Annotated in this window: 59 protein-coding genes, 2 pseudogenes and 1 riboswitch (2 of these 62 cut by a window edge); of the genes and pseudogenes, 40 read left to right on the top strand and 21 right to left on the bottom strand. The window is 73.6% G+C overall.

Annotated features, from left to right (window positions below; all coding sequences use genetic code 11):
• Positions 1–1,788 carry the 5' portion of a BTAD domain-containing putative transcriptional regulator gene (locus OG617_RS07055; protein WP_405099771.1) on the bottom strand. It extends 1,092 nt beyond the left edge of the window, so the window shows 1,788 of its 2,880 coding nt (coding positions 1–1,788); the start codon lies at positions 1,786–1,788; its stop codon lies off the left edge, out of view.
• Between the two features lie 158 nt (positions 1,789–1,946).
• Here OG617_RS07055 and OG617_RS07050 point away from each other — a divergent pair, with 158 nt between their 5' ends.
• Together OG617_RS07050 and OG617_RS07045 are read left to right on the top strand one after the other, a co-directional pair.
• Positions 1,947–2,360, top strand: a complete 414-nt coding sequence (locus OG617_RS07050) for a peptidase inhibitor family I36 protein (RefSeq protein WP_405099769.1) — start codon at positions 1,947–1,949, stop codon at positions 2,358–2,360.
• Positions 2,354–3,286: a hypothetical protein gene (locus OG617_RS07045; protein ID WP_405099767.1), complete on the top strand. Its 933-nt coding sequence runs from the start codon at positions 2,354–2,356 to the stop codon at positions 3,284–3,286. Before OG617_RS07050 ends, OG617_RS07045 begins: the two co-directional genes overlap by 7 nt.
• A 793-nt stretch (positions 3,287–4,079) precedes the next feature.
• On the opposite strand, the pseudogene OG617_RS07040 reads toward OG617_RS07045, so the two are convergent.
• Positions 4,080–4,622: pseudogene (locus OG617_RS07040) on the bottom strand (SPFH domain-containing protein); the annotation flags it as partial.
• 87 nt (positions 4,623–4,709) lie between these two features.
• Positions 4,710–4,988 (bottom strand): hypothetical protein, encoded by a 279-nt coding sequence (locus OG617_RS07035; RefSeq protein WP_405099765.1) that lies wholly within the window; start codon positions 4,986–4,988, stop codon positions 4,710–4,712.
• A 414-nt stretch (positions 4,989–5,402) separates the two neighbouring features.
• Here OG617_RS07035 and OG617_RS07030 point away from each other — a divergent pair, with 414 nt between their 5' ends.
• From OG617_RS07030 to OG617_RS07015, 4 genes and pseudogenes are all read left to right on the top strand, one after another.
• Positions 5,403–6,266, top strand: coding sequence for a helix-hairpin-helix domain-containing protein (locus tag OG617_RS07030; protein WP_405103519.1), 864 nt, complete (start codon positions 5,403–5,405; stop codon positions 6,264–6,266).
• A complete protein-coding gene (locus tag OG617_RS07025) occupies positions 6,263–8,698 on the top strand; it encodes a ComEC/Rec2 family competence protein (protein WP_405099763.1) in 2,436 nt (811 codons plus the stop codon). Before OG617_RS07030 ends, OG617_RS07025 begins: the two co-directional genes overlap by 4 nt.
• Before the next feature lie 124 nt (positions 8,699–8,822).
• Complete coding sequence (holA, locus tag OG617_RS07020) at positions 8,823–9,803, top strand: DNA polymerase III subunit delta (RefSeq protein ID WP_405099761.1); 981 nt, start codon at positions 8,823–8,825, stop codon at positions 9,801–9,803.
• Positions 9,800–10,222, top strand: a pseudogene (locus OG617_RS07015) (hypothetical protein); the annotation flags it as partial. The gene holA and the pseudogene OG617_RS07015, both read left to right, overlap by 4 nt.
• Positions 10,223–10,780: 558 nt before the next feature.
• Here OG617_RS07015 and rpsT read toward each other — a convergent pair.
• Both rpsT and OG617_RS07005 read right to left on the bottom strand, forming a co-directional pair.
• Positions 10,781–11,047, bottom strand: coding sequence for a 30S ribosomal protein S20 (gene rpsT, locus OG617_RS07010; protein WP_161691838.1), 267 nt, complete (start codon positions 11,045–11,047; stop codon positions 10,781–10,783).
• 113 nt (positions 11,048–11,160) lie between these two features.
• Positions 11,161–12,189, bottom strand: a complete 1,029-nt coding sequence (locus OG617_RS07005; protein WP_405099758.1) for a phosphotransferase family protein — start codon at positions 12,187–12,189, stop codon at positions 11,161–11,163.
• A gap of 92 nt (positions 12,190–12,281) precedes the next feature.
• Here OG617_RS07005 and OG617_RS07000 point away from each other — a divergent pair, with 92 nt between their 5' ends.
• From OG617_RS07000 to OG617_RS06960, 9 genes are all read left to right on the top strand, one after another.
• Positions 12,282–12,860 carry a DUF4240 domain-containing protein gene (locus OG617_RS07000; RefSeq protein ID WP_405099756.1) on the top strand — a complete coding sequence of 193 codons (579 nt, stop codon included), beginning with the start codon at positions 12,282–12,284 and terminating at the stop codon, positions 12,858–12,860.
• A 71-nt stretch (positions 12,861–12,931) separates the two neighbouring features.
• Positions 12,932–13,465 (top strand): DUF4240 domain-containing protein, encoded by a 534-nt coding sequence (locus OG617_RS06995; protein WP_396684561.1) that lies wholly within the window; start codon positions 12,932–12,934, stop codon positions 13,463–13,465.
• A gap of 122 nt (positions 13,466–13,587) precedes the next feature.
• A complete protein-coding gene (lepA, locus tag OG617_RS06990; protein ID WP_405099753.1) occupies positions 13,588–15,465 on the top strand; it encodes a translation elongation factor 4 in 1,878 nt (625 codons plus the stop codon).
• A 317-nt stretch (positions 15,466–15,782) separates the two neighbouring features.
• Positions 15,783–16,070 carry a GlsB/YeaQ/YmgE family stress response membrane protein gene (locus OG617_RS06985; RefSeq protein WP_396684565.1) on the top strand — a complete coding sequence of 96 codons (288 nt, stop codon included), beginning with the start codon at positions 15,783–15,785 and terminating at the stop codon, positions 16,068–16,070.
• Positions 16,071–16,423: 353 nt separating this feature from the next.
• Entirely contained in the window at positions 16,424–16,705 is a 282-nt protein-coding gene (locus OG617_RS06980; protein ID WP_405099750.1) for a GlsB/YeaQ/YmgE family stress response membrane protein, read from the top strand.
• Positions 16,706–16,915: 210 nt separating this feature from the next.
• Positions 16,916–18,205, top strand: coding sequence for a sugar ABC transporter substrate-binding protein (locus OG617_RS06975; RefSeq protein WP_405099748.1), 1,290 nt, complete (start codon positions 16,916–16,918; stop codon positions 18,203–18,205).
• A complete protein-coding gene (locus OG617_RS06970) occupies positions 18,202–19,188 on the top strand; it encodes a carbohydrate ABC transporter permease (RefSeq protein ID WP_405099746.1) in 987 nt (328 codons plus the stop codon). Before OG617_RS06975 ends, OG617_RS06970 begins: the two co-directional genes overlap by 4 nt.
• Positions 19,189–19,199: 11 nt before the next feature.
• On the top strand, positions 19,200–20,033 hold the full coding sequence (locus tag OG617_RS06965; RefSeq protein ID WP_396684655.1) for a carbohydrate ABC transporter permease: 834 nt from the start codon (positions 19,200–19,202) through the stop codon (positions 20,031–20,033).
• 204 nt (positions 20,034–20,237) lie between these two features.
• A complete protein-coding gene (locus tag OG617_RS06960) occupies positions 20,238–20,897 on the top strand; it encodes an MOSC domain-containing protein (protein WP_405099744.1) in 660 nt (219 codons plus the stop codon).
• Between the two features lie 56 nt (positions 20,898–20,953).
• On the opposite strand, the gene OG617_RS06955 is transcribed toward OG617_RS06960, so the two are convergent.
• The 3 genes from OG617_RS06955 to OG617_RS06945 form a co-directional block, all read right to left on the bottom strand.
• A complete protein-coding gene (locus OG617_RS06955) occupies positions 20,954–21,856 on the bottom strand; it encodes a phytanoyl-CoA dioxygenase family protein (RefSeq protein ID WP_405099742.1) in 903 nt (300 codons plus the stop codon).
• A 219-nt stretch (positions 21,857–22,075) separates the two neighbouring features.
• Positions 22,076–22,939: a hypothetical protein gene (locus tag OG617_RS06950; protein ID WP_405099740.1), complete on the bottom strand. Its 864-nt coding sequence runs from the start codon at positions 22,937–22,939 to the stop codon at positions 22,076–22,078.
• A 214-nt stretch (positions 22,940–23,153) separates the two neighbouring features.
• Positions 23,154–23,936 (bottom strand): enoyl-CoA hydratase-related protein, encoded by a 783-nt coding sequence (locus OG617_RS06945; protein WP_405099738.1) that lies wholly within the window; start codon positions 23,934–23,936, stop codon positions 23,154–23,156.
• Between the two features lie 18 nt (positions 23,937–23,954).
• On the opposite strand from OG617_RS06945, the gene hemW reads away from it, so the two are divergent.
• Positions 23,955–25,178: a radical SAM family heme chaperone HemW gene (hemW, locus tag OG617_RS06940; RefSeq protein ID WP_405099736.1), complete on the top strand. Its 1,224-nt coding sequence runs from the start codon at positions 23,955–23,957 to the stop codon at positions 25,176–25,178.
• A 39-nt stretch (positions 25,179–25,217) separates the two neighbouring features.
• Here the strand turns inward: hemW and OG617_RS06935 are convergent, their stop codons facing one another.
• Positions 25,218–25,844, bottom strand: coding sequence for a DUF4870 domain-containing protein (locus tag OG617_RS06935; protein ID WP_405099733.1), 627 nt, complete (start codon positions 25,842–25,844; stop codon positions 25,218–25,220).
• A 258-nt stretch (positions 25,845–26,102) separates the two neighbouring features.
• Between OG617_RS06935 and hrcA the strand changes: the two genes are divergently transcribed.
• The 3 genes from hrcA (at position 26,103) to OG617_RS06920 (ending at position 29,134) form a co-directional block, all read left to right on the top strand.
• A complete protein-coding gene (gene hrcA / locus OG617_RS06930) occupies positions 26,103–27,125 on the top strand; it encodes a heat-inducible transcriptional repressor HrcA (RefSeq protein WP_405099731.1) in 1,023 nt (340 codons plus the stop codon).
• A gap of 73 nt (positions 27,126–27,198) precedes the next feature.
• Positions 27,199–28,341 carry a molecular chaperone DnaJ gene (gene dnaJ, locus OG617_RS06925; protein WP_396684657.1) on the top strand — a complete coding sequence of 381 codons (1,143 nt, stop codon included), beginning with the start codon at positions 27,199–27,201 and terminating at the stop codon, positions 28,339–28,341.
• Between the two features lie 58 nt (positions 28,342–28,399).
• Positions 28,400–29,134, top strand: coding sequence for a 16S rRNA (uracil(1498)-N(3))-methyltransferase (locus tag OG617_RS06920; RefSeq protein ID WP_405099729.1), 735 nt, complete (start codon positions 28,400–28,402; stop codon positions 29,132–29,134).
• 111 nt (positions 29,135–29,245) lie between these two features.
• Here OG617_RS06920 and OG617_RS06915 read toward each other — a convergent pair whose 3' ends face one another.
• Entirely contained in the window at positions 29,246–30,007 is a 762-nt protein-coding gene (locus tag OG617_RS06915; protein WP_405099727.1) for an SDR family NAD(P)-dependent oxidoreductase, read from the bottom strand.
• 45 nt (positions 30,008–30,052) lie between these two features.
• Here OG617_RS06915 and OG617_RS06910 point away from each other — a divergent pair, with 45 nt between their 5' ends.
• The 9 genes from OG617_RS06910 (at position 30,053) to OG617_RS06870 (ending at position 37,804) form a co-directional block, all read left to right on the top strand.
• Complete coding sequence (locus OG617_RS06910) at positions 30,053–30,403, top strand: histidine triad nucleotide-binding protein (RefSeq protein WP_350887224.1); 351 nt, start codon at positions 30,053–30,055, stop codon at positions 30,401–30,403.
• A gap of 40 nt (positions 30,404–30,443) precedes the next feature.
• Positions 30,444–31,784 carry a serine hydrolase domain-containing protein gene (locus OG617_RS06905; RefSeq protein ID WP_405103516.1) on the top strand — a complete coding sequence of 447 codons (1,341 nt, stop codon included), beginning with the start codon at positions 30,444–30,446 and terminating at the stop codon, positions 31,782–31,784.
• 219 nt (positions 31,785–32,003) lie between these two features.
• Positions 32,004–33,068 carry a PhoH family protein gene (locus OG617_RS06900; RefSeq protein WP_405099725.1) on the top strand — a complete coding sequence of 355 codons (1,065 nt, stop codon included), beginning with the start codon at positions 32,004–32,006 and terminating at the stop codon, positions 33,066–33,068.
• Between the two features lie 9 nt (positions 33,069–33,077).
• On the top strand, positions 33,078–33,551 hold the full coding sequence (ybeY, locus tag OG617_RS06895; protein ID WP_405099723.1) for an rRNA maturation RNase YbeY: 474 nt from the start codon (positions 33,078–33,080) through the stop codon (positions 33,549–33,551).
• Positions 33,527–34,945 (top strand): hemolysin family protein, encoded by a 1,419-nt coding sequence (locus OG617_RS06890; RefSeq protein ID WP_396684661.1) that lies wholly within the window; start codon positions 33,527–33,529, stop codon positions 34,943–34,945. The genes ybeY and OG617_RS06890 overlap by 25 nt, the downstream gene beginning before the upstream one ends.
• Entirely contained in the window at positions 34,938–35,324 is a 387-nt protein-coding gene (locus OG617_RS06885) for a cytidine deaminase (protein WP_161691860.1), read from the top strand. Before OG617_RS06890 ends, OG617_RS06885 begins: the two co-directional genes overlap by 8 nt.
• The gene (gene era, locus OG617_RS06880) at positions 35,321–36,328 is read left to right on the top strand and encodes a GTPase Era (protein ID WP_405099721.1); all 1,008 of its coding nucleotides are present in this window, start codon (positions 35,321–35,323) and stop codon (positions 36,326–36,328) included. The genes OG617_RS06885 and era overlap by 4 nt, the downstream gene beginning before the upstream one ends.
• Positions 36,329–36,371: 43 nt before the next feature.
• Complete coding sequence (locus OG617_RS06875; RefSeq protein WP_405103514.1) at positions 36,372–36,530, top strand: Scr1 family TA system antitoxin-like transcriptional regulator; 159 nt, start codon at positions 36,372–36,374, stop codon at positions 36,528–36,530.
• A 137-nt stretch (positions 36,531–36,667) separates the two neighbouring features.
• Entirely contained in the window at positions 36,668–37,804 is a 1,137-nt protein-coding gene (locus OG617_RS06870; RefSeq protein WP_405099718.1) for an acyltransferase, read from the top strand.
• Here OG617_RS06870 and OG617_RS06865 read toward each other — a convergent pair.
• Positions 37,791–38,636 carry a DUF4097 family beta strand repeat-containing protein gene (locus OG617_RS06865; protein ID WP_405099716.1) on the bottom strand — a complete coding sequence of 282 codons (846 nt, stop codon included), beginning with the start codon at positions 38,634–38,636 and terminating at the stop codon, positions 37,791–37,793. The genes OG617_RS06870 and OG617_RS06865 overlap by 14 nt on opposite strands.
• Positions 38,637–38,735: 99 nt before the next feature.
• Here OG617_RS06865 and recO point away from each other — a divergent pair, with 99 nt between their 5' ends.
• From recO to OG617_RS06845, 4 genes are all read left to right on the top strand, one after another.
• Positions 38,736–39,551, top strand: a complete 816-nt coding sequence (gene recO / locus OG617_RS06860) for a DNA repair protein RecO (RefSeq protein WP_405099714.1) — start codon at positions 38,736–38,738, stop codon at positions 39,549–39,551.
• An 8-nt stretch (positions 39,552–39,559) separates the two neighbouring features.
• The gene (locus OG617_RS06855) at positions 39,560–40,360 is read left to right on the top strand and encodes an isoprenyl transferase (RefSeq protein ID WP_405103512.1); all 801 of its coding nucleotides are present in this window, start codon (positions 39,560–39,562) and stop codon (positions 40,358–40,360) included.
• A gap of 69 nt (positions 40,361–40,429) precedes the next feature.
• Positions 40,430–40,615, top strand: a complete 186-nt coding sequence (locus OG617_RS06850; RefSeq protein ID WP_350887253.1) for a hypothetical protein — start codon at positions 40,430–40,432, stop codon at positions 40,613–40,615.
• A gap of 173 nt (positions 40,616–40,788) precedes the next feature.
• Complete coding sequence (locus OG617_RS06845) at positions 40,789–41,016, top strand: thioredoxin reductase (protein WP_405099711.1); 228 nt, start codon at positions 40,789–40,791, stop codon at positions 41,014–41,016.
• A 130-nt stretch (positions 41,017–41,146) separates the two neighbouring features.
• Here the strand turns inward: OG617_RS06845 and gndA are convergent, their stop codons facing one another.
• Positions 41,147–42,589 (bottom strand): NADP-dependent phosphogluconate dehydrogenase, encoded by a 1,443-nt coding sequence (gene gndA / locus OG617_RS06840; RefSeq protein ID WP_405099709.1) that lies wholly within the window; start codon positions 42,587–42,589, stop codon positions 41,147–41,149.
• Positions 42,590–42,978: 389 nt separating this feature from the next.
• On the opposite strand from gndA, the gene OG617_RS06835 reads away from it, so the two are divergent.
• Positions 42,979–43,269: a hypothetical protein gene (locus tag OG617_RS06835; RefSeq protein WP_405099707.1), complete on the top strand. Its 291-nt coding sequence runs from the start codon at positions 42,979–42,981 to the stop codon at positions 43,267–43,269.
• Between the two features lie 152 nt (positions 43,270–43,421).
• Here the strand turns inward: OG617_RS06835 and OG617_RS06830 are convergent, their stop codons facing one another.
• The 4 genes from OG617_RS06830 to OG617_RS06815 all read right to left on the bottom strand — a co-directional run bounded on the left by OG617_RS06830 (position 43,422) and on the right by OG617_RS06815 (position 46,501).
• Positions 43,422–44,222: an energy-coupling factor transporter transmembrane component T family protein gene (locus tag OG617_RS06830; RefSeq protein WP_405099705.1), complete on the bottom strand. Its 801-nt coding sequence runs from the start codon at positions 44,220–44,222 to the stop codon at positions 43,422–43,424.
• Positions 44,219–44,356, bottom strand: a complete 138-nt coding sequence (locus tag OG617_RS06825) for a hypothetical protein (protein ID WP_405099703.1) — start codon at positions 44,354–44,356, stop codon at positions 44,219–44,221. The genes OG617_RS06830 and OG617_RS06825 overlap by 4 nt, the downstream gene beginning before the upstream one ends.
• A complete protein-coding gene (locus OG617_RS06820; RefSeq protein WP_405099701.1) occupies positions 44,353–45,786 on the bottom strand; it encodes an ABC transporter ATP-binding protein in 1,434 nt (477 codons plus the stop codon). Before OG617_RS06820 ends, OG617_RS06825 begins: the two co-directional genes overlap by 4 nt.
• 121 nt (positions 45,787–45,907) lie before the next feature.
• Entirely contained in the window at positions 45,908–46,501 is a 594-nt protein-coding gene (locus OG617_RS06815; RefSeq protein ID WP_405099699.1) for an ECF transporter S component, read from the bottom strand.
• 73 nt (positions 46,502–46,574) lie between these two features.
• A riboswitch (TPP riboswitch) is annotated at positions 46,575–46,680 on the bottom strand.
• Between the two features lie 288 nt (positions 46,681–46,968).
• Here OG617_RS06815 and OG617_RS06810 point away from each other — a divergent pair.
• The 7 genes from OG617_RS06810 to OG617_RS06780 all read left to right on the top strand — a co-directional run bounded on the left by OG617_RS06810 (position 46,969) and on the right by OG617_RS06780 (position 54,185).
• Complete coding sequence (locus tag OG617_RS06810; RefSeq protein WP_405103510.1) at positions 46,969–47,961, top strand: permease; 993 nt, start codon at positions 46,969–46,971, stop codon at positions 47,959–47,961.
• Positions 47,958–48,698, top strand: coding sequence for a TIGR03943 family putative permease subunit (locus OG617_RS06805; RefSeq protein WP_405099697.1), 741 nt, complete (start codon positions 47,958–47,960; stop codon positions 48,696–48,698). The genes OG617_RS06810 and OG617_RS06805 overlap by 4 nt, the downstream gene beginning before the upstream one ends.
• A gap of 30 nt (positions 48,699–48,728) precedes the next feature.
• Positions 48,729–49,559, top strand: coding sequence for an alpha/beta fold hydrolase (locus tag OG617_RS06800; RefSeq protein WP_405099695.1), 831 nt, complete (start codon positions 48,729–48,731; stop codon positions 49,557–49,559).
• Positions 49,556–50,452: an aminoglycoside N(3)-acetyltransferase gene (locus tag OG617_RS06795; protein ID WP_405099693.1), complete on the top strand. Its 897-nt coding sequence runs from the start codon at positions 49,556–49,558 to the stop codon at positions 50,450–50,452. Before OG617_RS06800 ends, OG617_RS06795 begins: the two co-directional genes overlap by 4 nt.
• Positions 50,449–51,198 carry a sugar isomerase domain-containing protein gene (locus OG617_RS06790; protein ID WP_405099691.1) on the top strand — a complete coding sequence of 250 codons (750 nt, stop codon included), beginning with the start codon at positions 50,449–50,451 and terminating at the stop codon, positions 51,196–51,198. The genes OG617_RS06795 and OG617_RS06790 overlap by 4 nt, the downstream gene beginning before the upstream one ends.
• Before the next feature lie 114 nt (positions 51,199–51,312).
• On the top strand, positions 51,313–51,816 hold the full coding sequence (locus OG617_RS06785; protein WP_405099689.1) for a DUF6328 family protein: 504 nt from the start codon (positions 51,313–51,315) through the stop codon (positions 51,814–51,816).
• Between the two features lie 131 nt (positions 51,817–51,947).
• A complete protein-coding gene (locus OG617_RS06780; RefSeq protein WP_405099687.1) occupies positions 51,948–54,185 on the top strand; it encodes an acyl-CoA dehydrogenase family protein in 2,238 nt (745 codons plus the stop codon).
• Between the two features lie 78 nt (positions 54,186–54,263).
• Here the strand turns inward: OG617_RS06780 and OG617_RS06775 are convergent, their stop codons facing one another.
• From OG617_RS06775 to OG617_RS06755, 5 genes are all read right to left on the bottom strand, one after another.
• On the bottom strand, positions 54,264–54,431 hold the full coding sequence (locus OG617_RS06775) for a hypothetical protein (RefSeq protein ID WP_405099685.1): 168 nt from the start codon (positions 54,429–54,431) through the stop codon (positions 54,264–54,266).
• A 9-nt stretch (positions 54,432–54,440) separates the two neighbouring features.
• Complete coding sequence (locus OG617_RS06770; RefSeq protein ID WP_405099683.1) at positions 54,441–55,046, bottom strand: hypothetical protein; 606 nt, start codon at positions 55,044–55,046, stop codon at positions 54,441–54,443.
• 93 nt (positions 55,047–55,139) lie between these two features.
• Positions 55,140–55,538 (bottom strand): Fur family transcriptional regulator, encoded by a 399-nt coding sequence (locus OG617_RS06765; RefSeq protein ID WP_396684665.1) that lies wholly within the window; start codon positions 55,536–55,538, stop codon positions 55,140–55,142.
• The gene (locus tag OG617_RS06760; RefSeq protein WP_396684634.1) at positions 55,532–55,831 is read right to left on the bottom strand and encodes an ArsR/SmtB family transcription factor; all 300 of its coding nucleotides are present in this window, start codon (positions 55,829–55,831) and stop codon (positions 55,532–55,534) included. Before OG617_RS06760 ends, OG617_RS06765 begins: the two co-directional genes overlap by 7 nt.
• 43 nt (positions 55,832–55,874) lie before the next feature.
• A protein-coding gene (locus OG617_RS06755; protein WP_405099680.1) for a metal ABC transporter permease crosses the window boundary here: on the bottom strand, positions 55,875–56,137 show its 3' portion. 604 nt of this gene lie beyond the right edge of the window; only the last 263 of its 867 coding nucleotides appear in the window; its start codon lies off the right edge, out of view; it ends in the stop codon at positions 55,875–55,877.

Genomic DNA, 56,137 nt, shown 5'->3' with positions numbered 1-56,137 from the left:
GGCGGCGTAGGCGCGGAGTAGGTCATGGGCGGCATACCGACCGGCGGTGTGCTCGGTGAGTAGGTGGTTGTTGGTCAGTTCGGTGAGTAGGGCCCGCGCCTGCCGCACCGGCACCCCGCTCATACTCGCCGCGCTCGGCACGGTGATGTCGGTGCCGGGGTGCGACCCGATCAGCCGGAAGGTCCGCGCGCCCTCGCTGCCGAGTGCCTGGTAGGAGCAGGAGAAGATACTCCGCAGGTTGATGATCGGATCGTTCCCGGCAAAGGCGTCGAGGCCGCCGCGCGCCTCACGCAGCTCGTCGGTCAGCACCGACAGGGCGACGTCGGGGCGCATCACGGCGTGGGCGGCCACGACGGACAGCGCCAGGGGAAGCCGGGCGCACAGGTCGACGATTTCGTCGGTGGCCTCGGGCTCGGCCGACAGCCGGTGCCACCCGAGACGGCTGGACAGCAGGCTCCGGGCCTCACCACGGGCCAACAGGTCCAGCCGCACCGCGGTGGCACCCTCGGCGGCGACCAGACCGACCAGCGTGTCGCGGCTGGTCACCACCACCAGGCACGCGGCCGCCCCGGGCAGCAGCGGGCGGACCTGTTCGGCATTGCGGGCATTGTCCAGCAGGACGAGCATCCGTTTGCCGGCCAGCAGCGTGCGGTACAACGCCGCTTGAGCCTCCGGCTGGGGTGGTATCCGGTCGGCGGTCACGCCGAGGGCGTCGAGGAGACCGCGGACGGCCTCCGCGGGAGCCATCGCCTCGCCGGTGGGCTCGAACCCGCGCAGGTTCACGTACAGGTTTCCGTCGGGGAACCGTGTGGAGACGCGGTGCGCCCAGTGCACGACCAGCGCCGTCTTGCCGACCCCCGCGGTGCCCGAAACCGTGACGATCCTGACCACCGTGGACGCCGCGGTGGGCTGCTGCCCCGGCAGGTGGGCGTCGAGGCAGGCGAGGTGTTCCGCTCGACCCACGAATCCCGGGGTGTCGGGAGGTAGCTGGGCCGGCGTCGGGTGCCGAACGGCCACCGACGCCGGGTTCCGGTCGTGCGGTGCGTCCAGATCATCGCGCAGGATCGCCTGGTGCAGCGTCCGCAGTTCGGGCCCCGGATCGACACCGAGTTCCTCGGCGAGCCGCCGACGGATGACCGCGTACTGCCCGAGAGCCTCGGCCCCCCGGCCCACGGCGTAGAGGGCACGCATCAGCACTGCGGTCACCGACTCCACGAGCGGATAGTCACCTACCAGTTCGGTCAGTCGACTGATAACCGGCTCCGGGTTCGCCACCCGCAACTCGGCGTAGGCCCAGGTGACGACCGCTTCCGGGTAGTGCTGCCGCCAGCTCTCCCTGGTCCGGGCGGCCCAGGATCCGGACAGTCCCGCCAACGGTTCACCCCGCCACAGCGCGAGCGCCTCCCGCAGCAACGGCGCCCGTCGCGCGTCCGGGCATTCCGGCTCCTTGGCCTCGGCGAGCAGGCTGCGAAATCGGTGCACGTCCACCCGGTCGGCGGCGACCTCGAGCACATATCCGCCGGGCCGCCACACCAGCACGGGCGGCTCACCGACGTCTACAAGGTGTAGGGCCTGTCGAATCCGAGTGACGTGTGCGTGCAGCGACTGACGCGCGCCCCGTGGCGGGCTGTCTCCCCACACCCGGTCCAACAACGTCTGCGGCGTCACCGACCGTCCGGCATCCACGAGCAACGCCGCCAGCACGGCGCGTTGCCTCGGCTGCCCGGTTGGCAGTCGCCGGTTGTTCGCCCAGATCTCGACCGGCCCCAACAAGCGAAAATCGGCCACAACTCTCCCCAAAGCGGCATCGTGATCGCCGCCCGCCTGGCCCCGTATCGATGCACAAGAATTTCACAAGCCGCCGACCCAACGCCACCGCCGACCCTGGAGCGGACAGGAAGTCGATCGCACCTGGTCGATCAATCAGCGGAGAGAAGAGGTAGAACATGGGCAGCATGCTGCGGCGCTGCGCGGCGGCGGCGGCGGGAGTGGTGCTGACACTGGTGTGCCTGGTGGAGCCCGCGTCCGCGGGGGACAGGTACGCCGGCTGTCCGCAGACTTACTTCTGCGTGTGGGCCGCCTCCGATTTCAACGACGGCCCGGGAAAGTGGCAGAACGACGAGGCCAACTACGCGGCCTGGGGTCACGGCACCTGCCCGTCGGGCACCTGGAGCAACTGCGTGTCGTCCGTGTTCAACAACGGGCAAAACTGTGCCGTCACCTTCTACGACGGCAGCAGCTACACCGGCGCCTTCTTCTACCGGCTGCAGCGTGGCGGCTACCTTGCCAACCTGGCGTACGACAAGTGGAGCGACGGGACCAGTCCGAACGACAAGATCAGTTCGCACAAGTGGTGCTGACGATCCGACACTCGACGTCCCGGATGCTGTCCGTGGCCGTCGGCCTCCTGGTGCTCGTCTGCGGGAGTGCCTGCACCCCGCAGGCGGGCACCACCGGCCGCCAGGAGTCCGCGCTCGGTGCCGACGCGCTGGATCTGCTGACCAACTCCGGCGACCACCCGGCCCGCAGCCGGGTGCTGGAGCTTGCCGAGGAGAAGCTCGTCGAGCGGTGTATGGCCGCGCGTGGGCAGGTCTACTGGCCGGTCACCCCGCCACCGGTTACCGGGTCGGACGAAGAGCGTACGGTCGACCTGCCCCGGCGACGCGCGAAGGGTTTCGGGCTGACGGACGAATCGAGGCCGCCGAGGGCGGGTCCGAACGACCGGCAGCCGGTGTTCCAACTCGCCCTGTTCGGCAACGCCCGGCGGTACGAGCAGCTGGAACTGCCCAACGGCAGCGTCCTGTCCTATCCGACGAGCGGGTGCGTGGCCGAGAGCCGGGCCGCCCTGTACGGCGACGCCCGGCGGTGGGCCCGCGTTGACTCCATTCCCCAGGTCCTGAACAACACGCTCAGGGAGCAGATCGGGGATGCACCGGAACTGGCACGGGCCCGCTCCGGGTGGCTCTCGTGCATGACCGCATCGGGCTACCCGTACCCCGATCCGGACGCCGCGGTCGATGACCTGTCGCGTGCGTACCGGCAGAACGGCGGCTCCGCCTCCCTACGCCGCCGGGAGATCGCCGTGGCCACCGCCGACGGGGAGTGCGCGTTGCGGGTCCACGTGCCGTCGACGGAACTCGCGCTACGTCGGGACAGGGCCGAGTCCTTGCCCGCCACTCGGCGGCGCGAGCTGAACGACCTGGGTGCGGCGCACTGCGCCGCCTACCGGAGGGCACAGCCAATGGTCGGGGAGATCGCGCACGCCCAGCCGTGCCGGTCGAGCTGAGAACGGGGGTTGGTTGCGCCCGAGGAACCGGCGGGCGGGGGAACGTCGCGTGGTGTGCCGGGTCGGTGCGACTTGCGTCGCGTGCGTCGGCCAATCACCGGTCGCGCAGGTCGGGACCGGTTTGTGCCGGCAAGGCCCCGACTTGGCACGATCAATGCCTAGCACACAACAGGCATGATCAGGCGGTTGTCCAAAAGGGGCTTCGTTGTCCACAGGCGAGGGCAGCGGAGCCCCACGACGCCCGTCCGCCGGCCTAGCGTCGCGCCGTGTCAGACGATGAGGAGACGGTCGTACGGCGGCGGCTGCGGTGGCTGGCGGCCAGGCCGGCGCCCACCGACGACCTGCCGTCGGTCGGGGCCGGTTCCCCGGCGCAGCCGGCCGGGGATGGGGCCGCCCCGGTGGCGCCGCCCGAGGGTCGGCGGGCATCGGCGGGTGCCCGGTCGGCCGAGTGGCCGACGGTGCTGCCACCGGAGGACCGGTGGGCCCCGGCCGGCGGTCCGGCGGCCGAGCGGCCGGTGCCATGGCCGGGTCGGGCGGGCCCCGGGCCGCGCCGTCACCGCCCGGGTTCTTTCGGCGGATCGCCGCCTGGCGACGGTTCCGAGCCCGGCGACGAGGCGACGTCCGAGAAGCGGCTGTCCCGGCTGCCGGGCCCCGGGGCGTTCGACCCCGGGCGGCGGGGGGTACGGGCGCTGGCGGCGGTCGCCGTGCTGGTGGTGCTCGGCGCGGGCCCTCTGGGCGTGGCAGTCCCGGCCGCAGGCCGAACCGGTCGGGGCCACCCCGTCCATCACTCCAGCTCGGCGCGCATCTGCTTCTCCATCGAGTCGCGGATGCTGGCCGGCGGTTCGATCGCCTTGATCTCCACCCGGGTGACCTTGATGCCCCACCGGCCGGTGGTCTCATCCAGCACGCCCGAGAGGTGCCGGTTGATCTCCTCCCGGCTGGTCAGCGCCCGCTCCAGGTCCAGCGAACCGATCACGTTACGCAGGGTGGTGACGGTGAGCTGCTCGATGGCCTGGAGGAAGTTCGAGATCTCGTACGTCGCCCGGGCCGCGTCGATGACCTTGAAGTAGAGCACCGTGTCGATCGACACCACCAGGTTGTCCGAGGTGATCACCGGCTGGGGCGGGAAGCTGACCACCTGCTCCCGCATGTCGACCTTGGTACGGACCGCGTCGATGAACGGGACCAGCAGGTTCAGGCCCGGATTCAAGGTGCGCTTGTACTTTCCGAGCCGCTCCACCACGTCCTGGCGCTGCTGCGGCACGATCCGCACCGCCTTGACCAGGGTCACCACGACGATCAACGCCACAGCGACCAACAGGCCTTGGGGCGACATGGGGCTGCCCGGATGGCTGGGCGCCTGGACCTGACCCGCGCTGACCGTCACAAATTCCATACCTTTCACCCTCTCGCTTCGGGCAGCTCACCCGAGGTCGGCCCGTTCGTGCTGTTCGTGGTAGATCAGCAGGGGGTCGGTGCACTCCCCGCGCAGACTACGGCCCTGCCGTTCGATGAAGCAGTTTGCCCGCGGCGTGCGCGTCGGGCTTTTGACCACCTCGATGTCTTCGGTGGCGAAGACCTCGTCGAACGCGGTGCTGTACTTGCCGTCGCGGTCTCGGATCAGGAACCGGAACCGGTTTGTCTGCTCGCCGAGGTCCATCACGAGGTTGCGGGCCTGTTGGGTGACCCAGGCGTGGTCCACGCACTACAGGTCCGACGGTCGCCGGGGTCTCCGGCTCTTGCCCCACCATCCTCCGACCCGTCGCCATAGCACACGGCAGACATGATCGGGTGGTTGTCCACAGTGGCTTTTGTTGTCCACAGGCACCGGTCGGAGGGCCGCAGGGTCGTCCGCGTCCAAGCCTAATCTCGCGTCGTGTCAGACGACGAGGAGACGGTCGTGCGGCGGCTGCGGTGGCTAACGACCGGCCGGGTGCCGGCCGAGGCCCCGGAGCCGCCGATCGAGCCGGCCGGGCGGGCCGTGCCACCGGGGGCGGCGGTCGAACCGCCCGGGGTCGCCGCACCACTGCTGGGGCGGGGTTCGGTGGACGGGCCGGCGGCTGGGCGGCCTGCGGTGGTGCCGCCGGAGGACCGATGGCTCCCGGCCGGCGATCCGGTGGACGAGCGGCCGGTGCCCTGGCCGGGGGAAGGGCGGCTCGGCTCGGGGCGGCGGGCTGCAAGGGCCGCCGAGTCATTCCCCGTCGGCGACCCGCTCCGGGGCGACGCTCCGGCGCATCCCGGCGAGCCCGCCCCCAGCGCCGACCCCGGACCCGAGGACGAGCCGGCGCGCTCGCCGCGACTGTCCCGGCTGCCCGGTCCCGGCGCGTTCGACCCCGGGCGGCGCGGCGTGCGGGCGCTGGCTGTGGTCGCCGTGGCGGTGGTGCTCGGTGCCGGCTTCTGGGCGTGGCGCTCCCGGCCGCAGGCCGAGCCGGTCCGGGCCGAGGCGTCCGCCGCCCCCATGGCCGAGGCGCCACCGGACGCGGGGGCACCAGCGCGCGCGGGCGTCCCGGCCGCCGGGCCGACGCCTGCCGGTGAGCTGGTGGTGGCGGTCGCCGGCAAGGTACGCCGTCCCGGGCTGGTCCGGGTGCCGGCGGGGGCCCGGGTTGCCGACGCGGTCCAGGCGGCCGGCGGTGTGCTGCCCGGCGTGGACGTGGCGCTGCTCAATCCGGCCCGCAAGGTCACCGACGGTGAGCTGATCCTGGTCGGCGTCGCCGCCCCGGCGGGCCAGCCGGGCGTCGCACCGGCTGCCCCCGGGCAGCCCGTCGGCGCGGGCGCGCCGGCCGCCGGTGGCCCGATCAACCTGAACACCGCCACCCTCGCCCAGCTCGACACGCTTCCCGGGGTGGGGCCGGTGCTCGCCCAGCGCATCCTGAACCACCGTGACCAGCACGGTGGCTTCCGCTCGGTGGGCGACCTGCGCCAGGTGGAGGGCATCGGCGACGCCCGGTACGAGCAGCTCAAGGAACTGGTGACGGTGTGAGCGGAAACGCGCGCCCGCCCGCCACCGGTTCGCCCGACCCGGACACACCGGCCGCCGCCCCGCCCGGCCCGGTCACCCCGCTCGACCTGCGGTTGGCCGGGCTGGCGGTGGCCGCCTGGCTGGCCGCGCTGGCTGGTCTGCACCTTGGTCCCCGCCCGACGGTCCTGCTCGCGGCTGGTGCCGCTGGGCTGGCCGCGTGCACCGTCGCGCACCTGCTTGGCGTGCTGGGCCGCCCGGCGCCCCTTGTTCGCCGGTACGGGTGGATCGCGGTGGCGGTACTGCTCGGTGTGGTCTGCGGCGCGGCGGCGACCGCCGCCCGGCTCGTCGTCCGGGATGCACCCGCCGTCCGAGCCCTCGTCGACGACCGGGCCACGGTCGGCGCCGAACTGGTCGTCCGAGACGATCCGCGCCCGGTCCGGGGCGTCGTCGGTCGGCCCGCCACCCTGCTGGTCCGGGCCGACCTCGTGGCCCTGACCGGCCCCGACGGCACGCGGGTCGTCGCCCCGGTGCGGGTCCTGGTGCTCGCCACCGACCCCGGGTGGCGGGGTCTGCTCCCCGGGCAGCGGCTCACCGCCGAGGGGCGGTTGGGTTCGCCGCGCGGTGGTGACCTGACCGCTGCGGTGCTCACCGTGCGTGGGCCGCCGACGCGGCAGGGCCCGCCGTCGTGGTCGCAGCGGGCCGCTGGTGTGCTCCGCGCCGGCCTGCAACGGGCCTGCGAGCCGCTCCCCGACGAGCAGGGCGGGCTGCTGCCCGGCCTCGTGGTCGGCGATACCAGCCGGCTGCCGCCGACGGTGGAGGAGGACTTCCGGGCCACCGGGATGACCCACCTCAACGCCGTGTCCGGCTCCAACGTCGCGATTGTCGTCGGGGCGGTACTGCTGCTGGCCCGCTGGTCCCGGGCCGGTCCGTGGGCGGCCGCCGGGCTGTGCGGGCTGGCCCTGGTGGGCTTCGTGATCCTGGTCCGCCCCTCGCCGAGCGTGGTGCGCGCCGCCACCATGGGCGCGATCGGCCTCGCGGCGTTGGCCGCCGGGCGGCCCCGGGCGGCCCTGCCGGCACTCGCCGCGGCGGTGGCCGGGCTGGTGCTGCTCGATCCGGACCTGGCCGGCGATCCCGGGTTCGCGCTGTCCGTGCTGGCCACCGCCGGCCTGCTGCTGCTCGCCCCCGGGTGGCGGGACGGCCTGCGGCGGCGGCGCGTGCCGCCAGGGCTCGCCGAGGCGCTGGCCGTGCCGGCCGCCGCCCAACTCGCCTGCGGCCCGGTGGTGGCCGGGATCTCCGGGACGGTGAGCCTGGTCGCCGTGCCGGCGAATCTCCTGGTGGTGCCGGCGATCGCGCCCGCCACGGTGCTCGGGGTGGCGGCGGCGGTGCTCTCCCCGGTCTGGCCAGCGGGGGCGGAGTTCGCGGCCTGGCTGGCGAGCTGGCCGGCCTGGTGGCTGGTCACGGTGGCCCGGTACGGGGCGCGGCTGCCGGCGGGCGCGCTGCCCTGGCCGGGCGGGGTCCCGGGCGCGCTGCTGCTGGCCGGGCTGACCGTGGCGTTGCTGATCGCCACCCGCAGGCCGCTGGTGCGTCGACTCGTGGCGGTGGTCGCGGTCGCCGTGATCGCCGGCACCCTGCCCGTACGCCTGGTGGCCGCCGGCTGGCCGCCGCCCGGCTGGGTGGTGGTGGCGTGCGCGGTGGGCCAGGGCGACGCGCTGGTGCTGCCGGCGGGCACCGGCCGGGCGGTGGTGGTGGACGCCGGGCCGGATCCGGCGGCCGTGGACGGCTGCCTGCGCCGGCTGGGCGTACGGGAGGTCCCGCTGCTGTTGTTCAGCCATTTCCACGTCGACCACACCGGCGGGGTGGCCGGGGTCTTCCGGGGCCGGCGGGTGGCGGCGGTGCGCACGCCGCAGTGGCCCGAGCCCGCCGCCGGGCGGGAGCTGGTGCGTGCCGCCGCCGCTGCGGGCGGGGCGGGGACGGCTGCGGCCACGGCGGGTTGGACGTGCCGGGTCGGCGGGCTGGAACTCGTCGTGCTCGGCCCGCCGTATCCGCTGCGGGGGACCCGGTCCGACCCGAACAACAACTCGCTCGTGCTGCGCGCCACGGTGGCCGGGGTGCGGATACTGCTCGCCGGGGACGCCGAGACCGAGGAGCAGCGGGCGCTGCTCGAGCGGGTGCCACCCGGCGGCGTACGCGCCGACGTGCTGAAGGTCGCCCACCACGGGTCGGCGTACCAGGAGCCGGCGTTCCTGGACGCGGTCCGGCCAAGGGTCGCGCTGGTCCCGGTGGGGGTCGGCAACTCGTACGGGCACCCGAACGCTGCCGTGCTCGCCCGGATCGCCCGGGGCGGGGCGCGGGTGCTGCGTACGGACACCGACGGTGACGTGGCGGTGGTGCTGGGGCGGGACGGGATGGCCGTGGTGAACCGGGGCGTCGCCCCAGGGCGACGGCAACGTTGAGGAGTAACGGCCATTGGCGGCATTGGCAGGGGGATTAGCGTAAATGTCTGGATTTGCGCTGAGTGCGGGCTCCGCCTTAGTCGGCCTCGACGAGCAGGCACGATCCCGGGGGTGGCGTGCGAATATGGGCGGCGTGACCGCCGCCGACCTCGCCCCCATTCTGCTCGTCCTCGGCGACGAGGAGCTGCTCGCCACGCGCGCGGTGGCCGAGACCGTGGCCAGGGCCCGTGACGTCGACCCCGAGGTCGACGTCCGGGAGTACCAGGCCGGGGTGCTGGCCGTCGGTGAGATCGCCGAGATGCTCAGCCCGTCGCTGTTCGGCGGTCGGCGGGTGCTGGTGCTGCGCTCCGGTCAGGACGCCCGCAAGGATCTGGCCGCCGCGTTGCTGGCGTACGCGAAGAACCCGGACCCGGACGTTCAGCTCGTCGTGCTGCACCTCGGGGGGGCCAAGGGCAAGGCGTTCGCGGACGGGCTGCGGGCGGCGGGCGCCACGGTGGTGCCGGCCGCGAAGCTCAAGGGGCACCGTGAGCGGGTGGCCTTCGTCCGCGACGAGATCCGCCGGGCCGGCGGCAAGTGCACCGACGACGCGGCCGAGGCGCTCATCGCGGCGGTCGGCAACGACATGCGCGAGCTGGCCGCCGCGTGTTCCCAGCTGATCGCCGACACCGACGGGCGGATCGGGGCCGACACCGTGGCCCGCTACTACAAGGGGCGGGTCGAGGTGAGCGGCTTCACCGTCGCCGACGCCACCCTGATCGGCGACGTGCCGGCGGCGCTGGAGGCGCTGCGCTGGGCGCTGCACGTCGGCGTCGACCCGGTTCCGATCGCGGACGCCCTCGCCGACGGCGTCCGCACCGTCGCCCGGGTCGCCGCAGCGGGGCGGGGCGACCCGTACCAGTTGGCGGGCGCCCTCGGCATGCCGGCCTGGAAGGTCAAGAGCGCTCAGCAGCGGGCCCGGGGCTGGACGCCGGAGGGCCTGGTGCAGGCGATGCGGGCCGCCGCCGAGTGCAACGCGGCGGTCAAGGGCGGCGCGGACGACCGCGCGTACGCGCTGGAGCGGGCGGTGTTCTCGGTGGCGGCGGCCCGGCAGGGCGGCGCCCGGTGAACCGGCCGGTCCGGGTGTCGTGGGCGACGGTCCCCTCCGCCCAGGAGCGGTATCGCCCCCTCTACGCCCGGGCCCTCGGCCTGCGCTTCGTCAACCCCGGCGGGGTGCTCTGCTTCCTCTTCTTCGAGGGGGCCGCCGCGCTGGCCGTCCTGCTCGCCCTGGCCGAGCTGGTGACCTGGTGGGCGGTGCTCGTGCTGCCCGCCGCCGTGGCGGCGATGGTCAAGCTCAACGACATGGTGGCGGAGGCGGTGGTCCGGACGGCCGCGCTCGTGCCGGAGCAGGAGCGGGATCGGTTCCGCCGGCAGATGGAGCCCGTGGTCGGGCGCGCCACGGTCCGCAGCGTCGGTGGCCGCCCCGGGGCGGTCGGCCTCGCGGCCCGGGGCGCGGCCGGTCATGCGGGCACCGGTCATGCAGGCACCGGGCGCGGAGGCACCTGGCGCGCAGGCGGGGATCACGCGGGCGGGGGAACTGGTGGCCGGGGCGCGATCGGTGTCGCCGGCTCGCCCGGGGCCGGCCCGCGCGACGCGCCGGGGACGACCTCGCGGGCCATCCCGGGCGTTCTCGTCCATCCCGAGCCGGCGGGACGTGCTGAACGGCCCCGCCACGGCCTCCGCCGTGCGGAGCCCGATCTCCCGGACCACACCATTCCGGACCACACCCCCGGCCCCCGCCCCTGATCCGGGCACGGATCGCGGTCGCGGGGCGGCGTGGGCGCGCGGAGCGCCGAGGCGAGCACGGGCACCCCGATGAAGCCGTGGTTGAGGCCGAGCCGGCTGGTCAGCCTGGCCCGGAACGCCGGGCTGCGGGCGCGGACATGGTGCAGCCAGGGGAACGGCCGCAGGCTACGTGGCGCAGCACGGAGCCGCAGCGGGCTACGCAGCGAACCGGTAGCCAGCGCGGGGGAGGCCGGCGCGGACACACAGAAAGCCGGAAGCCCTGGTTGACCCAGGGCTTCCGGTCAGGTCTGTGGACGTCAGTCAGGCAGCGAGCGAGGTCACGCGCTTGGCGATCGCCGACTTGCGGTTCGCCGCCTGGTTCGAGTGGATCACGCCCTTGCTGACAGCCTTGTCAAGCTTGCGCGAGGCGTCCTGCATGAGCACGGTGGCCTTCTCGGAGTCGCCGGCCTCCGCAGCCTCGTGGAACTTGCGGATGGCGGTCTTCAGCGACGACTTGACCGACTTGTTACGCAGCCGGCGCTTCTCGTTCTGCCGGTTGCGCTTGATCTGGGACTTGATGTTCGCCACGCGACAGCCTCGTCTTGATAGCTCGGTATGGTCTGCATTCCGCTGCGACGAGCATGCGTCATCGCTGCGCGAATGGCCAGGTTACCAGGTCCGCCCGGACGAGCCAAAACGGCTCACTTCCGCAGCCCGGGGGTGGTCGGCTCCCGACCCTCCGGTGCCGCCGCCCAGCCCTGCCGGACGGCGAGCCAGCCCAGCGCCTGCCCGCCGCTCCACCGCTGGTGTGCCCGGATGTGCGGGGACGCGGTCGTCGGCCCGGCGGCGGCCGAGGTGAGCAGGTAACCGGAGAGCGCGGCGAGGGTCACGTCCAGGGCGTCCGGGGGAGCGTCGGCCGTCGCCGGGTGCCCGGCGAAGAGCCCATCGGCGTCCAGGCCGCTGGCGTGGGCGGTGATCAGCAGGCTGACCAGGTCGAACCAGGCCGGCCCGTGGCAGATCCAGGTCCAGTCGCAGAACCACGCCCGCCCGGCCGGGTCGACGAGCACGTTGTCCAGCCGCAGGTCGCCGTGGGCCAGGCCGCCGCGCTCGGCGTACCGGGGCAGGCGCGACTCCAGCACGACCAGCTCGGGCAGCCGGTCCGGTGCCCAGGGTGGCAGCTCCGGGGCCGGCTCTCGGCCGGCGGCCACCTCGCCCCACCAGAGGATGTCCTCCCGTGCCAGGTCGGCGAGCCGGGGCAGGCCGAGCCCCACCAGCTCGGGGGGCGGGTCGGCCAGCGCGGCGGCCACCTCGGCGTACCCGGCCAGGGTGGCGTCGAGGTCCGCCGGGGTCCACGGCAGCGCGGGCGTGCGACCGTCGATCGCTTCCAGGCCGAGCGCGTACCAGCCGGCCGCCGTCACCGTCCAGTGCGGGCGGGGGACCGGCAGGCCGGCGGGGAGCCGGTCCAGGACGGCGGCCTCCCGGGCGTACCAGTCGACGAGGTGCCGCTGCTCGGTCAGCGACGCCGCCTTGACGAAGGTCTGCCGCCCGTCGGCGGTCTCCAGCACGCCGGCGAAGCCCCGGGTGAACCCGGCACCGGCCACCCGGGCCGCCGCCACCGGGCCGCCCAGCCGGGCGGTCACCGCCGCCCGCAGGCCGGCCGGCAGCTCCGCCCAGCCGGGGCGCAGCGCGGTCGCGTCGTACGGCACCGGGGGGAGTGAGATCGGGACCATCCGACCATGCTGCCCCACCCGCGCCCGGTGCGCCGTCCGCCGGGTGCCGTGAACAGGCTGGGGATGTCGTACCGCCGCGCGATGATGCCGCCGTGGACACCGAGGGATTCTGGGCGCTGGTGGAGGCGTCCGCCCGGGCCTCCGGCGGCCCGGACGAGCGGCTGACCTGGCTCACGGACCGGCTCGCCGGCCTCCCCGCGTCGGAGGTGGTCGACTTCCAGCTTCGGCTGGACGAGGCCCACGCCCGGGCCGACACCACGCGGCTCTGGGACGCCGCGCTGCGGATATGCGGTGGGCTCTGCTCCGACGACGGGTTCCGCTACTTCCAGGCGTGGCTGGTCGGGTTGGGGCGGGCGGTCTTCGACCGGGCGGTGGCGGCCCCGGACACCCTGGCGGACGTTCCCCAGGTGCGCCGGCTGGCCGGCCGCCCCACCCGCGAGTGGTCCGACGACGAGTGGCCGGACTGGGAATCCCTCGACTATGTGGCGGCCGAGGCACACGAGCGGATCACCGGCGTCGCCGAGGGTCTGGAGGACGCGGTGCTCGCGCGCGTGGGCGAGCCGGGCGACGAATCGCCGGATCTCGGCGACGAGCCGGACGATCCGGCCGAGTTCACCCGCCGCTACCCACACCTGGCGGCGATGTTCCCACCCGTGCCCGGCCGCCCGTGACCCGCGGCGCGGGAGCGCCGCGACCCGCGCGACCGCCGTGGTGGCGGCCGGCTCTGTCAGACTGCCAAGCCATGAGGACCGACGACTTCTGGCAGTTGATCGACGGGGCCCGGGCCGGCGGGGGCGGGGCGGCCGGCCCGGTCGCCGCCCGGGCCGTCGCGCTGCTGGCCGAGCGCGATGCCGCCGACATCGTCGGGTACGCGCAGCACCAGCGCCGGGTGATGGCGGCGTCCTACCGGGCCGACCTCTGGGGCGCGGCGTACCTGATCAACGGAGGCGCGTCCGACGACGGGTTCGAGTACTTCCGGGGCTGGCTGATCACCCAGGGCCGGGAGGTGTTCGCTCGCGCGGTGGCCGACCCGGACTCGCTGGCGGCGCTGCCGCAGATCCGTCAGGCGGCGCTCACCGGTGAGGAGTTCGAGGCCGAGCAGATGCTCACGGTCGCCGGGGAGGCGTACCGGAAGGCGACGGCCAGCGAGTTGCCGGCGGTGCCGGAGACGCCCTACCCGGAGCTGGGCGAGTTCTGGGACTTCGACGACGAGGAGGAGGCCCAGCGCCGGCTGCCGAAGCTCGCCGCGCTCTTCGTCGAGCCGCCCGAGGAGTGAGCCGCCGATCCCGCCCCGGGCGGCGGGAGGAGTGATCCGATCGGGCCCGGGGCGACGTGGGAGCATAGAGGGGGCCGGCGTCGCGTCGGCCCGCTCACGTCAGCCGACCAGAACGGACCGCTGTGCCACCGACGCTCGATTCCGGCGCGAACGCTCCCGGTGCCACCGACCCGGCGCGCATCCGGAACTTCTGCATCATCGCCCACATCGACCACGGGAAGTCGACCCTGGCCGACCGGATGCTGCAGCTCACGGGCGTGGTCGACCCCCGGCAGATGCGCGCGCAGTACCTCGACCGGATGGACATCGAGCGCGAGCGCGGCATCACCATCAAGAGCCAGGCCGTCCGGATGCCGTGGACGATCCGCGAGGGCGACCGGGTCGGCGAACAGGCCGTGCTCAACATGATCGACACCCCTGGTCACGTCGACTTCACCTACGAGGTGTCCCGGTCGCTCGCCGCCTGCGAGGGGGCGGTCCTGCTGGTCGACGCCGCCCAGGGCATCGAGGCGCAGACCCTGGCGAACCTCTACCTGGCGCTCGAGAACGACATGCGGATCATCCCGGTGCTCAACAAGATCGACCTGCCGGCCGCCCAGCCCGAGAAGTACGCCGAGGAACTGGCCCACCTGATCGGCTGCGAACCGTCGGACTGCATCAGGGTCTCCGGTAAGACCGGCGTCGGCGTGCCGTACCTGCTCGACGAGATCGTCCGGCAGCTCGTCGCGCCGGTCGGTGACGCCGACGCACCCGCCCGGGCGATGATCTTCGATTCGGTGTACGACGTCTACCGGGGCGTGGTCACCTACGTCCGGATGATCGACGGCCGGATCGGCGCCCGGGACCGGATCAAGATGATGTCCACCGGCGCCGTCCACGAGCTGCTGGAGATCGGCGTCATCTCGCCGGAGATGGTGAAGGCCGACGCGCTCGGCGTCGGCGAGGTGGGTTACCTGATCACCGGCGTGAAGGACGTCCGCCAGTCCCGGGTCGGCGACACGGTCACCATCAACATCAGGCCGGCGACGCAGGCTCTCGGCGGCTACAAGGACCCGAAGCCGATGGTCTACTCCGGCCTCTACCCGATCGACGGGTCCGACTACCCCAACCTGCGCGAGGCGCTGGACAAGCTCAAGCTCAACGACGCCGCGCTCGACTACGAGCCGGAGACCTCCGGCGCCCTCGGCTTCGGCTTCCGGTGCGGCTTCCTCGGCCTGCTGCACCTGGAGATCATCCGGGAGCGGCTGGAGCGGGAGTACAACCTCGACCTGATCTCCACCGCGCCGAACGTGGTCTACCGGGCCATCACGGAGGACGGCCAGGAGATCGTCGTGACCAACCCGAGCGAGTACCCCACCGGCCGGATCGCCGAGGTGTACGAGCCGGTCGTGCGGGCCACCGTGCTCACCCCGAACGACTACGTGGGCGCGGTGATGGAGCTGTGCCAGGGCCGCCGGGGCAACCTGCTCGGGATGGACTACCTCTCGGCCGACCGGGTGGAACTGCGGTACACGCTGCCCCTCGCGGAGATCATCTTCGACTTCTTCGACCAGCTCAAGAGCCGCACCAAGGGCTACGCCTCGCTGGACTACGAGCCCTCGGGCGAGCAGGCGTCCGACCTGGTCAAGGTGGACATCCTGCTGCACGGCGAGCCGGTGGACGCGTTCAGCGCCATCGTGCACAAGGACAAGGCGTACAACTACGGCGTCACCATCGCCGCGAAGCTGCGCAAGCTGATTCCCCGGCAGCAGTTCGAGGTGCCCATCCAGGCGGCGATCGGCAGCCGGGTGATCGCCCGGGAGACCATCCGGGCCATCCGCAAGGACGTGCTCGCCAAGTGCTACGGCGGTGACATCAGCCGCAAGCGCAAGCTGCTGGAGAAGCAGAAGGAGGGCAAGAAGCGGATGAAGATGGTTGGCCGGGTCGAGGTCCCCCAGGAGGCCTTCATCGCCGCCCTCTCCTCCGACGACGGCGACGGCAAGGCCGCCGGCAAGAAGTAGTCACGCCACCGCGCACCTCCGGGGGTCCGCCCACCGTGGGTGACCGCGACCGGACGCCCGCCCAGGCCGGCCAGGGGGCGGGCGTCCGGTCGTACCGGAAGGAGTTTTCCGGGGCCGGCGGCGCGTGCCGCGGGGGCGGTGGGAGCCCTTCCACCTGGCCTTTCGCCGCCTCCCGGGCGGGTGGAAGGGGGCGGCGACATCGACGTGCGGCAGCAGATCGGCGGCGAACCCGGTTTGGATTTTCGGGCCCTCGGGAACTTAGCGGTCACGACAGCAACAACACACCGTTGTGACACATCCTTAGGAGGAGGGCGACCGTGGAGCTCACCGTTTGGGGCATCATCACCGCACTCATTGTTGGTCTCATCGTCGGCGCTCTGGGCCGCCTGGTCGTCCCGGGCCGGCAGAACATGCCGATCTGGCTGCACATGCTGATCGGTGTCGGCGCCGCGCTGCTCGGCACCGTGCTCGCCCGCGCCGTGGGCATCGCCACCGAGACGGCCGGGATCGACTGGACCGAGCTGCTGGTGCAGGTCGTGCTGGCGGCCGTCGCCGTGGCCCTGGTCGCCGGTGTCGGCCGTCGCCGGAGCGTCAGCCACCGGTAACGTCACGCCGCTTTCTCCCGAAGGGCGCCCGACCATTGTGGTCGGGCGCCCTTCGCGTGCGTCGAACCCGACTGGACCGCTTCCCCGGCTGGCGCTCCGGCCTTTCCGCGCCCGCGTCGAAGGCATGGAGAACTGTGCGCGAGTGTCTCTCGTGAATGTGCGCTCCGGTGCGTGTCCCGACCGGGCGCGGGATTGCGCCGAAGGGCTGCCGTATGCGGCCTGAGCTGCCCGGACGTCCCCACTGACGGCCATCCCCCGCAATGTCTGGATGGCGGGTTTGGGTTTCCGGCGGACCGGGAACTTGGTTGTCACCACAGCGAACAACACTTTGAAGACTTCTGAGGAGAACGACCATGACCGTTACCGGAATCATCACCGCGCTCATCGTCGGTCTGATCGTGGGCGCTCTGGGCCGCCTGGTCATCCCCGGCCGGCAGAACATGCCGATCTGGCTGCACATGCTCGTCGGTGTGGGTGCCGCGCTGCTCGGCACCGTGCTGGCCAACGCCGTCGGCATCTCCACCGACACCGCCGGGGTCGACTGGGCCGAGCTGCTGGTCCAGGTCGTCGTCGCCGCCATCGCGGTCGCGATTGTGGCCGGCGTCGGTGGTCGCCGCAGCGTCAGCCACCGGTAACAGCCACCGTCCCGCGAACGGGCGCCCGACCCTCCCCGGTCGGGCGCCCGTTCGTCTGTGTCACGCCGGTTCGGCCGACGTCGGACTGCCTCCGAGCCTCCGCTGCGATACGGTCGCCTCGCTTCCGAATCGCCCCTGTCGTAAAAGAATTTTCCCTACTAAGGTGCGGCGGAGAAGGTTAGTGCCAGGACGGCGCGAGGGAGATGTGGCGTGAACAGGTGGAAACGGCTGGCCCCGGTCACCGCCGTGGTGGCGTCGGCCGCGATGGTGCTCGCCGGTTGCGGCGGCTCGGGGGACGACAAGGCCGCCGACAACAGCAAGCTGACGGTCTGGATGATGGGCGAGGGCAGCGAGGCGCAGACCGCGTTCCTCGACGGCGTCGAGACCGAGTTCAAGAAGAAGCACCCCGATACCGACGTGGTCGTGCAGTACATCCCCTGGCTCGAGGCGCCGAAGAAGTTCCAGGCGGCGCTCGCCGGCGGTGAGGGACCTGACGTCACCGAGCTCGGCAACACCGAGACCCAGGGCTGGGCCGACCAGGAGGCGCTGGCCGACGTCACCGGCAAGTTCGGTGGCTGGTCCGAGGGCAAGGACATCCTCCCCGACCTGGTCAAGAACGCCCAGCTCGACGGCAAGCAGTACGGCGTGCCGTGGTACGCCGGCGTCCGCGCGCTGTACTACCGCACCGACTGGTTCGCCGAGGCCGGCGTGAAGCCGCCGACGAACTGGGACGAGATGGTCGCCGCCGCGAAGGCGGTGCAGGCCAAGAAGCCGGGCACCTACGGCATCGCGCTGCCGGGCAACTCGGAGTTGCCTTTCTACTCCTTCCTCTGGGGCGCGGGCGGCGAGATCGCCACCAAGCAGGGTGACACCTGGAAGTCCGGCTACAACACCCCGGAGGCCCAGAAGGCGGTCAAGTTCTGGACCGACCTGGTCACCGTGCACAAGGTCGCCCCGCCCGCCGCCGCCGGCTGGAACGAGATCGACGCCCGGACCCAGTTCGCCACCGGCAAGGCCGCGATGGCCTTCGGCGGTAGCTGGCAGGCCGGCGCCATCAAGAAGGACAACCCCGAGATCGAGAAGGTCTGGGGCACCTTCCCCATCCCCGGCCCGGACGGCAAGCCGGCCCCGGCCTTCGCGGGCGGCTCGGACATCGCCCTGTGGAAGGACAGCAAGAAGCAGGACCTCGCCTGGGACTACCTGACCGTGCTGCTGAGCAAGCAGAAGGACAAGGAGTTCGCCAGCAGCCTCGGCTTCTTCCCGGTCTACTCCGACCTCGTCAGCGGCGGCGAGTACGCCAACGACAAGATCATGGCGGCGTTCGCCACGACGCTGCAGAACACGAAGCTGACCCCGCTCACCCCGAAGTGGGTCGAGGTCAGCCGTACCAAGACGGTGACCCAGGCCATGAACAGCTCGGTCATCAAGGGTCAGAAGACGGTCGAGAAGGCCACCGCCGAGGCGGCCGCCGAGATGGAAAGCATCCTCAACGCGAAGTGACCACGCTGACCAAGGCGTCGGAGACGTCCGCCGCGCGGGAGAATCCCGCGCGGCGGCGTCGCCGGGTGGACCGCCTGCCCTACCTGCTGCTCCTGCCCTGCCTGGTGGTCATCTGCGTGCTGCTGCTGTGGCCGCTCGGCCAGGTGGTGGCGATGTCCTTCTTCCGGCTGAACAACGTCCGGCAGCTGCGCGGCGACCGGGAATGGCCCTGGGTCGGGTTCGACAACTACGCCGAGATCCTCGGGGACCCGTTCTTCCTGACGGTGCTGCGCAACACGGTCCTGTTCGCCGTGGCCAACGTGGCCCTGACGATGATCCTGGGCACCCTGGTCGGGCTGCTGCTCAACCGGCTGGGCAAGCGGATGGCCACCTTCGTCGCGAGCTGCGTGATGCTGGCCTGGGCCACCCCGGCGCTGACCGGCACCATCGTGTGGAAGTGGATGTTCGACGACACCTCCGGCCTGGTGACCTGGCTGTTCAACGCCCTGCCTGACGGGCTGTCGAACGCGCTGTTCGGGCGCGCCGACTGGACCGGATACGGCTGGTTCAACTCGCCGCTGCTGTTCTTCTCGATCCTCACCCTCGTGGTGGTCTGGCACTCCTTCCCGTTCATCGCGGTCAGCGTGCTGGCCGGGCTCAAGAGCGTGCCGAGCGAGCTGCACGAGGCCGCCCGGGTCGACGGGGCCGGCCCGTGGAAGGTGTTCTGGAAGATCACCTTCCCGCTGCTGCGCCCCGTCTTCGGGATCCTGGTGGTGCTCTCCACCATCTGGGACTTCAAGGTCTTCACCCAGCAGTTCGTGCTGGCCGGCGGCACCCAGGACCGGCTGACGTTCATGCTGTCGATCTACTCGTACGCCGAGGCGTTCTCCCCGCCCCCGAAGTACGGCCTGGGCGCGGCGATCGCGGTCGTGCTGACGCTGATCCTGCTCCTGGTGACCGGGGTGTACGTGCGGATGGTGCTCAAGCAGGAGGAGGAGTCGTGAGACGCGGCGCGTTGGTGAAGCGGGTCGCCCTCAACGGCGCGGGCCTGCTGGTGGCGCTCTTCGCGGCGTTCCCCGTCTACTGGATGATCGCGACGTCGCTCAAGCCGAACCGGGAGATCTTCTCGGCCACCCCCCGGCCGGTGCCGACCAACCCGACGCTGGAGCACTACCGGGAGATCCTTACCGGGAATCTGATCCCCGGCGTGACGTTCGCGGACTTCTTCCTCAACAGCGTCCTGGTGGCGGTCTCGACCGTGCTGCTCAGCGGCCTGGTCGCGCTGCTCGCGGCGACCGCGGTGGCCCGGTTCCGGTTCAAGCTGCGGACCAGCTTCCTGATCATGCTGCTGGTGGTGCAGATGATCCCGCTGGAGGCGCTGGTCATCCCGCTGTTCCTGATGATCCAACGGCTGGGTCTCTACAACACCCTGCCCAGCCTGATCCTCACCTACCTCGGCTTCTCGCTGCCGTTCGCGGTCTGGATGCTGCGCGGCTTCGTGGCCGCGGTGCCCAAGGAACTGGAGGAGGCCGCGGCGATCGACGGGGCGAGCCGGTTGCAGATCTTCCGCCGCATCCTGTTCCCGCTGGTCGCGCCCGGCCTGGTGGCGACCAGCATCTTCTCCTTCATCACCGCCTGGAACGAGCTGATCTTCGCGCTGACGTTCATCAACGATCAGGACCGGTACACCCTGCCGGTGGCGATGACGTTCTTCTTCGGCCGGGACGACACCGCGTGGGGGCCGGTGATGGCCGCCTCGACGCTGTTCACCCTTCCGGTGATCATCTTCTTCCTGCTGGTGCAGCGCCGGATGGTCTCCGGCCTGGTGGCGGGTGCCGTCAAGGGCTGAGGCGCGGGCAGGGCCGGCCGGGCGCGTGACGTCCGGAGGGGACCCCCCGTCGCCCGGCGGCGAGGCCTCGGCCGCTCCGGGACCGGCGGTCGCCGGGGGCCGTTCTGGGGACGGCGGTCCCGGAGCGGCCGTTCCGGGGGCAGCGGTCGCAGGAGGCCGCGCCGGGGACGGTGGTCGCCGGCACCCACGCCGTAGGCTGGCGCCATGACGGGCAGGCTGGTGGCGGTGAACCTCGGCGTGGTGACCGAGGCGGAGTGGGCGGGCGACGCGAGCGGCCGCAGCGGGATCGACAAGCGACCGGTCGACGGGCCGGTGCTGCTGCGGGCCGACGGCGTCGACGGGGACTTCATCGCGGAACGGGCCCACCACGGCGGCCCCGACCAGGCGGTCTACGCGTACGCCGAGGAGGATGCGGCCTGGTGGGCGGCCGAGCTGGGCCGGGGCGTCCGGCCGGGTGGCTTCGGCGAGAACCTGACCACGTACGCCGTGGACGTGACCGGGGCGGTGATCGGGGAGCAGTGGCTGGTCGGCTCGGCCCTGCTCCAGGTGACCAAGCCGCGCACGCCGTGCACCACGTTCGCCGGGTTCTGGGGCGTGCCCGACCTGATCAAGCGGTTCACCGCGCGGGCCGCGCCCGGGGCGTACCTGCGGGTGCTGCGGGAGGGCGAGGTCGGTGCGGGCGACCCGGTCGAGGTGGTGGACCGGCCGGCGCACGGCGTCACCATCGGCGAGGTGTTCCGGGCCGGCACCCTGGAGCCGGAGCTGCTGCCCCGGCTGCTCGACGTCCCCGAGCTGCCGGAGTCGGTCCGGGAGAAGGCCCGCCGCCGCCTCGCCGCAGGGCAGGCCCGACCGCGCCAGGCGTGACGAGGGGCCTCCTGCCGTGCGCGACGCGCGCCGACGGAGGCCCCTCGCCTATCGCGTCAGCGGAGCCAGGGGATGCTGCGGTCGAGCTGGCCGCGCTCCTTGAGCTCCTTGCGCAGCGGGATCTCGTCGTCGACGTACCCGTTCCAGTTGATGCCCCAGTAGTTCGCGGTGTGGGTGCCCTCGCCGCAGAGCTGGCGCTGCACCGGCGTGCGGTTGGCCCACCACTCGCTCTCGGGGTTGATGTGCAGCTCGTCGAGGGGGCGGACCCAGCGGTAGGTGTAGCCGACGAAGAGCATCTTGCGGGTGATGGAGGACAGGTTCGTCGACCGGGAGTGCCACTGGCGGCGGTCGAAGATGAACGCGTCGCCCGGCTTGGCGGTGATTTCCACCGTGCCCTCCGGGTCCGGGTTGTGGACCGTCAGGTCGTCCGGCCGGGGCAGGGAGTTCCACAGGTGGCTGCCCGGGATGACCTTGGTCGCGCCGCGCCCGGTCTCCGACAGGTCGGAGAGCACGTACGCCACCTTCAGCGAGAACATCGGCCGGGGCAGGTTCGGGTCCATCGTCTCCGGGTCGGAGTTCTGCCGGTACCCGTCCTGGTGCCAGCCCCAGTACGGCTTCTCCGGCTCCAGGGCCGGCGGGGTGACGTCCAGGTGGTTGTGGTGGGTGTAGATGTTCCACCCGGCCAGGCCCCACATGTACGGGAAGGCGATCGGGTGGGTGAGCAGGTTGCCGAAGAGCTCGTCCCGATCAAGGAAGCCCAGCAGGTGCAGGGTGCCGTCCTTGGTGGTGTTGCCCTTGGTCTGCTCCTCCGCGTAGACGCGGTCGACGGCCTCCTCCAGGGCGGCCCGGTGCTCCTCCGTCAGCACGTTCCGTAGCAGGAGGAACCCCTGCTCGTGAAACTCCTTGCGATCGGTGTCGCTGATCGGTTCGTAGCCGGTCCGGCCGTCGTAATCGAACACCGCGTAGTACCCCTCCCCATGAGGAAACCATTTCTGGCACAGGCAGCCGATGGTACTGCGCCGGCATCGGGGCGGTCGTCGCGCCCGACCGGCACCGGACGGATGCCCGACGATCGGCAGCCGGTCAGGTGCGGAGAGTGAAAATTCGATGCCGGCTCGGGGAAATTACGCCAATATGCCGGATTGTGCGGTGACCGTCGGTGGGAAGATCCGGGGTGGTCAGGAGTCGGCGAAGACCTCCGCGACGACCCGCCGGTCGGCAGCCGGGGCGTCGGCCACCCGATCCCAGGTGCCGGCCTCGGCGGTCCACTCCAACCCGCCGAAGCGCACCCGCTTCACCCCGTGGTCGGAGGCGTGCGAGACGAACCAGTGGGCGTACCGCCAGCCGTCGCGCTGGTCGGTGGCCGGCACGGCGAGCCCGGTCAGCTCGGCCGTCGACACCGTCTCCGGCGGCCTCCAGTCGAGGCTCAGGCCCCGGGTCAGCGCCGCCGCCGCGGCCTCGCCGCGCATCACCGGCGTCGACCCCACGGTGCAGGCCACGGCCCCGGTCGCCTGACCGAGCAGCGCCCGGGTCAACACCTGCGACTCGTCGGCCCACTTCTCGTACGCCTCCGGGTAGGCCGAGCGCTGCACCCTCTGCGCTGCCTCGGTGACCCGCATCTTCTCCCAGCCGCGCACCCGCTTGAGCGCGGCGTAGAACTTGTTGGCCGCGTACCGCGGGTCGCCGATCTGCTCCTCGCTGCCCCAGCCCTGGCTCGGCCGCTGCTGGAACAGCCCCACCGAGTCGCGGTCGCCGCCGTCGAGGTTGCGCAGCCCGGACTCCTGGTACGCCGTGGCGAGGGCCACCACCACGGCGCGCTCCGGCATCTTCCGCTGGGTGCCGATCGCCGCGATGGTGGCGGCGTTGGCCATCTGGTCGGCGTCGAGGCGCACCTGGCCGTCCGCCTGCACGAGGCAGGTGCGGCTGGCCAGGGGGAGTCGCAGTCGCTCACCCACCTGGCGGACCACGAGCCAGATCCCGACGACTGCGACGACGGCGACGACGACACCGGCCGCTACGACTGCCCGACCTCGCACCCGCACCCCCCGTTCGACGGCTCCGCCAAGAGTACGTCCCCGCCGTCGCCGACCGGCTCGTCCGACCGGTTCGCTCCGTTCCGTAGCGAGTCGACCACATTTAGTGCCCTGGGGTGGCGCGTCCCGCCCGGCCCGGTGGCGCGTCCTGTCCGGCCCGGTGGCGGGGCGCGACCGGGCGCGGTGACGGCCGGTTTTCCCGCCAGCCGGGGCGGGAAACGCCTCAGGCGGTCGGCACCCAGCTCGCGTCCCGCTTCTCCCGGAACGCCAGCACCCCCTCGCGCCCCTCCTCGGAGAGGAAGTACCCGGTCGACACGGCGGCCAGCTCGGCGATCTCGGCGCGCAGGTCGGCGGCCGGCGGCCGGCGCAGCAGGGCCTTCGCCCCGGCCAGCGCGTGCGGTGCGCCCCGCACCAGCGACGCGCATACCCGCTCCACCGCCGCGTCCAGCCCGTCGGCCGGCACGGCGGTGGTGACCAGGCCGATCTCGGCGGCCCGCCGGCCGTCGAAGGTGTCGCCGGTCAGGTACAGCTCGGCGGCCGCCCGGGGGGCCAGCCGGGGAAGCACGGTCGCCGAGATCACCGCCGGGACCACCCCGATCCGCACCTCGGTGAAGGCGAACGTCGCCTCCTGCGCGCAGACCGCCAGGTCGGCCGCCGCGATCAGGCCCAACCCGCCGGCCCGCGCCGGCCCGGCCACCCGGGCCACCACCGGCTTCGGGCACTCCCACACCGCCGCGAGCACGTCGCCGAGCATCCCCGCCGGGACCGTCCCACTGGCGTACGCGGCGGCGGTCTCCTTCAGGTCGGCGCCGGAGCAGAACACCGGGCCGGTGTGGTCGAGCACGACCACCCGGACCGCGTCGTCCGCCACCACGGCGGACAGCCCGGCCAGCAGCTCGGTCATCAGCGGCGTGGAGAGCGCGTTGCGGTTGTGCGGGCTGTTCAGGGTGAGGGTGGTCACCCCGCGGGCCGTGGTGACCCGCACGAGCGCGTCGGAGGAGGTCATGCGGGCACACTAGTGGCCATGCCCGGCGTCCTTCCAGAAGGCGAAGCCGTCCCCGTCGACGGCTCGCTGCCCGCCACCGCCACCCGCGCCGTCGGCGCGCGCGGCTTCGGCGTGTACGTGCACGTGCCGTTCTGCGCCAGTCGGTGCGGCTACTGCGACTTCAACACGTACACGGCTGACGAGTTGGGCGGCGGGGCCGGCCGCGAGTCGTACGCCGACACGGTGCTGGCCGAGCTGGCCCTCGCCGGCCGGGTGCTCGGCGACACCCCGCCGCCGAGGGTCGACACCGTGTTCGTCGGCGGCGGCACACCAACCCTGCTGCCCGCCGACGACCTGGCCCGGATCCTCGGCGGCATCGACCGCACCTGGGGGCTGGCCGCCGACGCCGAGGTGACCACCGAGGCCAACCCGGAGTCGGTGACGCCGGAGTCGCTGAAGACCCTGCGGGCGGCCGGGTACACCCGGATCTCGCTGGGCATGCAGTCCGCCGCGCCGGGAGTGCTGGCCGTGCTCGACCGCCGGCACAGCGCCGGCCGGGCCACCGCCGCCGCGGCCGAGGCCCGCGACGCCGGGTTCGACCACGTCAACCTGGACCTGATCTACGGCACGCCGGGGGAGCGCGCCGAGGACTTCGCGGCCTCCCTCGACCAGGTGGTCGCCGCCGGGGTGGACCACGTCAGCGCGTACGCCCTGATCGTGGAGGACGGCACCCGGCTGGCCGCGCGGATGCGGCGCGGCGAGCTGCCGTACCCCTCCGACGACGTGGCGGCGGACCGCTACCTGGCAGCGGAGGCGGCCCTCGGCGCGGCTGGCTTCTCCTGGTACGAGGTGTCCAACTGGGCCCGTACGCCGGCCGGCCGGTGCCGGCACAACCTGCTCTACTGGACCGGCGCGGACTGGTGGGGCCTGGGCCCGGGGGCGCACAGCCACGTCGGCGGGGTGCGCTGGTGGAACGTCAAGCACCCGAGCGCGTACGCGAAGCGGCTCGCGGCGGGGGAGTCCCCCGGCCTGGCCCGGGAGGTGCTCACGCCCGGCGAGGCGCACATGGAGGACGTGATGCTGCGGCTCCGGCTCGCCTCCGGCCTGCCGCTGGACGTGCTGGACGCGCCCGGCCGGGCCGGCGCGGAGCGGGCCGTGGCCGGCGGGCTGCTCGACCCGGCCGGGTACGCGGCCGGCCGGGCCGTGCTCACCCTGCGCGGCCGGCTGCTGGCCGACGCGGTCGTCCGCGACCTGCTGCCCTGACGGGGTGATCCGACCGGCCGGGGGAGCGGCCGGCCGGGGTCACTTGATCAGGCTGACGGTCATCGGGTAGCGGTAGGGGGTGCCCTCGTTCGCCTTGATGCCGGCGATGATGCCGAAGATGATGCCGATGACCATGGCGGCGAACCCGACCAGCGCGCCCACCAGGATGCAGGTGAGGATCCAGCCGATCAGGGCGATGACCGACCAGAGGAGCTGGAAGTTCAGCGCCGCCACCGCGTGGGCGCGGACCGTCGGCGACTGGTTGCCCCGGGCGAGGAGGGCGATCAGCGGCGCGAGCCAGCCGAGCACGCCGCCGCCGAGGAACATCCCCGCCGCGCCACCGAAGTGGGCGACCAGGATCCAGGTCTTGTCCTCGTTGTTGGCGTAGCCGCCGGAGGGCGCACCGCCGGTCGGATATCCGCCACCGGGCGGGTAGCCACCGGGGGGCGGATAGCCTCCGGGGGGCGGGTAGCCGCCCGCTGAGGGCTGGTCACCGGAGGGCGGCGGATAGCCACCGGGTGGGGGATAGCCGCCCGCCCCGGGTGCGCCGGACAGTGGTGCGGTGGGGGGCTCGTACGACGAGCCGTACGGTGCTGACGGCGGGTTGCCCTCGGGCGGGTAGCCGCCCGGGTCGCCCGCTCCGGGAGGGCGAGGTGGTTCAGTCATGCACGTCACGGTAGGGGCTGCCGGCAAGGGGGCACCAGAGCGACACTGGTCGGGTCCGAGGGGATGATCGGCCAGCGGGGCCGGCACCCCGCCCCGTCGCCCGGCCGGCCGACGGTCCGTCTGTGATCTTACCGACGGAGGGGCAGCCGACGTAGACTGGCACTCATTACAGTCGAGTGCCAGGCTTCGCCGGCCGGCGCGCAGGCCCGGGGCGTCGCCGCGACGACGGGCACCGACGTGCGACAGGAGGTAAGGGGAGTGGGTCTCGACGACCGCAAGCTCGCCGTGCTCCGCGCCATCGTCGAGGACTACGTCGCCACTCAGGAGCCGGTCGGCAGCAAGGCCCTGGTCGAGCGCCACCAGCTCGGCGTCTCCCCGGCGACCGTCCGCAACGACATGGCCGTGCTGGAGGAGGAGGGGTACATCCGGCAGCCGCACACCAGCGCCGGGCGGGTGCCCACCGACCGGGGCTACCGGCTCTTCGTCGACCGGCTCTCCCGGGTCAAGCCGCTCAGCCCGGCCGAGCGCCGGGCCATCGAGCGCTTCCTGGTCGGCGCCGTCGACCTGGACGACGTGGTGCACCGTACGGTCCGGCTGCTCGCCCAGCTCACCCGGCAGGTCGCCGTGGTGCAGTACCCGTCGCTGGCCCGGTCCTCGGTGCGGCACCTGGAGCTGGTGCCGATCTCCACCACCCGGCTGATGCTGGTGATGATCGCCGACACGGGGCGGGTCGAGCAGCGGCTGGTCGAGCTGCCCGCGCCGATCCCCGCCGACACCGTCACCGACCTGCGCCGGCTGGTCAACGAGAAGCTGGTCGGCAGCCGGCTGTCGGAGACCCCGCCGCTGGTGCAGGCCCTGGTCGAGGAGTCTGCGGCGCACCTGCGCCCGGCCATGACCACGCTGGCCACGGTGCTGCTGGAGACGCTGGTCGAGCGGCACGAGGAGCGCATCGCGCTGGCCGGCACCGCCAACCTCACCCGGGGCGGCCTGCTGGACTTCCAGGGTTCGCTGCGGCCGATCCTGGAGGCGCTGGAGGAGGAGGTGGTGATGCTCAAGCTCATCGGCGAGGCCGAGTCGACCACCACCCGGGTGCTGATCGGCGACGAGAACGAGATCGACAACCTGCGCGCCGCCTCGGTGGTGAGCACCGGGTACGGGCCGGGGGCGACGGCGCTCGGCGGCCTGGGCGTGCTCGGCCCCACCAGGATGGACTACCCCGGCACCATCGCCACGGTGCGAGCCGTGGCACGCTACGTGGGCGAGCTGCTGGCCCAGAACTGACCAGTCAGGGCCGACGGCCGGCTCCGGCCGCCGACCGGCGCAACGCGAGACGAACATGAGGACACGGAACGCAGTGGCCAGGGACTACTACGGCATCCTCGGCGTAGGCCGGGAAGCCTCCGACGACGAGATCAAGCGCGCCTACCGCAAGCTGGCGCGGCAGTTCCACCCGGACGTGAATCCGGACCCGGAGGCACAGGAGAAGTTCAAGGAGATCAACGCCGCGTACGAGGTCCTCTCGGACGACCGGAAGCGGCAGATCGTCGACCTGGGCGGCGACCCGCTCGCCCCGGGCGGCGGGGGCGCCGGCCCGGGCGGGCCCGGCGGGGCCGGCCCGTTCGTCGGCTTCCAGGACATCATGGACGCCTTCTTCGGCGGCGCGGCCGGCGGCGCGCGCGGGCCGCGCCCGCGCACCCGGCCGGGGGCCGACGCGATCCTGCGGCTGGAGCTGGACCTGCACGAGACGGCGTTCGGCGTCGAGGCGCCGATCACCGTCGACACCGCCGTGCTCTGCACCACCTGCTCCGGCGCGGGCACCGCCGCCGGCACCCACCTGGCCACCTGCGAGGCGTGCGGCGGCCGGGGCGAGGTGCAGTCGGTGCAGCGCACGTTCCTCGGCCAGGTGGTCTCCGCCCGGCCGTGCACGGTCTGCCAGGGGTATGGCACCACGATCCCGCACCCCTGCCCGACCTGCGCCGGCGACGGGCGGGTGCGTACCCGCCGCTCGCTGACCGTGAAGATCCCGGCCGGGGTCGAGGACGGCATGCGGATCCGGCTGGCCCAGCAGGGCGAGGTCGGCCCGGGCGGCGGCACCGCCGGCGACCTGTACGTGGAGATCCACGAGCGCCCGCACGACGTCTACTCCCGCAAGGGCGACGACCTGCACTGCCGGGTGACCGTCCCGATGACCGCCGCCGCGCTCGGCACCCGGCTGACCATCAAGACGCTGGACAGCGAGGAGACGGTCGACGTCAAGGCCGGCACCCAGCCGGGCAGCACCCTGCGGCTGCGCGCCCGGGGCGTGCCGCACCTGCGGGGCACCGGCCGCGGCGACCTCTACGTCCACCTCGACGTGCGGACCCCGACCAAGCTCGACGCCGACCAGGAGAAGATGCTGCGCGACTTCGCCAAGACCCGGGGCGAGGAGGTCGCCGAGCTTTCCAAGCAGGGCGGCTTCTTCTCCCGGATGCGCGACGCGTTCAACGGGCACCCCTGACCCCGGTCCGCCCGGCCTCGCCGCCCCGGTCCCCGCCGGGGCGGCTAACCTGATCGTCGTGTCCGCGCCGCTGTTCCTGGTCGAGTCGCTGCCCACCGCTGCCCAGCTGACCCTGGACGGCCCCGAGGGACATCACGCCGCCACCGTGCAGCGGCTGCGGGTGGGCGAGGAACTGCTGCTCGCCGACGGCCGGGGCGGCACCGCGTCCGCTGTGGTCACCGCCGTCGGCCGGGGCAGCCTGGAGCTCGACATCACCTCCCGGGGGTACGTCGACGCGTCCGCGCCCCGGCTCGTGGTGGTGCAGGGCATCGCCAAGGGCGACCGGGGCGAGCTTGCCGTGCAGGCGATGACCGAGGTCGGGGTGGACGAGATCGTCCCCTGGGGTGCGTCCCGCTCGGTGGTGCAGTGGCGCGGCGACCGGGGCGTACGGGCGCGGGAGAAGTGGGTGGCCACCGCCCGGGAGGCGGCGAAGCAGGCCCGCCGGGCGTGGCTGCCGGTGCTGGCCGGGGCCCCCGACGAGTCCACCGCCACCGTGGCCCGGCGGATCGCCGGGTCCGCCGCCGCGTTCGTCCTGCACGAGGAGGCCGACGACCGGCTGACCACCGTGGAACTTCCCGACGCGGGCGAGATCGTGCTGGTCGTCGGCCCGGAGGGCGGCATCGCCGAGCCCGAGCTGGCCACCTTCGCCGCCGCCGGCGCCCGCCCGGTCCGCCTGGGCCCGTCGGTCCTGCGCACCTCCACGGCCGGCGTAGCCGCCCTCTCAGTCCTCTCCACCCGCCTCCCCCGCTGGTAACCCGTCCCCCCGGGCCTCAGCTCGCACTTACCCGGAATGAGTGGTCATCCCGCGTGGAACAGCCACTCATTCCGTGAATTTGCGCCAACTGGTGGCCCGGTGGGGTGGGGGTTAGGAACGGAGGTAGCTGGCGCCGTTCAGGTCGATGATGGTGCCGGAGGTCCACTCCGCCTCGGGGCTGGCCAGCCAGTGGATGGCGGCGGCGATCTCGTCGGGGCGGGCGACCCGGTTGAACGGGCTCTGGGCACGGATCGCCGCGCCCCGCTCGCCGGCCAGGTGCTCCGTGGTCATGTCCGTCTCCACGAAGCCGGGGGCCACCGTGGCCACCGCGATGCCGTACGGGGCGAGTGCCACCGCGAGGGACTGGCCGAGCGCGTTCAGCCCCGCCTTGCTCGCCCCGTACGCCGGCTGGTCCGGCTCGCCCCGGAACGCACCCCGGGAGGAGACGTTGACGATCCGCCCGCCCCGCTCGCGCATGTGCTGGGCGGCGCACCAGGTCACGTTGGCCGCCCCGGTCAGGTTGGTCTCCAGCGCCTGCCGCCAGCGCCGCTGCCAGTCGGCGTAGGACGCGCCGAAGACCGGGTGCGGGGCGTCCCGCTCGCCGTACACGCCGGCGTTGTTGACCAGCACGTCCAGGCCGCCGAGGCGGGCTGCCGCGTCGTCGACCATCGCCCGTACCGCGTCGGGGTCGGTCAGGTCCGCGCGGACCACGACGTGGCCGTCGCCCGGCAGTTCGGCGCGCAGCCCCTCGGCCAGCTCCGCCGAGTCCCGGTGGTGGATCGCCACCCGGTCCCCGCCCGCCGCGAACCTCGCCGCCACCGCGCGCCCGATGCCACGCGAGGACCCCGTCACCAGTACTGCCCGTGTAGTCACGCCGCCATCATGCCCGAGCAGGCCGGCACGCCTTACCATGCCCCGATGGGATCCGACTGCTTGTTCTGCCGAATCGTCGCCGGGGAGATCCCGGCCACCATAGTCCGGGAGACCGACACCACCCTGGCGTTCCGGGACATCTCCCCGAAGGCCCCGGTGCACGTGCTGGTCATCCCCAAGGAGCACTACGCCGACGTGGCCACCCTGGGCCAGGGCGACCCGGCGCTGGCCGGGGAGCTGCTGGCCGCGGCGGCCGTCGTGGCCGAGGACGAGGGGCTGCTCGGCGACGGCTACCGGCTGATGTTCAACACCGGGGCGTACGGGGGCCAGGAGGTCTTCCACGTCCACGCGCATGTGCTCGGCGGCGCGCCGCTCGGCCCGATGATCTGCCGGTAGGCGGGCGGTGGTGAGCGAGATCGACGGCCGCCTGGAGCGGATGGTGCGGCGGGTCCAGGCCGACGGGCGGGTGCCGGCCGTGTCGGCCGCCCTGCACCGGGCCGACCGGCCGCCGTGGACGTGCGCGGTCGGCGGCACCGGCAACGACGGCGTCCTCGGCCCGGAGACGCTGTTCCGGATCGGTTCGGTCACCAAGACCTTCACCGCCGTGCTGGTTCTCCAGTGCCGCGACGCGGGCCTGCTCGACCTGGACGACCCGGTGGGCCGGCACCTCGACGTCCCGGCGCACGGCGAGCTGACCGTGCGCCGGCTGCTGTCGCACACCTCAGGCCTGCAACGGGAGCCGCACGGCGACGTCTGGGACACCCTGGCCGCCCCCGACGTGGACGCGCTGCTCGCCGACCTGGCCCGGGCCGAGCGGGTGCTGCCGCCGGCCCGCCGCTACCACTACTCCAACCTCGGCATGGCGCTGCTCGGCCAGCTCGTCGCGCGGCTGCGCGGCGGCTCCTGGGCGGAGGTGCTCGGCGAGCGGGTGCTCGCCCCGCTCGGGCTGACCGCCACCGCCGACCGGCCCGGCCCGGCGGCGGCCACCGGGTTCCTGATCGACGCGTACTCCGACGAGGCGCACCCGGAGCCGCCGACGGACTTCGGCGCGGTCGGCCCGGCCGCCCAGCTCTGGAGCACCGCCTCGGACATGGCCCGGTGGGCGGCGTTCCTGGCCGACCCGGCGGCGCTGGACCCGGCCGGCGCGGTGCTCGCCCCGGCCACCCTGGACGAGATGCGCTGGCCGCTGACCGTCACCGACGAGACGTCCTGGGGCGCGGGCTTCGGGCTGGGACTCATCCTCGTGCCGCAGGGCGAGCGGGTGGTGCACGTCGGGCACGACGGGGCGATGCCCGGCTTCCTGGCCGCCGTCTACGGCCGGCGTGGCGGCGACGGCACCGCCGGGGCGATGGGGGCGGCGGTGCTCGGCTCGTCCGGGACCGGAGTGCAGGTGATGGACCTGCCGCACCGGCTGCTGGCGGCGTCCGCCGAGCACGACCCGGCCGACGTCGAGCCGTGGCGGCCGGGAGAGCCCGCCCCGGCGCACCTGCGCGGGATGCTGGGCCGCTGGTGGGGCGAGGGCTTCGAGTACGTCTTCGGCTGGCACGACGGGGCCCTGCGGGCCCGGGGCGCGGACGACCCGGCGGGGAAGCCCCCGGCGGTCTTCGCCCCGGTGCCGGACCGGCCGGACGTGTTCCGCACCGTGTCCGGGCGGGAGGTCGGCGAGCTGCTCCGGCTGACCCGGGACGCGGACGGGACGGTGGTCCGGCTGCACTGGGCCACCTACCGGTTCACCCGGGCCCAGGAGACCTTCGACGGGTACGACTTCCGGCGCTGACCCCCGCCCCGGAGCGTCGCTGACCCCGCCCCGAGCATCGCTGACCCCCGCCCCGGGTGGGGCGGCTCGGCGGCAGGCGGGGCGGGTCGGCGGCCCGGGTAATGGCAGAGGTGCCACCGTGCGGGAAACGATAGGATGGGGGCAACGTCCGACCGCCGCGCCCACCAGGCCTGGCGCCGAGAGTGAGAGCAGGTGGCGCAGGGCCCCTCGGCCCGACCTATGACCGGCACCCCGCCTCCCGGCCCGCCCCGGGTGCAGACCAGGATCACCGTCCCCGACTCCAAGATCATGGTCAACCTGCTGGGCGCGGGCGACGAGATCCTGCGACTCGTCGAACGCTCGGTCAGCAGCGACGTGCACGTCCGCGGCAACGAGATCACCATCACCGGTGCTCCCGCGGACAACGCCCTCGCTGAGCGCCTCTTCAGCGAGCTGCTCGAACTGATCGAGAAAGGCGAGACCCTGACCACTGACGCCGTCCGGCGTACCGTCGGCATGCTCGAGCAGGGCAGTGCCGAACGGCCCGCCGAGGTCCTGACGCACAACATCCTCTCCCGGCGCGGGCGCACCATCCGCCCCAAGACCCTCGGGCAGAAACAGTACGTCGACGCCATCGACGGGCACACCATCGTCTTCGGCATCGGCCCGGCGGGCACCGGCAAGACGTACCTGGCGATGGCGAAGGCCGTCCAGGCGCTCCAGGCCAAGCAGGTCGACCGGATCATCCTGACCCGGCCGGCGGTCGAGGCGGGGGAGCGGCTCGGCTTCCTGCCCGGCACGCTGAACGAGAAGATCGACCCCTACCTGCGCCCGCTCTACGACGCGCTGCACGACATGCTCGACCCGGAGACCATCCCGAAGCTGATGGCGGCCGGGACGATCGAGGTCGCGCCGCTGGCGTACATGCGCGGGCGTACGTTGAACAACGCGTTCATCATCCTCGACGAGGCTCAGAACACCACGCCCGAGCAGATGAAGATGTTCCTCACCCGGCTCGGCTTCGGTTCCAAGATCGTGGTCACCGGCGATGTCACCCAGGTGGACCTTCCCGGCGGGACGACCAGCGGCCTGCGGATCGTCCGGGAGATCCTGGGAAACGTGGAGGACGTGCACTTCTCGCAGCTCTCCAGCTCCGACGTGGTGCGTCACACACTGGTCGGGAAGATCGTTGACGCGTACGCCCGCTGGGACGCCGAGCGGGAGAACCAGCAGGCGCAGGGCGTGCACGCCGTGCCGGGGCGGACCGCCCCGGGCGGTCGGGCCGGCCGGCGCCGCCAGACCTAGGGAACCCAGTTGTCCATCGAGATCGCCAACGAGTCCGGTGTCGAGGTCGACACGGACGCCGTGCTCGCCGTCGCCCGGTACGCCCTCGACGAGATGGGGGTCAACCCCCTCGCCGAGCTGTCAGTGCTGCTGGTCGACATCGACTACATGACCGAGCTGAACCACCGCTGGATGGGCGGCGACGGCCCGACCGACGTGCTCGCCTTCCCCATGGACGAGGGCAGCGTCGACCACGGGCCGGGCGAGGCCAGCGCGTCCGGTGGGGAGCCGGCCCTGCTCGGCGACATCGTGCTCTGCCCTGAGGTGGCGGCCAAGCAGGCCGCGACCGCCGGCCACGCGGCGGCGGACGAGCTGCACCTGCTCACCGTGCACGGGGTCCTGCACCTGCTCGGGTACGACCACGCCGAGCCGGAGGAGGAGCGGGAGATGTTCGAGCTCCAGGCCCGGCTGCTGGCCGGCTGGCGGTCGACCCGGTCCCGGTGATGCCCACCCTGATATCGGCGGCCGGCGCCCCCGCCGGCCTGCCCGACCTGCAACTGCTCGTCTTCGCGGCCGGGCTGGTGGTGCTCGCCGGCCTGATCGCGATGACCGAGGCGGCGCTCGCGGCGGTGTCCCCGGCCCGGGCGGCCGAGCTGGCCCGCGACGGCGCCCGGGGCGCCCGCACCCTCCAGGCGGTCGCCGGCGACGTGGTCCGCCACCTCAACCTGCTGCTGCTGCTCCGGCTGCTGGCCGAGCTGACCGCCACCACGCTGGTCGCGCTGGTGGCGGTCGACACGTTCGGCGCTGGCTGGCGGGCTGCCCTGATCACCGCCGGCGCGATGACCGTGATCAGCTTCGTGGTGGTCGGCGTCGGCCCGCGCACCATCGGCCGGCAGCACGCGTACGCGGTCGGCCGGGCGGTCGCCCCGCTGGTGCGCTGGCTCGGGCGGGCGCTCAACCCGCTCGCCTCGCTGCTGATCCTGATCGGCAACGCGGTCACCCCGGGGCGCGGCTTCCGGGAGGGGCCGTTCGCCACCCAGGTGGAGCTGCGCGAGCTGGTCGACCTGGCCGAGCAGCGCGGCGTTGTGGAGCACGGCGAGCGGCAGATGATCCACTCGGTCTTCGCGCTCGGCGACACCATCGCCCGCGAGGTGATGGTGCCGCGCACCGAAATGCTGTGGATAGAGGAACGCAAGACCCTCTCCCAGGCGCTGACGCTCTTCCTGCGCTCCGGCTTCTCCCGCATCCCGGTGATCGGGGAGAGCGTCGACGACGTGCTGGGCGTGCTCTACCTGAAGGACCTGATCCGGCGTACCCGGGGCGGCGACCAGGCCGCGGCCCGGCTGCCGGTGGCCGAGCTGATGCGTCCGGCGACCTTCGTCCCGGAGTCCAAGCCGGTAGACGACCTGCTGTCGGAGATGCAGGCGGCCCGAAACCACCTGGTCATCGTCGTCGACGAGTACGGCGGCACCGGCGGCCTGGTCACCATCGAGGACATCCTCGAGGAGATCGTCGGGGAGATCACCGACGAGTACGATGTCGAGCGCCCGCCGGTCGAACGGCTGGAGGACGGTTCGGTGCGGGTCACCGCCCGGCTGCCGGTCGAGACCCTCGGCGAGCTGTTCGACGTCGAGCTGCCCGCCGACGAGGTCGAGACGGTCGGCGGCCTGCTCGCCCAGGCCCTGGGCCGGGTTCCGATCCCCGGCGCGGAGGCCGACGTGGCCAAGCTCCGGCTGCACGCCGAGGGCACCACCGGCCGGCGCAACCGGATAGACACCGTGCTGGTCAGCCGGGTCGAGCCGACCGACCATCCCGACACCACCCCGGGGCGCGGCGAGCCCGCCGACCACCGGGGCAACCAGAACCGATCCGAGGAGAGGCAATCCGCCGATGCCTGAGTCACCCGCCGCACCCGCGGCCCTGCCCACCCCGACCGCGCCGGTCGAGCTGACCGCCGAGGACGGCAAGCTGGTCGTCCTGGCGCGCGGCGCGCGGGGCCGGGTGGGCGCCGTGGAGGGAGCGGCGGTACGCGACCAGGACGGCCGCACGTACACGGCGGCGAGCGTCTCGCTGCCCTCGCTCACGCTCACCGCCCTCCAGCTCGCGGTGGCTTCCGCCGTGGCGGCCGGGGCCACCCGACTGGAGGCCGCCGTGGTGGTGACCGAGGCGTCGACCCTGGACGGGGCGGGGCACGCCGCCGTCCGCGACCTGGCCGCCGACGCGCCGGTCCACGTGGCTGCCCCGGACGGCACCGTCCTCGGCACGGTGGTCGAGTGACCGGCCGTCCCGCAGCCGGCCGTTCCGCAGCCGGTCGCCGCGACAGTCGTCCCGCAGCAGGTCGCCGCGACGGCGGGGGCGCTGCGGCCGGTGGCCGCGCGTCCGGCGGCGGCGAGCCGGAGAAGCTTCCGTACCGGGCCGGGTTCGCCTGCTTCGTGGGCCGGCCGAACGCCGGCAAGTCGACGCTGACCAACGCCATCATCGGCACGAAGATCGCGATCACCTCGAACAAGCCGCAGACCACCCGGCACATCATCCGGGCCGTGCTGCACCGGCCGGAGTCGCAGCTCGTCCTGGTCGACACCCCGGGCCTGCACCGCCCCCGCACGCTGCTCGGCGAGCGCCTGAACGACCTGGTCCGCTCCACCTGGAGCGAGGTCGACGTGATCGGCCTGTGCATCCCGGCGAACGAGCCGGTCGGCCGGGGTGACCGGTTCATCACCGGCGAGCTGGCCGAGCTGAAGGCCACCGTGATGGCCGTGGTGACCAAGACCGACCTGGTGGACAAGCGGCGACTGGCCGAGCAGCTTCTCGCGGTCAGCAAGCTGGGCGAGTTCGCCGAGGTGGTGCCGGTCAGCGCGGTGTCCGGTCACCAGGTCGACACCCTGGTCGACGTGATGACCGGCTACCTGCCCGAGTCGCCGCAGCTCTACCCGGACGACATGCTCACCGAGGACCCGGAGCAGGTGCTGATCGCCGAGATGATCCGGGAGGCGGCCCTGGAGGGGGTCCGCGACGAGCTGCCGCACTCCATCGCCGTGGTGGTGGAGGAGATGATCCCCGAGGGTCAGCTCATGAAGATCTACGCCGACGTCTACGTCGAGCGGTCCAGCCAGAAGGCGATCGTGCTCGGTCACCAGGCCAGCCGGCTCAAGCAGGTCGGCATCACCGCCCGCCAGCAGATCGAGGAGTTGCTCGGCACCCGGGTCTACCTGGACCTGCACGTGCGGGTGGCGAAGGAGTGGCAGCGCGACCCCAACCAGCTCCGCAAGCTCGGCTTCTGACCCGGATCCGCCCCGCGCGCCGGGTCGCCGACGTGCGGGGCGGATTTGGGGAGTTTCCACCTTCGTCATCGACGAGACGGTGCTGCGCCGGGGGCCGGCGCGGGTGCTGCGCCCGCAGTTGGCGCACCTGCTGGCGATGAGCGAGCGGCCCCGCGTCCTGATCCACGTCGTGCCCGCGACGGCCGGGCTTCACCTCGGCTGATCCACCCCGGCGGCGGTCCCGGGTCAGGCCCGGTTATGGCTCTTTTCACTTTCAGCCCGCGATGGTGGGTGTTTGCCGGCGTTCGGTCGGAGGGTAGGGAACGTTTGCGCCCTGCCCCCTGACATTGAAGCAGGCTGATGCGAAACCGATACCTGGACCTGCTGCGCTTCCTGGCGATCATCCGAGTCGTGGTCTACCACGTGAGCGGATGGGCCACGCTGACGCTGCTCTTCCCGGCCATGTCGGTGATGTTCGCGCTTGCCGGATCGCTCATGGCGGCGTCGCTGGACAGGTCCGGGGTGCCGGCGGTGGGCCGGCGGCTGCGCCGCCTGCTGCCGTCGCTGTGGGTGGTGGCCGCGATCTTCGTACCCGCCATGCTGCTCACCGGGCTGCCGCTGACGCCGAAGGTGCTGCTCTGGGCGTTCCCCGTCGCCGACCCACCGGCCAACTACTGGGGGTCGCTGGCGCTCAGCGTGATCTGGTACCTGCGCGACTACCTCTGGTTCGTGTTCGCCTCGCCCCTCGCGCTCTGGCTGTTCCGGCGGGCCCCGTGGCCCACCCTGCTCGCCCCGTACGCCCTGCTGGCCGCGATCGAGGTCGGCATGCTGCCGAACGCGCCGACGGTGCTGCGGGACTTCGGCCTGTACTTCGGGGCCTGGCTGCTCGGCTTCGCCCACCACGACGGCCTGCTGCGCCGCATGGCCACCCGGGTGCTGGTCCCGACCGCGCTCACCCTCGGCGCCGCCGGGGCGGCCTGGATCGTCACCCACCCCGGCCCCCGGGGGTACGACCTGAACGACATGCCGATGGGAAACGCGCTCTGGTCGGCGGCATTCATCCTGGTGGCGATCGGCCGGGCCCCGGCGTCGGCGGCCTGGGTGGACCGCAACGCCCTGCTCGGCCGCGCGGTGACCGTGCTGAACCGGCGGGCGCTGACCGCCTACCTCTGGCACATGCCGTTCGTGGTGGCGCTCACCCCGCTGGTCGACGTCGTCGGCTGGTCCCACCAGGACCCGGTCGGGCTGGCGATCCGGGTGGCGCTGGTCTTCGCGCTGGTCGGCGTGGTCACCGTGCTGGTCGGCTGGGTGGAGGACGTGGCGGCCGGTCGGCCCCCGGAGCTGCTCCCAGGCGGCCGACCCCCCACGGCGGCCCGCCCCGGCGGCGCTCCGGCCGGCGGGGCCGTCGTGCCGGTCAGCCCCGCTCCGGCGGGGCAGGCGATGGTGCCGGCGCCCCGGGCCCCCGAGGAGTACGCCATCAAGCTCAGCGCGCGCTGACCGTCACGTTCCCGCTGCCGGCGGCGACGTCGACCAGCAGCGGCGCGGTCGGGTCGTCCGGGACGCCGAGGTCGGCGTCGCCCGACCCGACGCTCGACCGCACCCGGTACCGGCCGGCGGGCACGACCAGGTCCACGTTCCCGCTGTCGGCGTGGGCCCGCGCCGAGGCCGGGACGGACAGCTCCACGTCGATGTCACCCGAGCCGGTCTCGGCGTCAACCTGACCGCCGAGACCCCGCCCCGTGACGTTGCCCGAGTCGGCCCGCAGGGTGGCCGGGCCGGGCACGTCATCCACCTCCACGTTGCCGGAACCGGTCTCGGCCCGTACCGGGCCGGTGGCCCCGCCGACGTGGATGTTGCCCGAGCCGACCCGCAGCTCCACCGCACCGACCCGGGACAGGTCGATGTCGCCCGAGCCGCTCTCGCCGCGCACCGCCGTCCCCGGGGGCACGGTCACGTCGTACGACACCGAGCAACGGCGGCCGCAGTCGGTGTCCAGCACCAGCTCGTCGCCGTGCACCTCGTACCGGGTGTCGGGCTGGGCGCCGTGGTAGCGCAGCACCCGCTTGACGCGGATCTGACCGGTCGGACCGGTGCCGCGTACCGTCACGTCGCCCGTCCCCGGACGCACGACGATCCGGGTCACGGTGGCGGTCTCGGTGGTGTCGAAGTCGAGCTGGCGCATCGACAACGTGTCGCACCCGGCGACGAGGATCAGGGCGGCGGCGCCGCCGACGGCGAGGGCGGTGCTGGCCACCGGCCGCCGGGCGGTGACGGCGGCGCGGCGTGGTGCGGCGGCCCGGGTGGGCGCGGCGGTGGGATGCGGAGCCATGCCGGCACGCTACGGCCGGGCCGGCCCGGGGCGCATCCGGGATCGCGCGTCGGCTACCCCGAACCGACCCTGATTTCACACCCCGAGGAGAATGACCGGATGCCCGGGTACCGCCGACAGCTCTACCGCGACGACGCGGTGGTGCTGCGCGTGCAGAAGCTCGGCGAGTCCGACCGGATCATCACCCTGCTCACCCGCCGGCATGGCCGGCTCCGCGCGGTGGCCCGGGGGGTCCGCCGCACCACCAGCAAGTTCGGCGCCCGGCTGGAGCCGTTCGGCCACATCGACGTGCAGCTCGCCGGCGACCCGAAGGGCAACACCGGCAGCTCGCTGCACAGCGTCAGCCAGGTCGAGGGGATCGACCTGTACGGCAAGCGGTTCCTCGGCGACTACCCGCGCTACACGGCGGCCAGCGCGATCGCCGAGACGGCCGAGCGGCTCACCCCCGTCGAGCGGGAGCCCTCGCTGCGGCTGTTCCAGCTCACCCTCGGCGCGCTGAAGTCCCTCTCCCGGGGCGACCACGCCACCACGCTGGTGCTCGACGCGTACCTGCTGCGCGGGATGACCCTCGCGGGGTGGGCCCCCGCGCTGACCGCGTGCGCGGTCTGCGGCACCCCGGGGCGGCACCGGGCGTTCTCCGTGCCGGCGGGCGGCGCGGTCTGCCCGGACTGCCGGCCCCCCGGCGCGGCCCACCCCGCCCCGGCCACCGTCGACCTGATGTCCGCGCTCACCACCGGCGACTGGGTGCTCGCCGACGCCACCGAGACCGGCGTACGCCGGGAGTGCAGCGGCTTGGTCGCGGCGCACCTGCAGTGGCACCTGGAGCGCGCGTTACGCTCGCTGCCGCTGGTCGACCGGGGCGCTCCGGTCGCCGGCCCGGTGGTGCCGGACGTGAGCAGGGAGAGAGCCGAGTGATCCGATCGATGAGGGCCGGCCGGCGCGAGCCGGTGCCGCCGACTCCGCACCCGTCGGGCGCCCGGCCCCCGGCGCTGCCCCCGGGGGCGGTGCCCCGGCACGTCGCCGTGGTGATGGACGGCAACGGCCGGTGGGCCAAGGAGCGCGGGCTGCCCCGCACCAAGGGCCACGAGGCGGGGGAGTTCAGCCTCTTCGACACCATCGAGGGCGCGATCGAGCTGGGCGTGCCCTACCTCTCGGCGTACGCGTTCTCCACGGAGAACTGGCGGCGCTCGCCCGACGAGGTCCGGTTCCTGATGGGCTTCAACCGGGACGTCATCCGCCGCCGCCGCGACCAACTCGTCGACCTCGGCGTCCGGGTGGTCTGGTCCGGCCGGGCCGGGCGGCTGTGGAAGAGCGTCATCTCCGAGTTGCAGACCGCCGAGGAGATGTCCCAGGGGAACTCGACGCTGACCCTCCAGTTCTGCGTCAACTACGGCGGGCAGGCGGAGATCGCCGACGCCGCCGCCGCGATCGCCCGCGACGTGGCGGCCGGCCGGCTCGACCCGGACAAGGTCAACGAGAAGCTGATCGCGAAGTACCTCTACCACCCGGAGATCCCCGAGGTGGACCTCTTCCTCCGCCCGTCCGGCGAGGAACGGATCTCCAACTTCCTGCTCTGGCAGACCGCGTACGCGGAGCTGGTGTTCCTCGACACCCTCTGGCCGGACTTCGACCGCCGCCACCTCTGGTACGCCTGCGAGCTGTACGCCCAGCGGGACCGGCGCTTCGGTGGGGCGCTGCCCAACCCGGTCGCCCCGTCGGCCTGAGCCCAGGCTTACCGGCGTGCCCGGCTGGGTATCAACCTCTCAGCAGCCACGACGCGGAGGTGAACCCACATGATTCAGAAGCGGATAGGCCAGTGGGCGGTCATGGCGGTCGCCGTGCCGCTGGCCGCGGCCGGAGCTCGCCGGCTCAGCCACACCCTGGAGGCCCGGCGCGGCCCGACCGGCGTGAGCCGGGTGCTCAGCAAGGGCGCCGACCTGCTGCGCCCACAGAAGGCGAAGCGTCGCCGGTTCTGGTGAGCCGTCCGTCGGCCCCGCCCTCCCGCACCGGGGGCGGGGTCGACGCGTTCCTGTGCGGAGACGGCGTCTCCCGAAGGGCCGGCGCTGACGTGTTTCCCGAGGTCGCGGCGGCAGGCGGGCATAGGATCGGCCCGGGTGCGCCGTGGCGGATGCGCCCGCCACGGGGGTGGGGGATGCGGGATCTCCGGTACGAGATGACGGCCGCGTTGGCCGCTGCGGACCTGGTGGAGGCGTCGCGCCGGGAGCAGGTCGCCGACCTGTGCGCCGGAGTCGCCGAGCGGTACTGCGCCGAGCTGGGACACGCCCCGGGCGTTCGGTCCGGGGAGATCGCCGAGCTGTCCACCGGCGACCCGGCCCCGGCCTGGGCCCCGACGCCTCCCGGCGCCGCACGGCAGCCCTGAGGAACCGTCACCGACGGGCGGCGGCTCTCCCCGGAACACGTTCGCCGGCCCGGTGTGAGTCGACCGGGCCGGCCGGGGCGGGCGCGCCCCGGCCGGCCCGATCGTCGTGACCGTCAGCGCGGCTCGCGCGTCACGCCTGCACCTCGGAGCGGTCGCCGGCCCACAGCGTGTGGAACGACCCCTCCCGGTCCACCCGCTGGTAGGTGTGCGCGCCGAAGTTGTCCCGCAGCCCCTGGATCAGCGCGGCGGGCAGCCGCTCGGCGCGCAGCCCGTCGAAGTACGCCAGCGACGAGGAGAACGCCGGAGTCGGCACGCCGGCCCGGGCCGCGTCGACCACCACCCGTCGCCAGCTCGGTACGCCGGCGCTGACCGCCTCGGCGAACCACGGCGCCACCAGCAGCGACGGCAGCTCCGGCTGGGCGTCGTACGCCTCCTTGATCCGATCCAGGAAGCGGGCCCGGATGATGCAGCCGCCCCGCCAGATCGTCGCGGTGCCGCCCAGGTCGATGTCCCAGTCGTACTCCCGGCTGCCGGCGCGGATGTGGTCGAAGCCCTGCGCGTACGCGACGATCTTGCTGGCCAGCAGCGCGCGCCGCACGTCCTCGACGAAGGCGTCCCGGTCCTCGACCTGCCACTTCTCCCCGGCGTCGCCGAACGCCCGGCGGGCGGCCTCGCGCTGGTCGGCGTGCCCGGACAGCGACCGGGCGAAGGTGGCCTCGGCGATGCCGGTGATCGGGATGCCCAGGTCCAGCGCGCTCTGCACCGTCCAGCGGCCGGTGCCCTTCTGCTCGGCCTGGTCCAGCACGACGTCGACGAACGCCCGCCCGGTCGCCGCGTCGGTGTGCCCCAGCACCTCGGCGGTGATCTCGATGAGGAACGACTCCAGCTCGCCGGTGTTCCACTCCCGGAAGATGTCCGCGATCTCCGCCGGGCTCGCCGACAGCCCGGCCCGCAGCAGGTCGTACGCCTCCGCGATGAGCTGCATGTCGGCGTACTCGATGCCGTTGTGCACCATCTTCACGAAGTGGCCGGCGCCGTCCGGGCCGATGTGCCGGCAGCACGGGGTGCCGTCGACCTGGGCGGCGATCTTCTCGAACATGGGGCCGAGCTTCGCGTACGACTCGGCGGAGCCGCCCGGCATGATGCTCGGCCCGCGCAGTGCGCCCTCCTCGCCGCCCGACACGCCGGTGCCGGAGAAGTGCAGCCCGTGCCCGCGCAGCGCCTCCTCCCGTCGCCGGGTGTCGGCGAAGTGGGCGTTGCCGCAGTCGACGACGATGTCGCCCTCCTCCAGAAGCGGGACCAGCTCGTCGATCACCGCGTCGGTCGGGGCGCCGGCCTTCACCATCACGATCACCGCGCGGGGGCGCTCCAGCGACGCCACGAAGTCCGCGAGGGACTCCGACGGCACGAACGTGCCCTCGTCGCCGTGCTCGGCGACCAGGCTGCGGGTGCGCTCCGGGGACCGGTTGTGCACCGCCACCGTGAACCCGTTGCGGGCCAGGTTCCGGGCCAGGTTCCGGCCCATCACCGCCAGCCCGGTCACGCCGATCTGCGCTGTCGCCTGTTGCGTCATCCGTACCCGCCGTCCCTCGCGTCGCCTGTGCTGCGACCGTATCGCGCCGGGTGCGCGCCGGGGGACGGACCTCGACGCGGTGTCACAGGTTGGTCGCGTCCGGCCGCGCCGCAGCAGTTCTTTGGTGTCGGTAATTCGGGTGCGCCTTGCGGGTGGATGGACTACTGTCGGGTCCATGCGTAACTGACGCCCCTCTTTCGGAAGCCGGCCCGCCGCTGTCGCCGCGGGTCCGCCGCTCCGGGCGTCCGCATTCCGTCGTCGCCGCCGTCGTTCCCGCGCGGCGTTCCTCGTGGTCGGGCCCGCCGGGGCGCCCCGTTCCCCGCTCGCCGCGTCGTCGGCGCCCCGGTCCCGGTGGCGTCGCCGGTGCCCACCTGACCAGGAGGCCGCGTATGCCCGCCAAGCGCAGTTCCCGCAAGCCCCGCCCGTCGTCCCCGCGTCCGTCCCCGGCGAAGGCGACGCCGCCGGACCTCGACGCTGCCGCCGTCGCGCCGGTCGTCCCGGTTCCGCCGGTGGTGACGCCGCCGGACCTCGACGGTGTCGCCGCCGCGCCGGTCGTCCCGGTGGTGGCGACGCCGCCCGCGCCGAAGGCCGGCCCGCCGGCCGGCGGCACCCGGTTCACCGGCGCTGCCCGCAGCCAGCGCGCCGGCCAGGGCCGCCGGTACGCGTTCCGCCGCAGCTGATCCGCCAAGATCGACTCCGTGTGCGGCGCATTGCCGGTCTCCGTTCCCCGGAAACCCGACATGCCGCACACGGAGTCGATCAGCCACGGCTCGCGGTCGTTGACGGCCGGCGGCGCGGCGTGGTCGGTGCGGTCCGGTGGAGGCTCAGCCGGTCAGCCGATCAGTGGGCGGAACGCGCCCAGCGCGATGCTGACCGCCAGCGCCGCCCCGGCCAAGGCCGCCGCCCCGGCGATCAGCAGGCCGTCGGCGGCCCGGAACCGCTGCCGCCGGGCGACGGTGCGTGGGGTGCCCGCGTCGAAACCGCGGGCGTCCATCGCCACCGCGAGCCGGGCGCCGCGCCGGATAGCCCCCACCAGCAGCGCGAACGCGGTCGAGACGAACATCCGTATCCGGGCCAGGGGGTTGCGCCCGGCGTCGACCCCGCGTGCCCGCCGCGCCATGCTGATCATCTGCCACTCCTGACCCAGCAACGGCACCAGCCGGAACGCCGCCAGCGCGCCGATCGCGAACCGGGCCGGCGCCTTCGCGTTCTGGATCAGCGCGTCGGCCAGGTCGGTCGGGTCGGTGGTGGCGAAGACGATCACGCCGGGCAGTGCCACGGCCAGCATGCGCAGCGCCAGCCCGAGCGCGGTCAGCAGCACCCCGCTGGTGACCAGCACCGGCCCCACGTCGACCAGCACCCGGCCGGAGCGATCGGCGGCGAACAGGACCAGGGTGGCCACGACGCCGACCGCGCTGAGCAGCAGCGGCGCGGCCCGTCGGGCCAGCACCCGGTACCGGATGCCGAACAGCGGCAGCACGGCCAGCTCGACGCCGAGGGCGATCGCCGGGGCGACCGGGTCCAGGGTGGCGAGCAGGGTGAACGAGAAGACCAACGCCGCCGCGACCTTCGCCACCGGGTTGCGCCGGGCCAGCGGGGCGCCTGGCGTCGCCACCGGTTCGATGCTGATCACGTGGCCTTCACCACCTCGCCGGACGCGCCGGTCCCGTCGTCCGTCAGGGCGCCGTCTCTGTCGGTCCCGCCGTCCGTCAGGTTGTCGTTCCTGTCGCTCGCGCCGTCCGTCAAGTAATCGTTCCTGTCGGTCACGTCGCCGCCGCCGAAGGCTCGCGGGTCACGGTGATCCGCCGGTCGGCCAGGGCCGCGACGAAGTCCGGGTCGTGGGTGACGGTGACTACGCCGTGCCCGGCGTCGCGCAGCTCGGCGAAGAGGTCGACCAGCTCCAGCCAGGTCCGTCGGTCCTGGCCGAAGGTGGGCTCGTCGCAGACCAGCAGCCGGGGCGCGGTGGCCAGGGCGGTCGCCACGCTCAGCCGCCGAGCCTCCCCACCCGAGAGGGTGTACGGGTTCGCGCGGGCCAGCGCCGCCAGGCGCAGCCGATCCAGCAGACCGTCCACGATGGCCCGGACGGCGGTCTCGGGCTGACCGGTGCGGCGCGGGCCGAGGGCCAGCTCGTCGAAGACCGTTCCGGTGACGAACTGGTGCTCCGGGTCCTGGAAGACCGATCCGATCCGGCTCGCCAGGGCGGGGGCCCGCCAGCGGTACGGGGGGGTCCGGGCATCCCTGCCGGCCAGCTCCCCGGTCGCCGCCACCCGGCCGGTCGCCGGCCGGAGCAGGCCGCCCAGCAGCAGTGCCAGGGTGGACTTGCCGGCGCCGTTGGGGCCGAGCACGGCCAGCGCCTCGCCGGCGCGTACCGCGAGGTCGATCGGGGCGAGCCTGGGCGGCAGGGCGACCCGGTCGGCGCTGATCAGCAGGTCTCCCGGAGCCGCGCCGGCGTGCCGGGGCGCCACGGTCCGGCCGGGCACCCAGACTCCGTCGGCGGCGAGGGCGTCGCCGTGGGCGGCGAAGACCGCCTCCGGCGGCCCGTCGGCGCGTACCCCGCCGCCGGGCTCCAGCACCACCACCCGGTCGACCAACGGCAACGCCTCGGCGACCCGGTGCTCGACCAGGATCAGCGTGGTGTCGCCGTCCATCGCGTCGGCCACCGCGCGGCGGACCAGCGCCGCCCCGGCCGGGTCGAGGTTCGCGGTCGGCTCGTCGAGCAGCAGCAGACCCGGCCGCAGGGCGAGCGTCCCGGCCAGGGCGAGCCGCTGCTGTTCCCCGCCGGAGAGGGCGGCGGTCGGCCGGTCCCGGTGGTACGGGAAGCCGACCCGGCGCAGCGCCTCGTCCACCCGGGGCCAGATCTCGTCGGCCGGTACGCCCCGGTTCTCCAGCCCGAACGCCACATCGTCGCCGCAGCGGGCCATGACGAGCTGGGTCTCCGGGTCCTGGAAGACGATGCCGACCCGCTCCCGATCCGCGCGCGGATCGACCCCGTCGACCTCGACGGTGCCCTCCTGCTCGCCCGAGTCCTCGGGCAGGAGCCCGGCCAGCGCGGCCAGCAGCGTGCTCTTGCCCGCCCCCGACGGCCCGAGCAGCAGCACCCGCTCACCGCGCTCGACGCGCAGGTCCACCCCCCGCACCGCCCAGGCCCGCCGCCCAGCATGCCGCCACCCAAACCCCCGCACCCCAACCCCACCCACACCCACCCCAACCCCCAACCCTCAACCCTCAACCCTCAACCCCCCATCCCAGCCTGGTTGATCAAGAGGTTTGCGTCAGGAAAACCGGGTTCGGCTGACGCAAACCTCTTGATCAACCTGATCAGACGGGGGCGCGGTAGTCGCGGGCGGCCGGGAAGCGGTCCAGGACACCCGTGCCGGCCAGGGCGCGGGTGAGGGCCCACCCGCCGGCGCCGGAGACGACCGTGGCACTGACGATGGTGAGCAGGGCGTACGGGATGCGGTAGCTGGTCAGGTCGTACTCGGCGTTCCATACGAGGAAGTCGAACAGGGCGGCGCTGAGGCCGGTGAGCGCCCCGGCGAGCAGCGCGGTCGGCAGTCGGAACGAGCGGTACCGGAACGCGGCGAAGGCCAGCTCGGCACCGATGCCCTGGACCATGCCCTGCGGGATCACCGTGCCGGCCCACTGGCTGCCCAGCAGGGCGGACAGGATGGCGGCGACGGTCTCGCAGTACAGGGCCGCGCCTGGCTTGCGGATGACCAGGCCGCCGACCACGGCCGGCATCAGCCAGACCCCGTAGAGCAGGGTCTGCGCGGGCGGGAAGAACGCGAACGCCCCGTCGGTGGCGCTCCAGACCAGGCCCCAGGCCCAGAAGATGACGCCGAAGGCGACCGCGATCACGGAGGCGACCACGATGTCGATCGTGCGCCAGCGGTGGTTGTCGGTGTGGTTCATGTGATGGCTCCCAGTTCGTGAGTGAACCAGGAGAAGACGCACGCCGCGCCCGGGGAAACCGGACGGCGGCGCGGCTGGAGGTCGACCGAACTCCCTGCGCTGGCATTACCCAGATCAGGTTCGAGGGTCTGCGGGCGATGCCCGCACTCTCAGCGCTGTGCGCTCCCCTGTCGGATATGAAGTTGTCTCGACGACGCTAACACCTCGGAAGATCGCCGGGCAATGTGATCCAACCGCAGCTCACCCTCGATGCGGAAACCGCCATCTCGCCGTACTTCATCGACCCGGCCCGCCGCGCGCGATACTGTCGCGCCGCCGAACTGTCGAACGCCAGGGGGCGAGCCGTGACGTCACCGACCGACCGTTCCCCGCCGCCGCCCGAGGCCGGCGGGCGGGCCCCGGCGACGGGGGCGGTCGGCGTGGCCGCGCCGGACGTGCCAGTGGGGGAGGCGTCGGCCCGGCCGGACGTGCCGGTGGGGGAGGCGGCGGTCGGGCCGCGGCGGGCGCGCGGCGGCCTCGTAGGCTCGGTCGAGGTGCTGGCCACGGTGCTGGTGCTGCTGGTGGTGTTCCGCGAGCCGCTGGCCGGCGCGCTGGCCGCGCCCCGGATGCAGACCTGGACCACCGTGTTCGTCTCGGTGCTGGTGCAGGCCGTGCCCTTCCTGGTCTTCGGGGTGCTGCTGTCGGCGGCGATCGCGGTTTTCGTCCCGCGCGCGTTCTGGGCCCGGGCGCTGCCCCGGCATCCGGCCCTGGCGGTGCCGGTGGCCAGCGTCGCCGGCGTGGTGCTGCCGGGCTGCGAGTGCGGCTCCGTGCCGATCGCCGGCTCCCTCATCCGGCGTGGCGTCACCCCGGCTGCGGCCCTGGCCTTCCTGCTCGCCGCCCCGGCGGTCAACCCGGTCGTGCTCACCGCCACCGCGGTCGCCTTCCCGGGCAACCCCGGGATGGTGCTCGCGCGGGCGCTCGCCAGCCTGGCAGTCGCCATGATCATGGGATGGCTCTGGCTGCGGCTCGGCCGCGCCGACTGGATCCGGCTGCCGCGCCGGCCGGAGCTGGCCGGCGTCGGGCGGGGGAGGGCCTTCTGGGCCGCCGTGCGACACGACGTCGTGCACGCCGGGGGGTTCCTGGTCGTCGGCGCGATGGCCGCCGCGACCATCAACGTGCTCGTGCCGGAGCGCTGGTTGCAGACCCTCGCCGACGATCCGGTGCTGTCGGTGCTCGCCCTGGCCGTGCTCGCCGTGCTGCTGTCCATCTGCTCCGAGGCGGACGCCTTCGTCGCGGCGTCGCTGTCGCAGTTCTCCCTCACCTCCCGGCTGGTCTTCCTGGTGGTCGGGCCGATGGTCGACCTCAAGCTGATCTCCATGCAGGCTGGCGTCCTCGGCCGGCGGTTCGCGTTCCGGTTCGCCCCGGCGACCTTCGCCGTCGCCGTCGGGGTGGCCACCCTCGCCGGGGCGGTGCTGTTGTGAACCGGCAGGCGCAGGCGGTCGTCCTGCTGCTGCTCGGCGGTGCGGTGGTCCGGGCCAGCGTCACCGACCTCTACCTGCGCTACGTCAAGGAGGGGTTGCGCCCGCTCCTGATCGCCGCCGGGCTGGTGCTGGTCGCCACCGCCGTGACGACCCTCTGGTACGAGCTGCGCCCGCCCGCCACCGGGGACCACGGCCACGAGCCCGGCGACGGCCACGAGCACCACAGCCACCACGGCCACGAGCCACGGATCGGCTGGCTGCTCCTGCTGCCGGTGCTCGGACTGTTGCTGGTCGCCCCGCCGGCCCTCGGCTCGTACGCGGCGGAACAGGCCGGCACGGCGCTCGCCGCCGAACAGCAGCCGTCCGACTACCCGCCGCTGCCGCCGGGCGACCCCGCCCCGGTCACCGTGCTCGACTACGCCTCCCGGGCACTGTTCGACCGGGGCGCCTCGATCGGCGGCCGCCGGGTCCGGCTCACCGGGTTCATCGTCGCCGGCCCCGACGGGCAGCCGATGCTGGCCCGGATGATGCTGTCCTGCTGCGCCGCCGACGGCCGCCCGGTCAAGCTGGGCCTGACCGGAGACGTGCCCCTCGGCCTGCCGAACGACACCTGGGTCGAGGCCACCGGCCGGTACAGCGACCGGGTCGGCCGGGACCCGGTCAACGACGCCGAGATCCCGTACCTGGCCGTGGAGTCCTGGCGGGAGGTGCCCGTCCCGCGAAACCAGTACGAGTGAGCCCGGGCCCCGCTGAGTAGGCTGCCGATCATGCAGGTGGAGGCGCGAGGGCTGACGTTCGAGGCCCGCACCGGCGGGCCGGGCGACGGCGAACCGGTGCTGTTGCTGCACGGTTTCCCGCAGCACGGCGGCGAGTGGGACGAGGTGGCGCCGGCGCTGCACGCCGCCGGGCTGCGCACATACGCGCCGGACCAGCGGGGCTACTCGCCGCTCGCCCGGCCCGGGGCGGTCGAGGCGTACCGGCTCCCGGAGCTGGTCGCCGACGCGGCGGCCCTGCTCGACGCGCTGGGCGTCGAGGCGGCGCACGTGGTGGGGCACGACTGGGGCGCGATCGTGGCCTGGGGGCTCGCCGCGAGCCGCCCCGACCGGGTGCGCACCCTCACCGCCGTGTCCGTCCCGCACCCCGCCGCGATGGCGCACGCGCTGGCCACGGACACCGGGCAGAAGGCCCGCTCGTCGTACATCGCCCTGTTCCGCAAGCCGGGCAAGGCGGAGAAGGCGCTGCTGGCGTTTCGGGCCGCAGCCCTGCGCAAGCTGCTCGGCGGGGTCGGAGACGCCGCCCAGGTGGCACGGTACGCCGAGCCGATGCGTGAGCCGGGCGCGCTGACCACCGCGCTGAACTGGTATCGGGCGATGTCGCGGGCCGATCTCGCGGCGGTCGGGCCGGTGTCGGTGCCGACCACGTTCGTGTGGAGCGACAGGGACATCGCGATCGGCCGCACCGCCGCCGAGGCGTGCGCCGCCCATGTCACCGGGGACTACCGCCTCGTCGAGTTGCCCGGCGTCTCGCACTGGATCCCCGACGAGGCGCCCGGTCCACTCGCCGAGGCGATCCTGGCCCGCACGGGCGTCACGCCGTGACCCCCGCGCGTTCGTCGTCCGTCCCGGATCCGTCGTCCGCCCCGGGCTCGCCGGGTGCGGCGGGTGGCCTGGGTGCGGCGGCCGGCGGCGTCGTGGCGGCCCGGCCGCACACCCGCGCGTCGCTCGCCACGCAGCTCCACGACCTGGGGGTACGCCCCGGCGGTGTCGTGCTGGTGCACGCCGGCCTGCGGGCGCTCGGGTTCGTCTGCGGTGGCCCGCAGGCGGTGGCCCTCGCCCTGCGTGACGTGCTCGGCCCCGAGGGCACGCTGGTGGTGCCGACCCACACGTCGGAGAACAGCGACCCGGCCGGGTGGAGCAACCCGCCGGTGCCGGCGGACTGGTGGCCGGTGATCCGCGCGGAGACTCCCGGCTTCGACCCGGCGGTCACCCCCAGCCGGTTCATGGGGGCGCTGGCTGAGACCGTCCGGGGCTGGCCGGGGGCCCGGCGCAGCGACCACCCGCACGTCTCGTTCGCCGCGCTCGGGCCCGCCGCCGAGGAGGTCGTGGCCGGGCACCCGCTGGCCGACATGCTCGGTCCCGGCTCGCCGCTGGGCCGGCTGTACGAACTGGACGCCGACGTGCTGCTGCTCGGTGTCGACCATGGCTGCAACACGTCGCTGCACCTGGCGGAGTACCGGCAGGCCGCCCCGCCGAGGCAGCGGGTGGGTGCGGCGGTGCGCACCCGCGACGGCGGCCGGGACTGGGCGTGGTGGGAGGACGTGGCGGTCGACTCGGCCGACTTCCCCGGGCTCGGGGCGGACCTGGAGGCCACCGGCGCGGTCCGGATCGGCCCGGTCGGCGACGGGACGGGCAGGTTGATGCGCCAGCGGGCGGCGGTCGACTTCGCGGTGGACTGGCTGGCCCGCAACCGACGGACGGAGGAGGAAGCATGACGGTGAGCGCCGAGGACTACCTCGCGGTGGTGACGGAGACGATCGGCCGGGTGTCGGCCAGCCAACGGGAGGCGGTGGGTCGGGCTGCGGACCTGGTCGCCGACGCGCTGCGCGCCGACGGGGTGGTCCACGCGTTCGGCACCGGCCACTCCGAGGCCCTCGCCATGGAGATCGCCGGCCGGGCCGGTGGCCTGGTGCCGACCAACCGGATCGCGCTGCGCGACCTCGTGCTGCACGGCGGGGCCCCGGCCGACGTCCTGGGCCCGCTGCTGGAGCGGGACCCGGCGGTGGCCCACCGCCTCTACGAGCTGGCCCCGGTCGACCCGTCGGACGTCTTCGTGGTCGCCTCCAACTCCGGCGTCAACGGGGCCATCGTGGAGTTCGCCGCCCTGGTGAAGGAGCGCGGCCACGGCCTCGTCGCGATCACCTCGGCGCAGCACTCGGCGCGGATGACGTCCCGCCACCCGTCCGGCCGGAAGCTGGCCGACTTCGCCGACGTGGTGCTGGACAACGGCGCCCCGTACGGCGATGCGACCCTGCCGCTGCCCGGCGGCGGCGCGGTCGGCGCGGTCTCCTCCATCACCGCCGCCCTGCTGGCGCAGCAGCTCACGGTCGAGGTGGTGGCCCGGCTGCTCGCGGCGGGGGAGCGGCCCCCGGTCTACCTGTCGGCCAACATCGCCGGCGGCGACGAGCACAACAACGGCCTGGAGGCCCGGTACGTCGGCCGGATCCGCCGGGGGTCCTGACCGCGCCGGGCGGGTGCGGTCGTGAGTCGGTTTCGCCGTCCGCCGGACGGGGCAAAGCCGATGCTGCCGGCGGGGTGGACCCCGCCGGCAGTACCGTTCCCCCGGAGGTAGCGCGTGTCGAAGGAAACTGAGAAGCAGCGCTGGCAGCGCAACTTCGCCGACCTGCTCCAAGAGCTGCGGGTCGCGCAGACCGGCGTGCAGATCCTGTTCGCGTTCCTGCTGACCCTGCCGTTCAGCAACGGCTTCACGCGCACCAGCGAGTTCCAGAAGGACGTTTACATCGTCGCGTTGCTGTCGGCGGCCGGCGCCACCGCGATGATCATCTCCCCGGTCGCCTTCCACCGGGCGCTGTTCCGGCAGGGGCGCAAGCCGGAGCTGGTCCGGTTCGCCCACCGGATGGCCAGCGGCGGGCTCGCCCTCATGCTCGTCTCGATGGTCAGCGCGGTCCTGCTGATCACCGACTTCGTGCTGGACCGGGGCATCGCCTTCGTGCTCACCGGGATCACGGCGGCCTGGTTCCTGACCTTCTGGGTGGCCCTGCCGTTCGCCCGCCGCAACTGGGGCGACGACGACATCGACGACGACGATGACGAGCCGCAGGCGCTCACCGGCGACTGATCCCGCCGACCAGCGCGGACGTTGGGGAAAATCCGAGGTGCACGCAACGCTACCCCTGGGTAACAGCCGGGGGTAGCGTTGCTCTTGTCGAGCACGTTGACGCATCCGGACCGAGGTTCGAGGGGGCCGCCGTGACCACGACGCAGAACAGCCGACCCGCGCCCGACCCGGCGGGGGGAGCCCCGGCGGGCGGCCCCACCGGTCGGGCCGCGCCGATCGACGATCCGGCCCCGGCCGTCCCGGACCCCGCCGCCGACGTCACCGAGGCCGCCGCGATGGACCCGGCGCCGGCCACCCCGGGCCCCGCCGCCGGGGCCACCACCACCGACGAGGCCACCGCCGCCACCACCACCACCACCACCACCGCCGCTACCGCTACCGCTACCGATGCCGCCGAGGCCACCGCCGACGCCGCCGCGATCGACGCCGCCGGGGGCGCGGGGGCGCTGCCGACGGAGGCCGGTCAGGTGTCCGAGAAGGAGGCCCGGCAGGTCGCCGAGGCGGCCCGCGAGTCCGCGTGGGACCGGCCGAGCTTCGGCAAGGAGTTGTTCCTCGGCCGGCTCCGGCTCGATCTGATCAACCCCTGGCCGCGTACCGACCCGGCCGAGGAAGTCCGGGCCGAGGAGTTCCTCGGCCGGCTGCGGGCGTACCTGGAATCCGAGGTGGACGGGGCGGCGATCGAGCGCGACGCCCGCATCCCCGACGAGGTGTTCCACGGGCTGGCCCGGCTCGGCGCGTTCGGTATGAAGATCGACCGGTCCCACGGCGGGCTCGGGCTGACCAACCTGCACTACTGCCGGGCGCTGATGCTGGCCGGGTCGGTCAGCCCGGCGATCGGCGCGCTGCTGTCGGCCCACCAGTCGATCGGCGTCCCGCAGCCGCTGAAGATGTTCGGCACCGACCAGCAGAAGCAGCGTTTCCTGCCCCGGCTCGCCGCCGGCGAGGTGTCGGCGTTCCTGCTCACCGAGCCGGACGTCGGCTCCGACCCGGCACGGCTGGCCACCACGGCCGAGCCGACCGCCGACGGCACCGGGTACCGGCTCAACGGGGTGAAGCTGTGGGCCACCAACGGCACCGTGGCCACCCTGCTGGTGGTGATGGCCCGGGTGCCGGCCACCGAGGGGCGGCGCGGCGGGATCACCGCCTTCGTCGTCGACGGCGACGCCGAGGGCATCACGGTGGAGCGGCGCAACGAGTTCACCGGCCTACGCGGCCTGGAGAACAGCCTCACCCGGTTCCACGACGTGTTCGTGCCGAACGAGAACGTCATCGGCGGCGAGGGCAAGGGGCTGAAGATCGCCCTGACCACCCTGAACACCGGTCGGCTGTCGCTGCCGGCGATGTGTGTCGGCGCTGGGAAGTGGTCGCTGAACGTGGCCCGGGACTGGGCCGCCGACCGGGTCCAGTGGGGCCGGCCGGTGGGCGAGCACGAGGCCGTCGCGCAGAAGCTCGCGTTCGTCGCCGCCACCACGTACGGCATGGAGACCATGCTGGACCTGTGCTGCCTGCTCGCCGACGACGACCGCAACGACATCCGGATCGAGGCGGCCCTGGTCAAGCTCTACGCCAGCGAGATGGCCTGGAAGATCGGCGACGAGCTGCTCCAGATCCGGGGCGGGCGCGGCTACGAGACGGCCGACTCCCTGGCCGCCCGGGGCGAGCGCCCGGCCGCGGTCGAGCAGATGCTGCGCGACCTGCGGATCAACCGGATCTTCGAGGGCTCCACCGAGATCATGCACCTGCTCATCGCCCGTGAGGCGGTCGACGCCCACCTCTCGGTCGCCGGGGACATCATCGACCCCGACGCCGGGCTCGGCCGCAAGGCGAAGGCCGGCGCGCGGGCGGGGGCCTTCTACGCGAAGTGGCTCCCCACCCTCGCCGTCGGCCGGGGCCAGGCGCCGAGGGCGTACGCCGAGTTCGGCCCGCTCGCCGGCCACCTGCGCCAGGTCGAGCGGCACAGCCGCAAGCTGGCCCGGTCGACGTTCTACGCGATGTCCCGCTGGCAGGGGAAGATGGAGCGCAAGCAGGCGTTCCTCGGCCGGGTGGTGGACATCGGCGCGGAACTGTTCGCGATGTCCGCGGTCTGCGTCCGGGCGTACGCCGAGAAGGACACCCGCCCGGAGAACGTCGAGCTGGCCGACCTGTTCTGCCGCCAGGCCCGGCTGCGGGTCGACGCCCTGTTCACCGGCCTGTGGGCAAACACCGACTCCGTCGACGTGGCGGCGGCGAAGCGGATCCTCGACGGCCGGTACGCGGCCCTGGAGGACGGGGTGGTCACGCCGCCGGCCGACCTGCCCTGGGTGGCCGGCTGGACCCCCGGCCCGTCCATCGCCCAGGACGTCCGCCGCCGCATCCCCCGCCCCGAGTGACGAGGGAGGGTCCCCTGCCGACGCCCGTGGCACGGCAGGGGGCCCGTCCGGGGCGGAGCGACCCGGGGCGGAGCGGGCTCACCGGGCGATGGCCCAGGCCAGCACGGCGGCCAGGATCACCCCGTTGAGCGCCGCCAGCACCAGGTACGCCGCCGGCGGGATCTTGCGGCCCCGGCGGACGAAGCTGACCAGCACGGCGGCGTAGGCCAGCAGCAACACGGCGACGACGATCAGGAAGTAGAGCACCGGACCACCCTAGCGGCCGGCCCGGAGCCCGAGCCCGCGCAGCTCCAGCGCGGCGAGTGCCTCGACAGTGGCGTCGTCGCCGCGCCGCCACGCGTCGGCGACGTCCGGGGCGATCCGGGTCAGCTTGCCGATCGGCTGACCGGCCAGCGCCCGCAGGGCCAGCAGGTCCCGCCCGCCCGGGACGGCGGCCAGCGCCTTGGCCGAGGCGGCCCGCCGCATCCAGCGCAGCCGCAGCGGCAGCCAGCCGACCAGCACCAGGCCGAGTGGGAACACCAGCACCGCGATGCTGAGCGCCAGGGCGAGCTGGCCGACCAGTTCCTGCTGGTCCCGGCCCGCCTCGGCCATCGCCCGGGCGGCGTCGGCGGCCTTCGCGAACGGGGCGGTCAGCTCGTCGCCGACCAGCGGCACCCGGCGTATCTTGCCGCCGGCGTCGGCCAGGTTGTCGGCGAGGCCGCCGCCGGCCCCCTCCAGCTTCTGCCCGGGTACGGCGAGCTTCTGCACCAGGTCGTGCACCCAGAGCGCGAAGCGGATCGCGGCGTACACCCAGACGACGACGAGCAGGTCGGTCAGGAACTGGCGGACGGCGGTCGGGAAGCGATCGGCGTAGATCTTCACGCCGGACAGCGTGCCACGGCCGGCCCCGCCCGGCACGGGTCGGAATTGTCAACCGGCGCGGACCCGGCTGCCGGCGTCGCCCGGCGGGCTGGGTCAGCCGGCGCAGGCCGGGCAGGTGCCGAAGATCTCCAGGGTGTGGCTGACGTCGGCGTACCCGTGCTGCGCCGCGACCCGCTCCGCCCAGACCTCCACGGTCGGCCCGGCCACCTCGACGGTGCGCCCGCAGGCCCGGCAGACCAGGTGGTGGTGGTGGCCCTCGCTGCACCGCCGGTAGAGGTGCTCGCCGCCGGGCGGGCGCATCACGTCGATCTCGCCCGCGTCGGCGAGCCCCTGGAGGGTGCGGTAGACGGTGGTCAGCCCCACCCGCTCGCCGCGCTCGCGGAGCATGGCGTGCAGGTCCTGCGCGCTGTGGAACCCCTCGACCTCGGCGAGCAGCGCGCTCACCGCCGAGCGCTGCCGGGTGTTCCGGACGGCGGTCCCCTCGGTCACGATGCCTCCCCCGCGTGGCTGACCGCGTCGGCCACGATGTGTGCGACGTGCTCGTCGACCAACGCGTACGCGATCTCCCGCCCGCGCCGGGAGCCGCGGACCACGCCGGCCCCCCGCAGCACCCGCAGGTGCTGCGAGACCAGCGGCTGCGTCGCCCCGAGCTTCTCCACCAGCTCGTGCACGCACCGTTCACCTTGCGCCAGTTCGCTCACGATCGCCAGCCGGATCGGGGCAGCGAGGGCACGCAGCAGCTCACCGGCGTCCTCGTACGCCTCGTATCCTGTTCCGCCGGTCACCTTGTAACGATAACCAGTCCCAGCGGGCCGCCGGGGCGCAGGATCAACTCAGCACCACTTCGGGCGGCTCGACGACCGCCGTCCCGGTCGTCGCCCGGCGTCGGCGTACCGCCCGCCAGCCGGCGCTGACGACCGCGACGACGAGGAACGAGGCGATCGCCAGCAGCACCACGGACGCGCCGGGGGCGGTATCGGCGTTGGCGGCCACCCAGACCCCGGAGCCGGCGGCGAACAGCCCGAGCGCCATCGCCGCGGTCATCGTGCTGCGGAAGCCCCGGGTGACCTGCTGGGCGGTGGCCACCGGCA

The sequence above is a fragment of the Micromonospora sp. NBC_01412 genome, from assembly GCF_045040215.1.
Classification (GTDB): domain Bacteria; phylum Actinomycetota; class Actinomycetes; order Mycobacteriales; family Micromonosporaceae; genus Micromonospora; species Micromonospora rubida.
This window is presented reverse-complemented; position numbering and strand designations above follow the sequence as displayed.

What these genes read in the sequence shown, in the direction of transcription:
- OG617_RS06910 (WP_350887224.1), top strand. Translation starts at nt 30,053, where the DNA reads ATGGGATCCGACTGCTTGTTCTGCCGAATCGTCGCCGGGGAGATCCCG.
- OG617_RS06865 (WP_405099716.1), bottom strand. Translation starts at nt 38,636, where the DNA reads ATGGCTCCGCATCCCACCGCCGCGCCCACCCGGGCCGCCGCACCACGC.
- holA (WP_405099761.1), top strand. Translation starts at nt 8,823, where the DNA reads ATGGGCGGCGTGACCGCCGCCGACCTCGCCCCCATTCTGCTCGTCCTC.
- OG617_RS06850 (WP_350887253.1), top strand. Translation starts at nt 40,430, where the DNA reads ATGATTCAGAAGCGGATAGGCCAGTGGGCGGTCATGGCGGTCGCCGTG.
- OG617_RS06935 (WP_405099733.1), bottom strand. Translation starts at nt 25,844, where the DNA reads ATGACTGAACCACCTCGCCCTCCCGGAGCGGGCGACCCGGGCGGCTAC.
- OG617_RS06900 (WP_405099725.1), top strand. Translation starts at nt 32,004, where the DNA reads ATGACCGGCACCCCGCCTCCCGGCCCGCCCCGGGTGCAGACCAGGATC.
- hemW (WP_405099736.1), top strand. Translation starts at nt 23,955, where the DNA reads ATGCCCGGCGTCCTTCCAGAAGGCGAAGCCGTCCCCGTCGACGGCTCG.
- OG617_RS06835 (WP_405099707.1), top strand. Translation starts at nt 42,979, where the DNA reads ATGCCCGCCAAGCGCAGTTCCCGCAAGCCCCGCCCGTCGTCCCCGCGT.
- OG617_RS07050 (WP_405099769.1), top strand. Translation starts at nt 1,947, where the DNA reads ATGGGCAGCATGCTGCGGCGCTGCGCGGCGGCGGCGGCGGGAGTGGTG.
- OG617_RS06960 (WP_405099744.1), top strand. Translation starts at nt 20,238, where the DNA reads ATGACGGGCAGGCTGGTGGCGGTGAACCTCGGCGTGGTGACCGAGGCG.
- OG617_RS06980 (WP_405099750.1), top strand. Translation starts at nt 16,424, where the DNA reads ATGACCGTTACCGGAATCATCACCGCGCTCATCGTCGGTCTGATCGTG.
- OG617_RS06870 (WP_405099718.1), top strand. Translation starts at nt 36,668, where the DNA reads ATGCGAAACCGATACCTGGACCTGCTGCGCTTCCTGGCGATCATCCGA.
- OG617_RS06905 (WP_405103516.1), top strand. Translation starts at nt 30,444, where the DNA reads ATGGTGCGGCGGGTCCAGGCCGACGGGCGGGTGCCGGCCGTGTCGGCC.
- gndA (WP_405099709.1), bottom strand. Translation starts at nt 42,589, where the DNA reads ATGACGCAACAGGCGACAGCGCAGATCGGCGTGACCGGGCTGGCGGTG.
- OG617_RS07005 (WP_405099758.1), bottom strand. Translation starts at nt 12,189, where the DNA reads ATGGTCCCGATCTCACTCCCCCCGGTGCCGTACGACGCGACCGCGCTG.
- OG617_RS06815 (WP_405099699.1), bottom strand. Translation starts at nt 46,501, where the DNA reads ATGAACCACACCGACAACCACCGCTGGCGCACGATCGACATCGTGGTC.
- OG617_RS06800 (WP_405099695.1), top strand. Translation starts at nt 48,729, where the DNA reads ATGCAGGTGGAGGCGCGAGGGCTGACGTTCGAGGCCCGCACCGGCGGG.
- OG617_RS06855 (WP_405103512.1), top strand. Translation starts at nt 39,560, where the DNA reads ATGAGGGCCGGCCGGCGCGAGCCGGTGCCGCCGACTCCGCACCCGTCG.
- OG617_RS06945 (WP_405099738.1), bottom strand. Translation starts at nt 23,936, where the DNA reads ATGACCTCCTCCGACGCGCTCGTGCGGGTCACCACGGCCCGCGGGGTG.
- OG617_RS06845 (WP_405099711.1), top strand. Translation starts at nt 40,789, where the DNA reads ATGCGGGATCTCCGGTACGAGATGACGGCCGCGTTGGCCGCTGCGGAC.
- OG617_RS06885 (WP_161691860.1), top strand. Translation starts at nt 34,938, where the DNA reads ATGCCTGAGTCACCCGCCGCACCCGCGGCCCTGCCCACCCCGACCGCG.
- recO (WP_405099714.1), top strand. Translation starts at nt 38,736, where the DNA reads ATGCCCGGGTACCGCCGACAGCTCTACCGCGACGACGCGGTGGTGCTG.
- OG617_RS06995 (WP_396684561.1), top strand. Translation starts at nt 12,932, where the DNA reads ATGAGGACCGACGACTTCTGGCAGTTGATCGACGGGGCCCGGGCCGGC.
- OG617_RS06790 (WP_405099691.1), top strand. Translation starts at nt 50,449, where the DNA reads ATGACGGTGAGCGCCGAGGACTACCTCGCGGTGGTGACGGAGACGATC.